At 36.4% G+C, this 48,680-nt stretch carries 50 protein-coding genes and 4 pseudogenes; 13 read left to right on the top strand and 41 right to left on the bottom strand.

Going from position 1 to position 48,680, the window contains the following annotated elements; all coding sequences use genetic code 11:
• Positions 1–312 (top strand): annotated as a pseudogene (locus tag J7E66_RS27420) (hypothetical protein); the annotation flags it as partial.
• A gap of 710 nt (positions 313–1,022) precedes the next feature.
• Here J7E66_RS27420 and J7E66_RS27415 read toward each other — a convergent pair.
• The 17 genes from J7E66_RS27415 to J7E66_RS27335 all read right to left on the bottom strand — a co-directional run bounded on the left by J7E66_RS27415 (position 1,023) and on the right by J7E66_RS27335 (position 18,978).
• A complete protein-coding gene (locus tag J7E66_RS27415) occupies positions 1,023–2,189 on the bottom strand; it encodes a nucleotide sugar dehydrogenase (protein ID WP_215006041.1) in 1,167 nt (388 codons plus the stop codon).
• A 43-nt stretch (positions 2,190–2,232) separates the two neighbouring features.
• Positions 2,233–3,225, bottom strand: coding sequence for an acyltransferase family protein (locus J7E66_RS27410; protein ID WP_215006038.1), 993 nt, complete (start codon positions 3,223–3,225; stop codon positions 2,233–2,235).
• A 21-nt stretch (positions 3,226–3,246) separates the two neighbouring features.
• Entirely contained in the window at positions 3,247–4,608 is a 1,362-nt protein-coding gene (locus tag J7E66_RS27405) for an O-antigen polymerase (protein WP_215006034.1), read from the bottom strand.
• 8 nt (positions 4,609–4,616) lie between these two features.
• Positions 4,617–5,804 (bottom strand): glycosyltransferase, encoded by a 1,188-nt coding sequence (locus J7E66_RS27400; RefSeq protein WP_215006031.1) that lies wholly within the window; start codon positions 5,802–5,804, stop codon positions 4,617–4,619.
• Between the two features lie 11 nt (positions 5,805–5,815).
• Positions 5,816–7,069, bottom strand: coding sequence for a lipopolysaccharide biosynthesis protein (locus J7E66_RS27395; protein WP_215006029.1), 1,254 nt, complete (start codon positions 7,067–7,069; stop codon positions 5,816–5,818).
• A gap of 11 nt (positions 7,070–7,080) precedes the next feature.
• A complete protein-coding gene (locus J7E66_RS27390; protein WP_215006027.1) occupies positions 7,081–7,620 on the bottom strand; it encodes an acyltransferase in 540 nt (179 codons plus the stop codon).
• Between the two features lie 25 nt (positions 7,621–7,645).
• Positions 7,646–8,692 (bottom strand): glycosyltransferase, encoded by a 1,047-nt coding sequence (locus J7E66_RS27385; protein WP_215006025.1) that lies wholly within the window; start codon positions 8,690–8,692, stop codon positions 7,646–7,648.
• Between the two features lie 44 nt (positions 8,693–8,736).
• Positions 8,737–9,867 (bottom strand): glycosyltransferase family 4 protein, encoded by a 1,131-nt coding sequence (locus J7E66_RS27380; RefSeq protein ID WP_215006023.1) that lies wholly within the window; start codon positions 9,865–9,867, stop codon positions 8,737–8,739.
• Between the two features lie 37 nt (positions 9,868–9,904).
• Positions 9,905–11,110: an ATP-grasp domain-containing protein gene (locus J7E66_RS27375; RefSeq protein WP_215006021.1), complete on the bottom strand. Its 1,206-nt coding sequence runs from the start codon at positions 11,108–11,110 to the stop codon at positions 9,905–9,907.
• A gap of 4 nt (positions 11,111–11,114) precedes the next feature.
• Complete coding sequence (locus tag J7E66_RS27370) at positions 11,115–11,651, bottom strand: GNAT family N-acetyltransferase (RefSeq protein WP_215006019.1); 537 nt, start codon at positions 11,649–11,651, stop codon at positions 11,115–11,117.
• A 28-nt stretch (positions 11,652–11,679) separates the two neighbouring features.
• Entirely contained in the window at positions 11,680–12,279 is a 600-nt protein-coding gene (locus tag J7E66_RS27365; protein WP_215006017.1) for a sugar transferase, read from the bottom strand.
• A gap of 25 nt (positions 12,280–12,304) precedes the next feature.
• The gene (locus tag J7E66_RS27360) at positions 12,305–13,540 is read right to left on the bottom strand and encodes a DegT/DnrJ/EryC1/StrS family aminotransferase (protein WP_215006015.1); all 1,236 of its coding nucleotides are present in this window, start codon (positions 13,538–13,540) and stop codon (positions 12,305–12,307) included.
• A gap of 34 nt (positions 13,541–13,574) precedes the next feature.
• Positions 13,575–14,456, bottom strand: a complete 882-nt coding sequence (gene galU, locus J7E66_RS27355) for a UTP--glucose-1-phosphate uridylyltransferase GalU (RefSeq protein WP_215006012.1) — start codon at positions 14,454–14,456, stop codon at positions 13,575–13,577.
• A gap of 73 nt (positions 14,457–14,529) precedes the next feature.
• Positions 14,530–16,350, bottom strand: coding sequence for a polysaccharide biosynthesis protein (locus J7E66_RS27350; protein ID WP_215006009.1), 1,821 nt, complete (start codon positions 16,348–16,350; stop codon positions 14,530–14,532).
• Between the two features lie 326 nt (positions 16,351–16,676).
• Positions 16,677–17,438: a tyrosine-protein phosphatase gene (locus J7E66_RS27345; RefSeq protein ID WP_215006006.1), complete on the bottom strand. Its 762-nt coding sequence runs from the start codon at positions 17,436–17,438 to the stop codon at positions 16,677–16,679.
• Positions 17,439–17,537: 99 nt separating this feature from the next.
• Entirely contained in the window at positions 17,538–18,182 is a 645-nt protein-coding gene (locus tag J7E66_RS27340) for a CpsD/CapB family tyrosine-protein kinase (protein ID WP_285289261.1), read from the bottom strand.
• Between the two features lie 46 nt (positions 18,183–18,228).
• Entirely contained in the window at positions 18,229–18,978 is a 750-nt protein-coding gene (locus tag J7E66_RS27335; RefSeq protein WP_215005999.1) for a YveK family protein, read from the bottom strand.
• A gap of 223 nt (positions 18,979–19,201) precedes the next feature.
• Between J7E66_RS27335 and J7E66_RS27330 the strand changes: the two genes are divergently transcribed.
• Positions 19,202–20,002, top strand: a complete 801-nt coding sequence (locus J7E66_RS27330) for an SGNH/GDSL hydrolase family protein (RefSeq protein WP_215005996.1) — start codon at positions 19,202–19,204, stop codon at positions 20,000–20,002.
• Positions 20,003–20,211: 209 nt separating this feature from the next.
• On the opposite strand, the gene J7E66_RS27325 is transcribed toward J7E66_RS27330, so the two are convergent.
• The gene (locus tag J7E66_RS27325) at positions 20,212–20,367 is read right to left on the bottom strand and encodes a YwzD family small protein (RefSeq protein ID WP_215005991.1); all 156 of its coding nucleotides are present in this window, start codon (positions 20,365–20,367) and stop codon (positions 20,212–20,214) included.
• Between the two features lie 319 nt (positions 20,368–20,686).
• Here J7E66_RS27325 and J7E66_RS27320 point away from each other — a divergent pair, with 319 nt between their 5' ends.
• Positions 20,687–21,943, top strand: coding sequence for a C40 family peptidase (locus tag J7E66_RS27320; RefSeq protein ID WP_215005988.1), 1,257 nt, complete (start codon positions 20,687–20,689; stop codon positions 21,941–21,943).
• Positions 21,944–22,058: 115 nt separating this feature from the next.
• Positions 22,059–22,409, top strand: a complete 351-nt coding sequence (locus J7E66_RS27315) for a DUF805 domain-containing protein (protein WP_215005985.1) — start codon at positions 22,059–22,061, stop codon at positions 22,407–22,409.
• A 272-nt stretch (positions 22,410–22,681) separates the two neighbouring features.
• Here the strand turns inward: J7E66_RS27315 and J7E66_RS32455 are convergent, their stop codons facing one another.
• A complete protein-coding gene (locus tag J7E66_RS32455; protein ID WP_256942508.1) occupies positions 22,682–22,810 on the bottom strand; it encodes a hypothetical protein in 129 nt (42 codons plus the stop codon).
• 310 nt (positions 22,811–23,120) lie between these two features.
• The gene (locus tag J7E66_RS27310; RefSeq protein ID WP_215005982.1) at positions 23,121–23,642 is read right to left on the bottom strand and encodes a GNAT family N-acetyltransferase; all 522 of its coding nucleotides are present in this window, start codon (positions 23,640–23,642) and stop codon (positions 23,121–23,123) included.
• Between the two features lie 179 nt (positions 23,643–23,821).
• Between J7E66_RS27310 and J7E66_RS27305 the strand changes: the two genes are divergently transcribed.
• Both J7E66_RS27305 and J7E66_RS27300 read left to right on the top strand, forming a co-directional pair.
• Positions 23,822–24,334 (top strand): GNAT family N-acetyltransferase, encoded by a 513-nt coding sequence (locus tag J7E66_RS27305; RefSeq protein ID WP_215005980.1) that lies wholly within the window; start codon positions 23,822–23,824, stop codon positions 24,332–24,334.
• A gap of 180 nt (positions 24,335–24,514) precedes the next feature.
• The gene (locus J7E66_RS27300; protein WP_215005977.1) at positions 24,515–24,967 is read left to right on the top strand and encodes a C40 family peptidase; all 453 of its coding nucleotides are present in this window, start codon (positions 24,515–24,517) and stop codon (positions 24,965–24,967) included.
• Between the two features lie 224 nt (positions 24,968–25,191).
• On the opposite strand, the gene J7E66_RS27295 is transcribed toward J7E66_RS27300, so the two are convergent.
• A complete protein-coding gene (locus J7E66_RS27295) occupies positions 25,192–25,746 on the bottom strand; it encodes a DUF3231 family protein (protein ID WP_215005974.1) in 555 nt (184 codons plus the stop codon).
• Between the two features lie 406 nt (positions 25,747–26,152).
• On the opposite strand from J7E66_RS27295, the gene J7E66_RS27290 reads away from it, so the two are divergent.
• Positions 26,153–27,421 carry an ATP-binding protein gene (locus J7E66_RS27290; RefSeq protein WP_215005971.1) on the top strand — a complete coding sequence of 423 codons (1,269 nt, stop codon included), beginning with the start codon at positions 26,153–26,155 and terminating at the stop codon, positions 27,419–27,421.
• Positions 27,422–27,570: 149 nt separating this feature from the next.
• On the opposite strand, the gene J7E66_RS27285 is transcribed toward J7E66_RS27290, so the two are convergent.
• Both J7E66_RS27285 and J7E66_RS27280 read right to left on the bottom strand, forming a co-directional pair.
• The gene (locus J7E66_RS27285) at positions 27,571–28,098 is read right to left on the bottom strand and encodes a dihydrofolate reductase family protein (protein ID WP_215005968.1); all 528 of its coding nucleotides are present in this window, start codon (positions 28,096–28,098) and stop codon (positions 27,571–27,573) included.
• A 218-nt stretch (positions 28,099–28,316) separates the two neighbouring features.
• On the bottom strand, positions 28,317–28,496 hold the full coding sequence (locus tag J7E66_RS27280) for a hypothetical protein (RefSeq protein ID WP_215005966.1): 180 nt from the start codon (positions 28,494–28,496) through the stop codon (positions 28,317–28,319).
• Positions 28,497–29,146: 650 nt separating this feature from the next.
• On the opposite strand from J7E66_RS27280, the gene J7E66_RS27275 reads away from it, so the two are divergent.
• The 3 genes from J7E66_RS27275 to J7E66_RS27265 all read left to right on the top strand — a co-directional run bounded on the left by J7E66_RS27275 (position 29,147) and on the right by J7E66_RS27265 (position 30,840).
• The gene (locus J7E66_RS27275; RefSeq protein WP_215005964.1) at positions 29,147–29,845 is read left to right on the top strand and encodes a DUF421 domain-containing protein; all 699 of its coding nucleotides are present in this window, start codon (positions 29,147–29,149) and stop codon (positions 29,843–29,845) included.
• A 308-nt stretch (positions 29,846–30,153) separates the two neighbouring features.
• A complete protein-coding gene (locus tag J7E66_RS27270) occupies positions 30,154–30,378 on the top strand; it encodes a hypothetical protein (RefSeq protein WP_251033166.1) in 225 nt (74 codons plus the stop codon).
• A gap of 258 nt (positions 30,379–30,636) precedes the next feature.
• A complete protein-coding gene (locus tag J7E66_RS27265; RefSeq protein WP_215005962.1) occupies positions 30,637–30,840 on the top strand; it encodes a hypothetical protein in 204 nt (67 codons plus the stop codon).
• Between the two features lie 393 nt (positions 30,841–31,233).
• Here the strand turns inward: J7E66_RS27265 and J7E66_RS27260 are convergent, their stop codons facing one another.
• Both J7E66_RS27260 and J7E66_RS27255 read right to left on the bottom strand, forming a co-directional pair.
• On the bottom strand, positions 31,234–31,533 hold the full coding sequence (locus J7E66_RS27260) for a putative quinol monooxygenase (protein WP_215005960.1): 300 nt from the start codon (positions 31,531–31,533) through the stop codon (positions 31,234–31,236).
• Between the two features lie 133 nt (positions 31,534–31,666).
• Positions 31,667–32,677 (bottom strand): NADP-dependent oxidoreductase, encoded by a 1,011-nt coding sequence (locus J7E66_RS27255; protein WP_215005958.1) that lies wholly within the window; start codon positions 32,675–32,677, stop codon positions 31,667–31,669.
• Positions 32,678–32,794: 117 nt separating this feature from the next.
• Between J7E66_RS27255 and J7E66_RS27250 the strand changes: the two genes are divergently transcribed.
• A complete protein-coding gene (locus J7E66_RS27250) occupies positions 32,795–33,376 on the top strand; it encodes a TetR/AcrR family transcriptional regulator (RefSeq protein WP_215005956.1) in 582 nt (193 codons plus the stop codon).
• 315 nt (positions 33,377–33,691) lie between these two features.
• On the opposite strand, the gene J7E66_RS32125 is transcribed toward J7E66_RS27250, so the two are convergent.
• The 10 genes from J7E66_RS32125 to J7E66_RS27205 all read right to left on the bottom strand — a co-directional run bounded on the left by J7E66_RS32125 (position 33,692) and on the right by J7E66_RS27205 (position 41,475).
• A complete protein-coding gene (locus tag J7E66_RS32125) occupies positions 33,692–33,874 on the bottom strand; it encodes an ACT domain-containing protein (RefSeq protein WP_308162603.1) in 183 nt (60 codons plus the stop codon).
• A complete protein-coding gene (locus J7E66_RS32990) occupies positions 33,847–33,978 on the bottom strand; it encodes a hypothetical protein (protein WP_374103892.1) in 132 nt (43 codons plus the stop codon). Before J7E66_RS32990 ends, J7E66_RS32125 begins: the two co-directional genes overlap by 28 nt.
• Positions 33,979–34,205: 227 nt before the next feature.
• Positions 34,206–34,652 carry a hypothetical protein gene (locus J7E66_RS27240; RefSeq protein ID WP_215005953.1) on the bottom strand — a complete coding sequence of 149 codons (447 nt, stop codon included), beginning with the start codon at positions 34,650–34,652 and terminating at the stop codon, positions 34,206–34,208.
• An 848-nt stretch (positions 34,653–35,500) separates the two neighbouring features.
• A complete protein-coding gene (locus J7E66_RS27235; protein WP_215005950.1) occupies positions 35,501–35,938 on the bottom strand; it encodes a VOC family protein in 438 nt (145 codons plus the stop codon).
• Positions 35,939–36,328: 390 nt separating this feature from the next.
• Complete coding sequence (yhfH, locus tag J7E66_RS27230; RefSeq protein WP_214718010.1) at positions 36,329–36,463, bottom strand: protein YhfH; 135 nt, start codon at positions 36,461–36,463, stop codon at positions 36,329–36,331.
• Positions 36,464–36,991: 528 nt separating this feature from the next.
• Positions 36,992–38,083: a GerAB/ArcD/ProY family transporter gene (locus tag J7E66_RS27225; RefSeq protein WP_215005947.1), complete on the bottom strand. Its 1,092-nt coding sequence runs from the start codon at positions 38,081–38,083 to the stop codon at positions 36,992–36,994.
• A gap of 553 nt (positions 38,084–38,636) precedes the next feature.
• Entirely contained in the window at positions 38,637–39,002 is a 366-nt protein-coding gene (locus tag J7E66_RS27220) for a site-specific integrase (RefSeq protein WP_215005944.1), read from the bottom strand.
• A gap of 658 nt (positions 39,003–39,660) precedes the next feature.
• Positions 39,661–39,870 (bottom strand): hypothetical protein, encoded by a 210-nt coding sequence (locus J7E66_RS27215; protein ID WP_215005941.1) that lies wholly within the window; start codon positions 39,868–39,870, stop codon positions 39,661–39,663.
• Between the two features lie 209 nt (positions 39,871–40,079).
• Positions 40,080–40,358: a hypothetical protein gene (locus tag J7E66_RS27210; protein WP_215005938.1), complete on the bottom strand. Its 279-nt coding sequence runs from the start codon at positions 40,356–40,358 to the stop codon at positions 40,080–40,082.
• Between the two features lie 220 nt (positions 40,359–40,578).
• Positions 40,579–41,475 carry an RCC1 domain-containing protein gene (locus J7E66_RS27205; RefSeq protein WP_215005935.1) on the bottom strand — a complete coding sequence of 299 codons (897 nt, stop codon included), beginning with the start codon at positions 41,473–41,475 and terminating at the stop codon, positions 40,579–40,581.
• Between the two features lie 234 nt (positions 41,476–41,709).
• On the opposite strand from J7E66_RS27205, the pseudogene J7E66_RS27200 reads away from it, so the two are divergent.
• Positions 41,710–42,543 (top strand): annotated as a pseudogene (locus J7E66_RS27200) (SDR family oxidoreductase).
• Between the two features lie 21 nt (positions 42,544–42,564).
• Here the strand turns inward: J7E66_RS27200 and J7E66_RS27195 are convergent.
• The 6 genes and pseudogenes from J7E66_RS27195 to J7E66_RS27170 all read right to left on the bottom strand — a co-directional run bounded on the left by J7E66_RS27195 (position 42,565) and on the right by J7E66_RS27170 (position 46,773).
• Complete coding sequence (locus tag J7E66_RS27195; protein WP_215005929.1) at positions 42,565–43,077, bottom strand: CBO0543 family protein; 513 nt, start codon at positions 43,075–43,077, stop codon at positions 42,565–42,567.
• A gap of 154 nt (positions 43,078–43,231) precedes the next feature.
• The gene (locus tag J7E66_RS27190; RefSeq protein WP_215005927.1) at positions 43,232–43,684 is read right to left on the bottom strand and encodes an SRPBCC family protein; all 453 of its coding nucleotides are present in this window, start codon (positions 43,682–43,684) and stop codon (positions 43,232–43,234) included.
• A gap of 18 nt (positions 43,685–43,702) precedes the next feature.
• Positions 43,703–44,044 (bottom strand): annotated as a pseudogene (locus J7E66_RS27185) (IS1595 family transposase); the annotation flags it as partial.
• Positions 44,045–44,068: 24 nt separating this feature from the next.
• Positions 44,069–44,590: a hypothetical protein gene (locus tag J7E66_RS27180; protein WP_215005924.1), complete on the bottom strand. Its 522-nt coding sequence runs from the start codon at positions 44,588–44,590 to the stop codon at positions 44,069–44,071.
• The gene (locus J7E66_RS27175) at positions 44,587–45,939 is read right to left on the bottom strand and encodes an FAD-binding oxidoreductase (RefSeq protein ID WP_215005921.1); all 1,353 of its coding nucleotides are present in this window, start codon (positions 45,937–45,939) and stop codon (positions 44,587–44,589) included. Before J7E66_RS27175 ends, J7E66_RS27180 begins: the two co-directional genes overlap by 4 nt.
• Positions 45,940–46,299: 360 nt before the next feature.
• Complete coding sequence (locus tag J7E66_RS27170) at positions 46,300–46,773, bottom strand: hypothetical protein (RefSeq protein ID WP_215005918.1); 474 nt, start codon at positions 46,771–46,773, stop codon at positions 46,300–46,302.
• Positions 46,774–47,002: 229 nt separating this feature from the next.
• Here J7E66_RS27170 and J7E66_RS27165 point away from each other — a divergent pair.
• Positions 47,003–48,276 (top strand): annotated as a pseudogene (locus tag J7E66_RS27165) (IS110 family RNA-guided transposase).
• Positions 48,277–48,680: the final 404 nt, after the last annotated feature.

Here is a 48,680-nt window from a genome sequence, read left to right as displayed (position 1 = left end):
GATTCTAGTTTATCGTTTACAGGCAGCCTTTCGGCTGAAAAAGTAGCCAGATCTTCACATATACCAGTAAGCCACGACACATTATTAACTTTGTTCCACCATACGGATATTGAATCGGTAGTATTCCCTTTCGTAGATCTAGATGATTTTTCATTTCACAAAGGCCATACTTATGGCACACTCATTTGTGATCTTCAATCTAAAACTCCCTTAGGGCTATTACTAGGCTGTTTGTCAGAAACAGTCACTACCTGGCTTAAAAAGCTTCCATTTATCGAATTAGTTAGCCGAGATGCTAATAAGTACCATTGAAGTTGTCTCAATTCTCATGAAGAGAGACGTAACACTGTGCCCAAGCTGAAAAAAACACACTTAAAGACTACTTCTTTTGGGCTATCACCTAAAAAAAATCAAATTTAATTCGATCTAAAAAAGCCTCTTAATTGGGGAGGGGGAGTTATGTAGAGATTAGTAAAAAACTAGAATATTAAGGATAATGCAAAGATTGAAATCCCATAGGCCAGGAACCGCGACTTCATCCTTCTTGGCAATCAAAAGTTTTGCGGGATAGATCTTATACATAGTATAGAACAAAGGCACAACTAGCAAATATAGCCTAGTTGTGCCTTTTTGCGCGCAAAACTTCCAATTGTCCCTATAAGAGTCCCCATGGTCTCCAATCTAGAAACAGTCTCTCACCAAGATTCCGTAAGAATAATTATAGTCTAGCAGTTACAGAACTTCCTTGACAGACTCCCAGGTTTCTGAGACCCTGCAAAAAGTTGAGAAGAAGAAAGGAACCATTGCGATTCTTACTAATTCCTTACAATAAATCCGAATTTATATTGTCAACTTTTAGCTATGCAACACATTGGCACGAGAGCTTGTCTCGCCTTAATCCATAGTTGCGTAGGTTCTGGCCACATGATACCTACATTTATTATCTTATTCTATAAATCTCGACATATATCGGGTGGAGACAGACCACTAGATTAAAATACACCAGGCATCAGAATGAGGATTTAATCCCTACTAAACAAATCCCTTGTATACACCTTTTCCTCAACTTCACGTAAATCATCTGATAATCGATTTGCTACGATTACATCTGAAACCTTTTTAAACTCTTCAAAGTCTTTAATTATTCTAGAATTAAAGAATTTTTCTTCATGAAGAGCTGGTTCGTATACGACTACTTCAATTCCCTTAGCTTTGATACGCTTCATGACCCCTTGAATGGCTGACTGTCTAAAGTTATCTGAGTCCATTTTCATGGTAAGTCTATAGATACCTACAATCTTTGGATTCCTTTTTATAATCATTTCGGCAATGTGGTCTTTTCTCGTTCTATTTGCATCAACAATTGAGGTCATTATATTATTAGGAACATCCGAGTAATTGGCTAATAACTGCTTTGTATCTTTAGGTAGGCAGTATCCACCATAACCAAAGGATGGATTATTATAATGATTCCCTATTCGTGGATCGAGCCCAACTCCGTCTATGATTTGTTTAGTATCTAATCCTCTTACCTCAGCGTATGAATCTAGCTCATTGAAAAAAGCGACCCGCATCGCTAGGTAAGTATTAGCAAATAGTTTAATAGCTTCTGCCTCAGTAGAATTCGTAAACAAAACATCTATATTTTTTTTCAAAGCACCTTCAACTAGTAAATCAGCAAATACTCTGGCTCGTTCTGATTGTTCTCCAACTACGATTCTTGAAGGATACAAGTTATCATAAAGTGCTTTTCCTTCTCTTAAAAACTCTGGTGAAAAAATAATATTGTCAGTTTCAAACTTTTCTCTTACCTTCTCAATATAACCTACAGGAACTGTTGATTTAATCACCATTATAGCATCTGGATTTATAGATAATACATTGGCAATAACCGCTTCAACAGTTCTAGTATTAAAATAGTTCTTTTCTGGATCATAGTTTGTTGGAGTTGAAATGATAACATATTCTGCATCTTTGAGTGCTTTATAATTATCCGTGGTTGCGGTTAAATTTAATTCTTTTGTAGCTAAAAATTCTTCAATCTCACTATCAATAATAGGAGATCTTCCATGGTTAATCATATCTACTTTTTCTTGTATAATATCAAGAGCAATTACTTCATTGTTTTGGGCTAATAAAATTGCATTGGATAATCCAACGTAGCCTGTTCCTGCAATTGTAATTTTCAATTCAATACATCTCCGCTGCATTAATTTTTCAAGTACGTTTATTTTAGTTTTTTATATAATTATTAATTATTTTCCCCCTGATAAATGCCAAAAATAGTGAAATTGATGTCACAAAAATGTACTTTACTAAGTATTCAATAGTAAGGTCAATAATGATAAATTTTCTTACTCCATTATAAATAAATATCGCAAGAATGTGAAAAAGGTAAATATAATAAGAATTTATCGATACAAATACAATTAGTTTATTATTCAGTATATCTTTTAATAATCGGATTTTATTAATTATCAAATATATTCCAAATGTTACACTTAGACCATAAGATAAATACAAGAGTTGAGGAGGATATTTATAATCATCTGGTAGAAGTGATTTTCCACAAAGGAAATAAAATAATGTAGTAACTACTAGTAATATAAGCGATAATGAGAAAAACTTTACTACTTCAGATTTATTAATATAAAGTCTATAGCCTATCATTGCAACTATAAAATAAGGAAATGTTTGAATAATAAAATATTCAATAAATCTCGATTCAAGTATCCCATTTAACCAGCACATAGATAAAAAAGCAATATAATATAGTCCTAGCTCACCTATAAAAAGGTTGAAACTTTTGTTTTTGATCAATTTAGGAATTAAAGGGGTACCTATTGAAATAATAAGAAAAACTCTAGCAATCCATACATAACCAATTCCATCTAACAAAAGGTATGATTCTATTATTTTTTTTGTATTAATCCCAGAAGACGATATACCTAAAACTTTATAAGTAAAATAATTAATTAAAAATATTACTGTCAATATTAAGTACAAAGGGAGTATTAACTTTTTAAATCTATTGTATATATATGAAAGGAAATTATTTGAATATCGCGACTTATGAATTGACATACCTGATACAACAATTAGCATTATAACATCAAATGTACGTATATTTTGAACTAAAGTCGGGGGGCCTACATGAGCTAGTATAACTAATAATGTCCCTATAAAACGTAAAATATCCAAATTTATGTCTCTTTTTTGTACCAATCAGACTCCCTCCTTATTTTTTTAGAAGTTTTTTCTAAACCGTTTAATAACCATCCTATTAACAATAATTAATACTATTAATAGAACTGTATTACTAATTCGGTATTTTATAATATTGACTAATTCGGTATTAAACACTAAAGAATACGGAATAATTAGAATCGCGATATACAAGAATAAAAAATTATCAAAATCCAATTTATTTAACAAATCATTAATTCTTTTTAATAAAAATCCAATAAGCAACATTAAAAATAAGCCAAAAGGTCCAAATTGTGATAATACAAATGTTAAAACATCTGCAGGTGTCCCTCCTGTAGTATTAATAAACAAACCATAATAAGATGTTAAATTACTTGCCAAGACAGATGTAGTTGAAAGACCAAATAGATTTAAAAACCCATTAGGCATTGAATTCCAGATCCAGTTTATTAAATCAACACCCCAACGGTAGCCAAAATGATCATTCACGTTTTGAATATTAACCAAATTAGAGTATGGAAACGCAAATTGAGTGACAATATCCTTAAAAATGAATGTGTCATTTTCATAAAATTTGTTTCCTCCTGATGCCAAGTAGCCAAAAAGGAAATCTAAAAATGGTATTGTAGCTATACCTACTATTCCTAGAAATAAAATAATCACAAGTTTTCCTTTTCTGTTCTTCAAAAGAGAGTGAACAATAAAACCTGCAATATAAGTAAATAAAACAAATTTTCCAGCACTAAATAGGGCATATAAAAAACCGACACAAAATGCGAGGTAAAATAAAACCTTTGTTATTTTCTTTTGGGTTATAGTAAATGTTGCGTAAAAAGCATAGGGAGCCCCTAAAGTAAGTCCACCTAATGTTTTTAAAAAAAGAATGTTTTGATTCAGATAATAGGTACTGTCTACATTCGGATTTCTTAAGTAATCAGCAAGTTCTAAAGCACGACCAATTCCTCCAAGCCTGTAAACAATAAAACCAAAAGAAAGTCCCCCAACAATAAACATAAACCAACCTGCATACAGGAAAACACGTCCAAGTTTCAATTTGAAAATATTATCAATTTTATAAAAATCTATTTTTAAGTTATTAGATACATTACTGGTGTATTTAAAACCAACATAGAATAAAATATAACCTAAAACTGAATATAATAAAGCAAAGAGCCTATTTTGTAGGGTTGCTTGATTTATAAAATATATATAATCATATTCAGTATTAATAGTAGAACTATAAAAAGTATCCACTATTATAGGAATTAAACAATAATAAATTGAATAAACAGCTGTAAACACAAAAAATACATCTATTTTTTTTATTTTAGAATAGTAGATAAACAAAACTGTTAGTAAAAGTAAGAAGAAAATAATGTAAAAAATTGTAATAAAATTCATAATCCCACCTATTCATTAATCTCTATAGCTTTTTTCCAACTTTCTCTTATTTCGTCTGAACTGAAATCTTTTACCCTTTGCAAGGAAGCTTCTTTATATTTTATTTGAAGACGATCATTGGCTAATACCGTTGTAATTGCCTCGGCCAGTAACCTTTCTTCATCTGTGAGGCTGTCATTTCCACTATAATGATTTCCATCACAAACCGGTACTAACACCCCATACTCCTCCAATTCCATCTTGGTTGAAGTATTCAAGATATTCGTATTTGGAGCAATGATTTCTCGCGGCCCTGCTACACAATCTGTAGAAATGACCGGTACTCCACATGCCATAGCTTCTAAGAGTACATTTCCTAACCCTTCCACTAAAGACGAAAAGGCAAACATTTTAGCTCTTTTAACGTATTTAAATGTATTGCTTACATAGCCGGCAAATATCACGTCGTTTTCAATGTTTAATTCTACTGCAAGGTTTTTCAGATAGGATTCTAAAGATCCTTTTCCAAAGATTAGTAGTTTCGCCTTTGGATTATCTTTTTTCACTTCTTTAAACGCTCTAATTAGATGCCATTGCCCTTTTTGGTGTTCTAGTCTTCCTACACTAATAATTACATCATGATTCTCGAATAGGTCCTTATACTCATCTTCTACCGATTCATTAGCTAGTCTCTTTATCTGCTCAATTTCACAGTTGTTATAGATAGTTTGCATTCTATTTTTATTGATTGAAAAATGCTCTTCTAAGTCAAGCTCCACCATTTTAGAAAGGGAAACAACTGTATCGGCTTTATTATAGATATAGCCAAAGAATAGTCTCAGTAGCTTATTTTTCACAAAATAAGACATTCTATTTCTCACAGAAATAATCACCTTATCCTTTTGCCTAGACAATATATTTACTAGATTAGGACCATCGAGCAGGCTAATAGAAAAATCGATCTGGTAATCTTTTTTCATTTTTCTAATCTTTTTTACTCGTCTTAGGAAGTTTACGACTTTCATGAAAACATGATTACTTGGATGGATATTCACATCCATTAACTTGCCCTTATAGGGATACACCAAATTGGTCGTGTCAAAAACAATCAAAAAAACATTGTAGTCCTGTACTAATATTTGGGAAAGGTTTGATGCCATTCTTTCGGCACCGCCGCCTTCCAACTTTGTTATGATAATCGCTAAATTTTTCTTCATACATAAACTCCTTATTCCCTAACAAATTTCAATATTTTTGGTTCACAAATCCAAAAAGAAATAATGGAAACCAAAACAATCGATACAGTTGTTGCAATAGCTGCACCAAGTATTCCATAGATCGGAACCAAGACAATATCTAGTAAAATATTCAATCCCGCCGATAATATATTTAATATTTGCTGAACGTGGTACATCTTATTAATGTTAAAATAAAGCATTTCGAATACTGTCCAGTATCGGCAAATACTAGCTATTAATAGCACTTGGAATATTTTAACAGACTCCATATATTCATTAGGATAAACAAAGATAAAAATAGGTTTTGCTAATAAAATACATATTATGTGAACCAATACGATAATAGAAAAGAATAAGATTCTCGTATTGAAAAAGAATTCCTTCACTTTCCTCTTGTCGTTTGATTGAAAATATTTTACGATTTTGGCGACAAAGAACGAGGAAATAATATTAGACATTAAGTAAATACCCGCAAATAACTTATAAGCTGCGTTATAGATCCCAACTTCCTTGGAATTCAAAAAGTACTTAATCACAAAATTATCTCCAAAATTCGTTACATAGATCGCCATGGAACCAAACAATTGCCATAATCCAAATTTTAAAACCTCTAGGAAATATTCTTTATCTAAATCTGCTTTTCTAAAGTCTTCCTTATTGATATAAACTAACAAAATAAGTGATAGGGCTTCACTTGCTACACTTATATACAACACATCTAATAAATCAACATTTGCTACTAATAGTGCTAACACCGTTATTATTTTAGGTAGAAAACCCAGCAAGGATGAAACGATCTTCTTTTCTCGTGCAATAAAATAAAAGGAGAAATTTTCTTGAATGCCTCTTACGATCACCCATACAAATATTAATAGCGAGTAACTGTAACCAACATAATCATTTATTTGACGATTAAAGATAACAAATAGGATTGATGTAATCGTTACACTTATCAATAAGAGAAGATTTCTGGCTTGAATGGTTTTTCTCATATTGCCTTGATCTGCAATTTCTTTACTACCGTGAAACGTTAGAATGGAGGCCGACCAAGAAAAACCTAAGGTCGAAACAATCCCTAAAATTGTTAAAATAATCGAATAAGTTCCAAACTCATGAACACTTATTTTTCTGGTTAGTAATATATTAATAACCAAGTTTAATCCTTGTATTGATAGCTGGAGTATCGAAAATAATCCAAAATTCCAGATAGACCCTAATTTCATTCTTTTTATTATTGACAACATTTGTATATCTCTCACTTTTTTACAAACTTATTTTCGTCCAAATTGATCAAAGTTGATTTTTTATTTTCATTTGTGATATTTAATGTGTCGATAATTAATTCTTTGTTTTTCTCATAATATTCGTTAATAATACGCACTACTTTTGCAGGGGTACCAACGGCCACACTATAAGCTGGTATGGAACGTGATACAACACTACCAGCACCAATCACGCAATTCTCTCCAATTTCAACACCAGGAAGAATGATGACATCGTTTCCTATGAACGTATTACTACCTACTTTGATTTTCCCGTATATTGCTCCATTTGGATTACACAACCCTAAGTTTCTCAGAACATATATACCACCATCATGGGTAATAAATTTAACCCCTTGCGTAATTCTCACATTGTCACCTAGCTCAATTAGGTACGGCTCAGAGCCAAAACTTACTTTATAAAACACTTCACAATTGTTCCCCATCTTAGCCAGTTTATCTCTGTACATTTCGGCTCTCTTCTTACCTGAAGTAAAAGGACTTTTATCTTTTAGTAAGAATAATAAATTCATAATCGGTCTCCTTATATACTAGAATTTATCTATCCAAACAACTTTCATATATTTCGCTTATTTTATTTTTATAGTGATCCATATTGTTATAATCTAGTGCGTATTCTAAGGCGTTCGTAGATAATCCTTTCCATTTTTCATGGTCAGAACAAATGGATAACAAATGCTCTGATAACTCCTTGTTATCATTAGAAGTATATCCATTAAAGTCATTCTTCACGATGTCTTTCAGCCCATCAACAGGTGTTGAGACAAGCGGGACAGCTAAAAGCATGGCTTCTAGTGCTGCCATTGGAGTCCCTTCAAAATGAGAAGTCATTAGCATAACCTTTGCTTGACTTAACAATTTAGAAGGATTATCCATAAAGCCCATAAATGTTACCTTATCGGTTAAGCTGCTTTTTTGGACCAGCGCTTCCATCTCATCTCTAATGGCCCCATCACCGACAATACCAAATTTAAGATCCGGGTTTTGTTCTGCTACCATTTTGAATACTTCTAATAGCCTTAATGGGTTTTTTTGTTCTGCTAGTCTACCAATAAAAACAATATCAAAATCATACTGATTCGGATCCTGCTGAACTCGTTGATATAGCTCATTTTTATCGACGACATTGTACAATACTGTACATTTTTTGGATAATGCTTTTCGAAAATAGTACTCATCAAGGGCACTATTAGATACCGCAATGATGTTCTTATATTTTGGTATGGATATTCTATATAGTAAGGATTTGAGTGATAATCTCGACATATCTGTGAATTTGCAATGTACATGAGATATTACTGGGATATCACCTGACACTAAAGATGCAAAAACACTGGCTCTAATATCATGGGCATGAATCACATCCGGCTTGTATTTTTTAATAATTTGCTTAAAGCCGCGTACAGAAATTTCTTCAATTGGAATATACTTAATTCCTTTCGATTGTACGATTGTCTTAATTGGCCCAGGTGGTGATACATAGTACATGTCAAATTCGTTTTCAAAGGAATGGATAATCTGACAAGCTACATTTTCCGCCCCTGAATATATATCACTAGTTAAAAAATGAATGACCTTCTTCATAAACTATTCACCAAGATTCTTTATTAGATTTCTTAAAGTATCGTCTAATGTTTTAAACAATCCTTGTATATTGCTTCCATTTCTTTGCTTACATTTTCAATAGAGTAAGTGTTGATCAGTTTTAGATTATGTTCTCTACATTTTCCCCGTAGTTCTTCAGACTTATAAAGTCTCTCAATCGCTTCAGCAAAACCATTTACATCATCGTCCTTTATGACGTTCCCGTTCTCACCATTTCTGACCAAATCACGATTTCCCCTACAATCACTAACCACAAGAGGCAGCCCTGTTGCCATAGCTTCCATCACATTAACCGGTAATCCTTCCTGCCTGGACGAGGAAACCGCTACATCCGATAGAATCATTAGGTTTGGAATATCGTTACGATACCCTAAGAAATGAACATGGTTTTGCAATTTTAACCTTTGAACCTGATCCTGATATTGATCTAAAAGATTACCAGTTCCCGCTAGCAAGAGCTTGATTGTTGGAATTTTATTTTTTAATAGGCTGACCGCTTCAATTAAGTGGTCTTGATGCTTTCTATAACTAAGCTCCCCTGCATAGACCAAGATAAAATCACGGTCGCTGTAGCCATATTGTTCTCTAAGCCTATCTTTCTTTTCTTGAGTTTGTGGTTCGAACTTTGTTAGATCAATTCCAACGCCATGAATCTGTCTCACATCATTAACCTTTAACTTTTCTTTTGTTGCTCCAAAATCCTCATCATTAATCGTAATCACACAATCGGTAAAGCGCCCTAAGAACTTCTCTATGTTATAGAATAGTAACCAATTTTTAATTGAGGCGCCTTTAAAAAAGTGCAGCCCATGTGGGGTATAAATGACTTTTGACCCCTTCTTTCTGGTCTTTCTAGCTGCTAATCTTGTCACAGCACCTCCAGAAGGTGATTGACAATGGATGATATCGAAGTAAACTTCTTGAAACAATTTTTCAAGCTGTTTCATCGCTTTCATATTCTCAACACTAAAGGGGTTCCGCTCAAAGTCGATTTGATGTTTTATCACATTTGGATCATGAAATTCATCAATTTCTCCTTTAAAATTAGCTGCAATATGAACCTCATGCCCCATGCTTAAAAGAACTTTATAATCATACTGACCAAAAATTCTAAAATGCCTGCCCAAATGGGCTGTAACTAGTACTCTTGCCATTCTCTAAACTCCCTTAAATGAACCATTGGTAGGTTGCTTAATCTTCTCCATTATTTGAAACGTTAATTTTAATTAATGTACTTGCCTTTTCACATTTTTCAATCGCCTCTAATGGTAAATCACCTTGTGCAATAACAAAGCCAATTCGATCGGTACTACTATTAACTGCTGTAATTGTGTCACCGATTCTTTTCGTAAAAGCAATCTCCTTTATACCCTCCATAGCCTTTGCTTCTTGAACATTTTGAACATCCTCTAAAATGCCTTCTGCTGACTTCAAATACCTTATAGCTGCCCCTTTATGTTGATTGGGAGAGATTTCAACATTTTCACCAATGGCTAACCGAATGGACCATTCAACCATATTCACACCTGTTGCTAAAGGAACTAAATGAGTAGTAATATTATCCCCACCTAATCTAGCACCAATCTCAACGATTTTAGGACCCTCTTCTGTTACAATAATTTCGGTATGGGCTGGACCTACTTCAACTCCAAGTGCATTTATTCCAGAAATTGCCACATTTATAATTTCATCCTGTAGCTTAAGAGGAAGCTGAGATGGTATAGAATGTCCCATTTCAATGAAATGCGGAGCCCCAGTAGTCAGCTTGTCCGTTATCGAAACAACATGTGTAACTCCATTTACCGTCATGGTTTCTACACTGACTTCTGGGCCAACCATAAATTCCTCTACCAAAATATCTCCGGATCTAGAATGTTCTTTGACGTAATGATAAACCTCTGTTAAATCACTAGTTTGATCTGTTAAGTATACCCCTCTGCTTCCGGAATTATCAGCCGGTTTTACGATAAATTTACCCGCAAAATGAGAAGCGGCATCCATATATTTTTCAAAGCTGGACGCAATAAAAAAACGAGGAATTGGAACACCATATTTGTTTAGTTGGCTGCGCATTCTACCCTTATCTGTTGCATTTAAGGCCGTTTTCGTTGAAATAGTGCTCAATCCACATTTCTCTCCAATTGCTGCTACCGTACGTATTGGCATATCACTAGCCAAAGTCATGACAGCATCTGGCATTAGTTGTAGTGCTTTATTTACTGAATTTTCTATATCATTCGTACTGAGCTGAATAGTATTATCTGCTAATTTAAACCCTGGAGCGTTTGGGTCCATATCTTGGGCATAGACATATAAACCCATTTGCTTAGCCTTTATAATTGCTGGTACTTGTAATATTCCTGCCCCAATAATTATTATTTTTTTTTGTTTCTCCATAGCTTTACTCTCCTAAAAGAGAATTCTCTTTATTATTTACTACTGCCATTAGGATCTTGTCATGGTATCTACCTGCTTTATATAAACTTTCTTTCAATATCCCTTCCGTTTTAAAACCAATTTTTTCATAAGCTTTTATAGCATTTGTGTTATAAGAAAATACTACTAGAGAAACCCTGTGTAAATTAAGTTCATCAAATGCAAATTTAATTAAGGTTCTAAGGGCATCTGTACCTAGACCTTTACCCCGTTGGTTTTCTTCGCCTATATAAACAGATATTTCAGTAGTTCTATTAATGAAATCAATATTATTAAATCCAATGAGACCAATTAGCTGGCTTGATAACTGTTCTTCAATTCCAAATAGTTTATTTGTCTTTTCAAGCAATTTATTTTCGAACCATTTCTCATGTTCGACATCTGAAACGGGATATAAGGTACCTGTTAAATATTTCAATTTTGGATCATTAATCCATTTCAAAACCAATTCCGTGTCTTTTCGTTTTAAAGCCCTTAGAATAATTTTTTTACCAACTATCAAGCAAATACACCACACCTTAGTAGTTTCTTTAAACATTTTCATTTGTGCTGTTTATATTTTTTCTTAGAACGACATTCATGATTGTTACAATCAAAATTTTTAGATCTAATAAAAGTGAGATGTTTTTAACATAATAAATATCATTTTTAAATTTTTGTGTTTGGGAAATAGAATTTCTAAAATACGCTTGATTGTACCCAGTAATACCTGGGCTAACATATAATTTATGAACTTCTATTTCGTCATAATAATTCAATGCTTCTGGTAAATCTGGCCTTGGTCCAATAAAACTCATATCTCCCTTAAGGACATTTATTAATTGCGGCAGTTCATCCAGACTGGTTTTTCTAGTGAATTTCCCTACTCTTGTTAACCTTGGATCTTCATCCGAATTAAATGTCGAACCATCTTCATTTCGAATGTCTGGGGCATTCACTTTCATCGATCTTAGTTTGTACATTTTAAAAACTTTCTTATCTCTACCCAATCTTTCTCCTAAAAAAAAGATTGGACCACCATCTTCAAATTTAATAAGTAAACCGCAAATTGCAATAACAGGAAGAACAAACGGCATCAGTATTAAAACAAAAATAAAATCGAATATTCTCTTAAAGTATTTCTTATACACTAAAACTTCCTCCTGTGAACTTGTACTATCGGATTATTTCTTTCAATTTATCTGCCACATATTTAACATCTTCATCGGTCATCAATGTGTTAAGCGGCAATGTAATTTCATTTTTATACATATCATAAGCATTTGGATAATTCTTTATATCGAACCCTAATTTCTTATAGGCCGTATGCATCGGTAATGGTTTATAGTGTACATTTGTGGCTATGCCTTCCTCTGCCATTCTCTCAATGACTATATTACGATATTTTTCATCTTTATTAAGAAGTCTAACTAGATACAAATGTCCACTTGATGAAAAATCATTTCCATGGTGTGTTAATACTTTAACCCCTAAATCTCCTAAAGCATGGTCATACTGGTCTATTATTTGTCTTCTTCTTTCTAAAATGAATGGATATCTTTTCATTTGCCCTAATCCAATTGAAGCCATAATATCAGTCATATTACACTTAAAAGCAGGTGAAACAATATCATATTCCCAAGCACCAATCTTTGTCTTCGCAAGTGCATCCTTTGATTGCCCATGTAGAGAGAGAAGCATAAATTGTTTATATATATCCTGATCTTCTACGCCAGGGATATTTCGCCATGTTACTGCACCACCCTCCCCGGTAGTGAAGTTTTTCACCGCATGAAATGAAAAGCTAGTAAAGTCTGCAACCGATCCACTTTGTTTCCCTTTATAAATGGCACCAAAGGAGTGAGCCGCATCTGCTAAAACTATTATTCTACCAATTGATTCTTGAATTTTATTATTCGGATTAAACAGACTTCTTTTCCTCTCAACAATTTCAAAAATCCGTTCATAATCGCACATGACTCCTGCAATATCCACGGGAATAATAGCTTTCGTATTTGGTGTTATAACTTTCTCTAATTGTTCATAATCCATTTGAAAGGAGTTTTCCGCTGTATCTACTAGAACAATTTTAGCCCCAACATGGTCTATAACACTAGCAGATGCTGAATAAGTGTAGGCAGAAGTAATTATTTCATCACCTTTTCCAACTCCTAAAACTCTCAAGGTAAGTTCCATAGCAGCCGTTGCAGAATTTAAACAAACCGCCATCGAAGTATTCGTAAATTCTGCAATTTTATTTTCTAATAATTTTGTTTTTGGACCCGTTGTAATCCATCCAGATTTTAATGTATCTACCACTTCATTTATTTCAATATCTGTAATATCTGGAGGAGAAAATGGTATATTCATTCTTTTTTTTGAATTAATCGATGGAGAAGTTGATATAGTCATAAATAGTCACCCTCTTAAGTTTTGTTATCTTCGTTTAATGAACAAATTCCTTTTCCAAAATCTTCGAAAGGTAATCTAACAAATCTTTTTTCAGTTCATTTTGCTGTAATGCAAAATCAATAGTTGTTTTTATAAAACCAAGTTTTTCTCCAACATCGTACCTTGTTCCTTCAAAATCATAAGCAAAAACACGTTGAATTTGATTCAATTTCTGTATTGCATCTGTTAACTGAATCTCTCCACCAGCACCAGTTTCCTGCTGCTCTAGAAACATAAAAATTTCAGGAGTAAGAATATAACGTCCCATTATTGCAAGATTTGATGGAGCCTTACCCTGCGCAGGCTTCTCAACAAAATTCTGAACCTGATAACGTCTACCATCCTGTGATGCAGGGTCAACTATTCCATATCGATGAGTTTCTTCATTAGGAACTGTTTGAACCCCAATTACCGATGAATGAGTTTCTTCATTTATATTAATCAATTGTTTTAAACAAGGTGTTTCACTTTGGACTATGTCATCACCCAAAAGAACTGCAAACGGCTCATCACCAATAAAGTTTCGTGCACACCAGACAGCATGCCCAAGACCCTTTGGTTCCTTTTGACGAATATAATGAATATTCGCTAGGGTTGAGGAATAGCGGACCTTATCCAGTAAGTCTAACTTACCTTTATCAACTAAATTTTGTTCTAATTCATGAGCAAAATCAAAATGATCTTCAATTGCACGCTTTCCTTTTCCAGTTACAATGATGATATCTTCAATTCCGGAAGCAACCGCTTCTTCTACGATATATTGAATTGTTGGTTTATCAACAATTGGTAACATTTCTTTTGGCATTGCTTTTGTTGCTGGTAAAAATCTTGTACCTAAACCCGCTGCTGGTATAATTGCTTTCCGAACTCTTTTCATTGTTCATTCCACCTTTAAATAATTTTACAGTCATTTCAAACCGAAGGTTTGGATCTTTAGTCTTTTACTCTAATCACCTAGCTAAAACAGAAGCACCCTCAAACCTATTATTAGCCACCGCAATCAAAGTATCATGCATTTCCGTCTCAGACATATCAAGCAGACCGCCAATCAACTGACTCAACAATTCCTCATGAATAACCTTCGCCTTCCCAATATGAATCTTTGGAAATACCTGCTCCGGATGCACTTCATTCTCATTTAGCAGTTCTTCATACATCTTCTCCCCAGGACGAAGTCCAGTAAAACGTATCCCGATTTCTTCAATTGAAAATCCCGACAACTTGATCACGTTCTTAGCAAGATCAACAATCTTAACTGGCTCACCCATATCAAGCACAAACACTTCTCCACCACGTGCAAGAGATCCCGCCTGAATAACAAGCCGTGAGGCTTCCGGTATCGTCATAAAATACCTAGTCATATCCTCATGTGTAACCGTCACTGGCCCACCAGCCTGAATCTGCTTTTTAAACAATGGAATCACACTTCCACGACTGCCCAGCACATTACCAAACCGTACAGCTACAAACTTTGTATTACTATTTACAGCAAGACTCTGAATAATCATCTCCGCAAACCTCTTAGTGGCTCCCATCACATTCGGAGGATTAACAGCCTTATCGGATGAAATCATCACGAAAGTATTCACACCGAATGTGTCCGCTGCTTCTGCAACATTCCTCGTTCCAAAAATATTATTCTTAACTGCTTCTCGCGGATTATATTCCATCAATGGAACATGCTTATGTGCTGCCGCATGATAAACCACAAACGGCTTATGCTCTTCCATCAGATCAAACATTCTTGTCCGATCCTGGATATCACCGATCACAGGAACAATCTCAATTTGATTTTGATACTTCCTCCGTAGCTCCATATCAATCAAGTAAATACTGTTCTCCCCATGACCTACTAAAACAATTTTCCCAGGATTAAATTTGCAGATTTGTCGGCAAATCTCGGACCCTATTGAACCGCCAGCACCTGTCACTAATACCGTCTTTCCTGTGACATACTCTGAAATACTGCCGATATCTAACTCTACTGGTTCCCTTCCGAGTAAATCCTCAACTTGCACCTCACGGAATTGATTAACAGAAATCTTTCCTGTCATCAAATCTTCCAACTTAGGAATAATTTGCGTCTTGGCTTTTGTTTTTGCACATTCCTCAAAAATCCGATTTAACTCTTTCTGACCTAACGAAGGGATCGCAATAACAATATTGTCAATTTGGAATTTCTCAACTGCCTCCGTAATATGGCTCGAATTTCCTATCACAGGTATCCCGAGAATATCCAACTTATATTTTTTCGCATCATCATCAATAAACGCCACTGGCTTTAAATCAAACTCATGGTTATGAAGCAATTGCCTTGCCACCATCGTTCCACCAGAGCCAGCACCAATGATTAATGTTCTTTTGATACTTTTCTGCTTCGACATGTAACTATCCCGAAACATTCTCCATGAAAACCTTGAACCACCAATTAACAGGACATGTAGCATCCATGTGATCATTAATGCTCTGACATAAATGTTATGAAAAAGTAATTCTTGCATAAGTGCTGTTACCGCAATTGAAAAGGTAACTGCCTTAACAATTGCAGTTAATTCTCCAACACTTGCATATTCCCATGCTTTTTGATAAAGCTTATAAATAGAAGCAAATAAATGATGGCATAAAAATAATGTAAGCCAAGTAACCTGTAACATTGGAATTTCAAAAACATTTACACCCGGAACCAGCGTCATATAGCTTATGTAGATAGCTGTTAACACAATAACTGAGTCCAAGACAGCGAGCGCAGTCAATCTTTTTCTATACGTCACCTGTACATTCCCCCTTTTTCTATATCTCGTTTATCTAGTCCTCAAAAACAACTAAAGCAAGTGGGCAAAAAAAATAAATACCTAATGGAATTGCAAGTGCTTACATCACTTATTCTTTCATTAGATATTTATGGTTAATTTTTTTAAAATCGGGCATCTAACCTGGCCTCACATCATGCTTTTGACGACATGCGTCTAAGGTCCTCTGATGGACCCACAGCACAATCGAGTGCCCCCATCGATAACGGGCAGGGAGCCTCGCCGTTCAGGTATAAAGACCTAAAACGATGTAGATAATAATCCTTCATTCTTATCGACTTAGTCGGTTAAAAGAGTAAAAATTTCTTTTTCTTCTTTATTTGAACTGGTATTTCTTTTATTACGTTTTTACCTTCTACTAATAATTCTGCATTTTCTTGAAAGAGATAAACATAATCTATCCCAAACTTCGACTCTATGAAATGGAAAGCTTCAGCCATTTTGAAGGTACGGTTAACAATGTTATGGGCATCTGAAGCAATAAAATGCGTTAAATTCGCTTCAACTAATTGAATCGAAAAACCTTTAATTTTTTTGCCAAAGTAACCATTAAGACTTGAAGCTGTTACTTGTGTCAATGCACCCTTTTCCACTAAGCGATACAGGACCTCTGGACGTTCTATCAGCTCTGAATTTCTTTCGGGGTGAACAATAATTGGTGTAAGTCCTTGTACTTGAAGATCAAATAGAAGTTTTTCTGTATATCTAGGAACATGGTTGGATGGGAATTCAATAAATATATATTGACTGTCATTTAATGTTTGAATTTCATCTTTTTCAATATCCTCTAGAATTTCGCCATATATCCTCGGCTCTTGTCCTGGAAGGATAGTAACATCAATTTTTGCTTCTAGAAGAGCCTGATTTAGCTCTCCTACTTTAGGAATAATCAATTCTCTTCGGTTATCATATTGACTATTCAAGTGAGGGGTGGCTATGATCGTATGAATTCCTTCTTTTGCGGCTTCCCTCGCCATTGTCAAACTGTCTTCGACACTTTTCGCACCGTCGTCAACACCTGGCAAAATATGGCAATGTATATCAATCATTTGACCCACTCCCTTCCAATAAATTGTCAATTATTCAAGACCTTAGATAGGTTAACACTTATTTTCCATGCGGCAAATGGTGGTATTTGTAAACCGGTGTTATTTTGTACCGTAGTAATAATAGTAGTTATTGTTTTGAAGCTTCTTATTATTTAATACCACACCTAGCAACTTACTTTGGGCAGAATCAAGAAGTTCTTTCGCTTTTACTACTTGTTCCTTTTCTGTCTTCCCGCTAGAAACAACTAGAATGGTTCCTTCACACATATTTGCTAATATCTGTGCATCTGTAACAGCTAATACCGGTGGTGCGTCGAATAAAATAACATCAAACAGTTCTTGAGCTTCTTGAAAAAATTGTTCCATCGCACGAGAGCTTAATAATTCAGCTGGATTCGGAGGGATCGGTCCACTTGTTAAAACATATAGATTTTTTTCTTCGGCATCTGAAATGGCTTTTTCAAATGTCATTTGTTTTGTTAGTACACTAGTTAATCCAATAGTATTAGTTTGATTAAAGGTATAATGCACGGTTGGTTTTCTTAGATCCGCATCAACAAGTAATACCCTTTTTCCTAGCTGCGCGAATACTACCGCTAAATTTGCCACTGTTGTTGACTTTCCTTCACCAGGACCTGCAGAAGTAACCATTAGAGATCTAACTTCTTGATCGATAGAAGAGTATTGAATATTTGTCCTAATGGTACGATACTGTTCTGTAATTGGTGATTTAGAATCAAACATTGCGATAATATTTCTTTTACTATTATTAGTTTTGTTACTATTTTTTTTAAGAGCCAATTCTCTCACCTCTTAATTTAGCATTTTGCATAGCAAACTTTTTCTGTCTAGTCTTCATTTGTGATTCATCCATTGTTGCAATAACACCAAGCACAGGTAACCCAAGCAATTTTTCTATTTCTTGTTCATCCTTTATAGTATTGTCCAAGTATTCTAGTAGGAACGCCAATCCTACACCTGCCATTAAACCCACCACCAAAGCTATTGCTACATTTAAAAGCGGCTGTGGCTTAATTGGTGACGGATGATCTGAAACAACGGCTTTTGCTAGAATACTAACATTATCTACGTTCATAATTTTGACAATTTCCTTTTGGAAAACTGTAGCTGTTTTATTTGCAATTTCCGCTGCATTTGCTTCACTTGTGTCTTGAACAGATAGATTGACGACTTGTGAATCTTTTTCATTCTGAACCGTAATTTTTTGATTAAGTTCACTAACTGTCATATCTAAATTCAAGTCTTTTATGACCTTTTCAAGTATAACTGGACTCTTTATAATAACATTGTACGTATTGATTAACTGAAGATTGGTTTGTACTTCGTTATATTGAAAGGTACTCTGATCGTCTTTTGATTTATTCACAAGCAATTGTGTGGATGCTTGATAGATTGGTGTTAAGAAAAAGTAACTTACCACACCACTTATTAATACTGCAATGAATGTTATGCTCAATATTAAACTAAGTCGCTTGCGCAGTGTTTGCAGCAACTCTTTTAAACTAATTGTTTCCTCCATGATGCCCTCCCAATAATTATCCAAAATAGACACAAAAAGTATTATAACATATTTTTTTTACTAATTACGTTATTACGACATATTTCCTAATTTTTTTCCTTTTCTCCTTACCTATTGTACACCTTTTTGTAAGTTTTTGTAGATTAATTTAGAAATTGGAATTAATTTTCAATATAAATCTGATATAATGAGGGGGGAAAACTTTTTGGGGGTTATACATATAATGAAGAATTTTCTTACAATATTATTAGGAATTGCATGCGTTGCTCTACTTTATTATGGTCATTCCTATTGGAACCAACGAATTGCAACTGCATCAAACACTGCACCTAGCACATCTGATCAACAAACGTCTGAGATGGCTATTCAGAGTGATGATAGTGACATCGATTTGCTGACACTTACTAAGAATTGGCCAGCTAGTTCAGTTGAAAGATTTAAGCATACATTAAATGAGAAGAAAGCCTTTAAGGTCCTTTTCATTGGGTCTCCCGCCATTGGTTCTGAAAATACTGGGCCTTTTCCGTTTGTAAAAGAGAAACTACTTGAAACATTTGGGAAGGATAATATCCAAGTAACAATCAAAACCTATAATTCGACGTCAATACAATTTATTAAAAGTAATGACCAAGAAGAGATAAGTAAAGAAGAAGCTGATCTCATTGTTTTTGAACCTTTCATTTTAATGAATAATGGTGAAGTTTTAATAGAAAACTCATTAGAAGATATTACTATGATTATGGAAGACATAAAAGCAAAGAATCCTGAAACTAACTTTATTCTCCAACCATCTTATCCTCTTTATAAAGCGAAAATCTATCCTACTCAGGTAGAAGCACTAAAGAAATTTGCAGAGAAAAGCCAACTTACCTATATGGATCATTGGTCAGCTTGGCCAGATCCAAATACCAAGGAGATTAATGAGTATTTACTGCCCGACCAGAGTGCTCCTAGCGAAAAAGGGAACCAAGTATGGGGTGAGTACATAACCAATTTTCTTATTAGTAAAAGCGAATCAGAATAATGATTCGCTTTTTTTATTCACGTGACCTTAAGGTTAAAAAGATTTACTAGCCAAACTAATCCATTAAAAATGGAATATAGTTTATTATCTGAAAACGTTATCAACATTAATAACATTATATAGTAGTAGAAACTAGGATTTTTATCCTTCCCACCCATTAAAAAAGACTATCGAGTTTTGTTTCGACAGCCCATTGATTATATATATGATTAGCCGACCATCAAGTTTTTCAAGTCCGCTTTTAAGTCTGCGATTAGTTTTTCTAGGGTGATGCCATTCTCGTTTTTGCCCGTTTCGTATGCCTTTCTCACAATCTCTGAGAAATTGGCAACATTAGAACTATTCGTTTGTACAGTACGTTCCACCTTTCTTTTCCTCCTTTAGTTTACTCTAATTCCCAATTCTACTAGAACAATAGCTTCTTGTAAATGCATGTCCAGTCGACTTTTGTGGAAATAATATGAAAACTATCTAATATTGTCATTATTTCAACGATTTAGAGAGATAATTGTCCTATTAAGCATGTTTTGGGTTGGGTGTTTTCTAATGTTGATTTAGCAAATTATTCTAGTTTTTCACCTCTTTTCTAGTAATTTAGTCAAGATTTGTAACTTTTTTTATCAAACCACTAGCAAACTATGGTAAAATGAGTAAAAATGTGCAGAAAAAGAGGTGATTTGCTAGATGAAGAAAACCATTGTTCGTGCCTTATCGACAGCTGCCCTGCTTTCGACCGTTTTTGCAGGAACTGCCCTGGCCGATACATACAAGGTCCAAAAAGGCGATAGCTTATCGAAAATCGCTCAAAAATACCATACGAGTGTCAAAGTTATTAAATCAGCAAACGGATTGAAGTCAGATTTTATCTCCGTCAATCAAATGCTTAAGATTACGGTCGCTAGCAAAACAACGCATGTTTCACAGCCAGCCACTTACACTGTTGTAAAAGGTGATGCCTTGATTAAGATTGCCAACCGTTTTCATGTGACTTTTGGTGAACTGAAGCTGTGGAACAAGCTTGATACCACGATTATTCATGTCGGGCAAAGACTCACAGTGGCAGCTCCTAAACAGACAGCAACCGCAGCAAAGCCAACAACAGCAACCCAACCCAAGACAACTACAGCAGCAACTAGTGTATATACGGTAAAAAGCGGCGACTATCTTGGCAAAATTGCCGGGAATCATAAAACAACTGTGAGTAATTTGAAGTCACTTAACAAACTAAAATCCGACATGATTTATGTCGGCCAAAAGCTGAAGGTTCCAGCGCAGAAGGCTCCAGTAGCTCCTGTGACACCTGTAAAACCTGCAACACCGAAGCCGCCAGTAACAACCACACCGCCGAAAACACCGGCTACACCACCACCTGTTGTACAGACGGCAGTGATGGATTATATCGTTAAAAGCGGGGATACGCTAGGGGGAATCGCTGGGGACTATCAGCTTACCGTCAAGGAATTAAAGGCGCTCAACAAACTAAGCTCAGATCGACTTTATGTCGGCCAAAAGCTGAAGGTTCCTGCGACTGCAACTGCGACTGTGACCGGGCCGAAGACTGAACCAACGGTTGACTCTGATTTCGCGCCAAAGATGATCGCGAGTGCCAAGAAACTTATTGGTGTTCCATATGTCTGGGGCGGCAGTACTCCGTCTGGCTTTGACTGCAGCGGGTTTGTTTATTATGCTGCCAAACAAGCAGGGATTGAAATTAGCCGTACTTCAGCTGCAGGCTTCTATGACCGTACTTATTATGTCAATACGCCAAAGCCGGGCGACATTGTCTTTTTTGAAAATACATATAAGAAAGGGATTTCCCATCTGGGAATTTACCTTGGCAACAATCAATTCATCCACGCCAATGATTCAGGTGTGATGATCTCCAATTTGCAAAGCCCGTATTACCAAGCCCACTTCGAGAGCTTCAAAAGATTTTATTAACAATTTTACATTTAGTCCGTTTTTTTAGTTCTTAAGATTCTCAAAGAATACTAAACTAATAAAGCAATAGTAAATATTTGTTAATCATATCATGATCAACTAAGGGGGCTCATTAATGGAATGGTATTTGAAAGTATTAAAGCAGTATGTAGGCTTTTCAGGACGAGCACGACGGAAAGAATACTGGATGTTTTATCTATTCAATGCTATTGCAATGATTGTCCTAACCGTGTTAGATCGAGTCTTAGGAACAGACCCATTTTTACATGGGCTTTATTCCTTGGCTGTCCTGTTACCAGGATTAGCTGTAACCTTCCGCAGACTGCATGATACCGGCAGAAGCGGCGCGTGGATATTAATTGCTCTGATTCCTTTTATCGGTGCGATTGTCTTACTTGTCTTTATGTGTACGGATAGCCAAGCCGATGACAACCAATTTGGGCCAAACCCTAAAGCCACGTTCTAGTTTTTAACCGCCTTTTTATGAAGGGCGGTTTTTGTTTTGGAGGAAATCGGGAGATTTCCTTAATTAGCCCTGATTTGGTACACGATCTACCTCTTAAACTGATTCTATGTTTTCTGAGTCTGTGATTCATCTCGGAGCCAAGAATCAGTCGCAACCTTATGTAAGGTATAAGTAACGAAAATAGTTCATTTTTAAAAATTTCCTTTCCTGACTATCAAGAAAGAATAAAATGGATAACCATTCCTGACACGATGGTTATCCATTACACTTAACTATTTTTTACTATCTCTTGCAGCTTGCTTCCTAGCTTTTTTACTTTGGGTCAGCTCGCCTCCAAATTCTGTATCTGCTTTATTACCTCCAGTATGGGGCTGATTTCGATTGTTATTACGGTTTGTCATCGTATTTCCTCCTTTTCCATAATGCGTAGATTTTCCTTGAAGTTTCAAATAAGCCACCGGTTGAATTAACTTGGGAAGACTCGTTTGCTTCCTAAAACTTAAATTTTTAGCAGCTAATTTTATCGTTCTTTTTAACCATGAAATTTATTCCCTAAATATTAGGATTTTCAAAGAATAAATAGCTGACAAAAAACGCTTGGAAATCCCAACTGTTTTTACGTGCTAATTTATTGTTAATATCAAAGCAAATTCATATGCTATTTTTAATGTGAATTGATTTGTTGGAAATCTACCTACAACTACTTCAATATCATAGATACTTTTCCATTCGAATATCCGTCCACATTTTACCTTGCCAATAGGTAAATTTTTCGATCCGGCCAATTTCTTTGTAGCCTATCTTCTGATAGAGTTTCTGTGCTTGTTTGTTAAATTCAAACACGCCTAATTCAATCCGCTTCAGCCCTTGTTTCTTAATCTGTTCCTCCATATATTGAATGGCATCATAACCAATCCCTTTTCCTCGTCCTTCGGATTCACCAATAGTGATTCCGATCCAGGCGGTCCCAGGCTCTTTTTTGTAGAGATAGTTTGGATCGACCACATAGTTCATTTCACCGATTAACTGGTCATTGAGATAGATAAGATAGATATGATGGTCTTCCAAGCGTTTGGTTAAGTCCTCCAGGGACATTTCTTCACGACGTTCCATTTCCGATTGGTTTTGGTTCGGGCGAGTCAACGGAATTAATGCAGGGTCGTTTTCCCAACGGTTAAACACCTCAACGATGTTTGAGGTAGGTTCAGTTAACTTTATAAAATTAGTGGTCATTGTGCTCTCCTCTCTAATCTGCTCTATGATTATTCATCCTTTTTTAACGATACAAAGGTATTTTAATACTTCCCATTGCTAAGCTGCCCTGGTTCTTATACCTTCCTTTTCAGGATACATGATATAGTTTGACTTGGTTATGAATTTTTCATAAATAACAATAAAATGAGGTGTTTTAGTTGAAAGTGATTGAAACGGAACGGTTGATCCTTCGCTGTTTAACACCCGAGGATGCCGCGTTTATTCTCGAGCTTCTGAATGATCCTTCTTGGATACGGTTCATCGGTGATCGAGGGGTGCGGACGTTAGAGGATGCTAGGAACTACATTGTAACGGGACCGATGGAGATGTACTCCCGGCTGGGCTTTGGTCTTTATATGACAGAGCTTAAGGATGCGGGGATGACTCCGGTTGGGATTTGCGGATTGATTAAACGAGATTCTTTAGAAGATGTCGATCTTGGCTTTGCTTTTTTAACAAGGTTTCAAGCGAAGGGTTATGGCTTTGAGGTCGCTTCGGCCACGCTTGTCCATGGAAGGGAACAACTCGGTCTGAAGCGGATAGTGGCTATTACATCAAAGGATAATGATGGCTCATCGAGGCTGCTTGAAAAGGTCGGAATGAAGTTTGAACGAATGATTGTGCTCGCTCATGATCCGGAGGAACTTAAGTTGTTTGGTGCTGAGTTTTAATTATGAGTTCCCATAAAAAATACCTTATGAATACTGTTGATATTCTAATGGAACAAAAGAAACCAAATATGGAAATTATATCAATATAATTTTGTAATGAAATTGTAATTTTGCTGTGATGTCACTGTTACACCTTCCTAGTATATTAAAACTATCAAATCACACTAGGAGGTAACAATCATGCTAAAGAAATTCATCGTAGCATTTGTCATTATCGTTTCTTGTGGCTCTTTGTTTGCTAACATGGGTGATAAAGCGGAAGCAGCATATTATAATTCAAAAGCAGTTTCGGTTGCAAAGTCTAAATTAGGGGTACCTTATCGTTGGGGCGGAATGTCAACAAGTGGCTTTGATTGTTCAGGTCTTATTAAATATTCCTATGCAAAATCTGGACGAACACTAAACCGTACAGCGGCTCAAATGTTCTATGGAAACGGATATCGTATCTATAATTATATACAACCAGGAGATTTAATGTTCTTTGCTCCAACCAAGGCAAGTCGCCCGACACATGTTGCCATGTATATCGGTAATGGTAAAATGATTATGTCTTCTTCTTCAAAAGGAGTCATGATTACAAGCACAAATAACCCATATTGGCATCCAAGATATATTGGAACAAAACGCGTTTAAAGACCATCTAGGAAGTTGAATATATAGATAAGTATCAAAAAGTATTAAATTTAAAAGCCTGTATTGATGATAACTAAGTTATCATCAATACAGGCTTTTTCTTCTTTAACATAAAGCCCCCGTTAGCTTAACAAATAGATTAATTATTTTGCATTAAACTTAATATTTTTTAGGTTCTTCTAGCCTTGGAAGAGCTTAGTGTGTTCTTGCCCGCTACGCTACCCCTAACTTAATGGCTTTTGGGAACCATGTGGAACGTAAAACGGTGGCACCTTAATCCATCCACGTTTGCGCATTAAATGTTTTAATCTAGTTGCGAAAGCAAATTTTTCTGCTTGAAACTGAATAAACAATAAACCGACATCTGTACGAATTGATTCGGTAGTAGCACCAGCAGCACGCAAAATTAAACTAATGATTTTTAAAGATAATTCGTTTGCAATCACATCATCCGTTAATTTAACACCAAGTGGAATACTGTTAGGGTCTGACTTTGGTATATCTTCAGGGGCAGGAGGTAACGTAATTCCTTCCTTAATCATGAAATCATGGAGCCGTTCCCTTTGACTGGCCCCTAGTTTCATATCTTCTTCAAGTATTGCTTTTAGTTCATCATCCGTCGTGGTATTAATACCTGCTTGAACAGATACTTTGGCTAATTCAAGTCCAGCTAAGTAAATCCAGCATGCCATCACTTCTCCGACATGAAGAGGTTGGTCTTCGTCTTGAACTGTCAGTGATTTCATGGCATCCATGATTGTTTCCATTATATTTACCATGGGACTCCCTCCTGATCTGGTAGTAAACTATACATATTCTTTGTATAGAAAGATTTTTTATACAGGGAGTACCACCAACATTTTGGGAATTTTGTCAAAAATACAAATTTCAATCTAAAAAAGTCGATTTCTTATATTGATAAGGAAGTAACAAATTTATTAAAAGTTCAGTTCACTATGCTGGTTTAATGGTCATTGTCTAATTAATTTTAATTCCTCCGTGAAGGGAGCAGTAAAAATCCTACTTATCAGTTTTACTAACAATGTGTTAAGTTTTATTAATTTTTCATTAGATGTAAATTCAAATATAATTAACGTAATAATAGTATTAAAATCACTCTTTAATTTATATTTAAAAATCGAAATCTTTAGAGAAATATATTGTCGAAAGAGAGAGGCATCTAGAATGGAAAACACCACTCATGTTTTGATTAATATACTCGCTATATTGTTCAATATCCTATTTCTGCAATACACCTTATATAAAAGGAATATTGAGCAGCTTCAAATCGAAAGAGCGGTTTTCGTGATGATTGGTGTGATGATCGCCACGAACATCCTATTTCCCATCGAATTGGGAAACGGATTCATCTTTAACCTGAGTTTGATCCCTCTGGCTTTTGGGAGTTTCTATGCCATGAGATTTATCAGAGTTTGGTTTTCCCTCCTATTCCTGTTCCTTGTCCTGCGGTTTCTGGAGGGTAACGATTATTTATGGCTCACTATTTCAACGGTGCTGCTTTTTTGGCTACTGTTCACCCTGTTTCGCAACCGCTTTCAAATCCTTGCGATGAAAGAGAGACTGCTCTTTCTTGCCGCGTTCATGCTGTTTATCAGCATCTGGTGGTTGGCATGCGTGTATTATTTTTACCATATTTCCTATACCGTCCTATTCTGTCTCGCTTATATTTTCAGCCAAACCGGCGGACTTTATGTCTTTGGCTATATTCTTGAAACCGTACGGCAGCACCATGCTTTAATGAGCAGGGTCGTGAAAATGGAAAAAATGGAAGTGGTCAGCCACTTGGCAGCGAGCATTTCCCACGAAGTGAGGAATCCCCTCACGACGGCAAGAGGATTTATGCAGCTTCTTTGCGAGATGAAAGATGCCGATGAGCGACAAAAGGAATACATCAGTATCGCTCTGCAAGAGTTGGACAGGGCGGATAGCATCATCCGCGATTATTTGACGTTTGCCAAGCCTGCACCGGAAAATATGGAGGAATTGGAGATAAAGGAAGAAATCGAAAAATCTTTGCATCTTATCGAGCCGCTCGCCAGCATGAACGGTGTGCAATTGAAAAAGGACATCATCGCTTGCAGCCTGAAGGGAAATAGAGGACTGTTCCAGCAGGTGTTGATTAACATCCTTAAAAACGGTATTGAAGCAATGCCAAACGGTGGAGAGCTGACGATTACTTGTTTTCAAAAAGATTCCACCATTAAAATCACCATTAAAGATGAAGGCATCGGCATGAACGAAGAACAGAAAAATCGGCTCGGGGAGCCGTACTTTTCGTCGAAAGATACCAAAGGGACGGGTCTTGGTATGATGGTTGTTTACCGAATTGTTGAGACGATGAAGGGAAAAGTCAGTGTAACAAGCGAACAGGGAAAAGGGACAGGCATCATGTTACTATTTCCAACAAATATTGAGAAAGCAATAAACAAATAAAGCCGGATTCCAGCTTTATTTGTTTGTAGGAATATTTGATCTCTTTCGAAAAAGAAAGATAATTGGTAACACTTCGAACGAGTTTCAGTAAAAAATGTAGTTGAAAGGGTAAAAATCTTCCCCTACTAAAAAAGGAAAGATGATGGAAATTATTTTTTTATATAATGAAGCATAGCAAGTTGACCTAATTTTTTTACTTTCGTTAATGTGTATTTTAGAGTAATATCATCTCCGGTATAGAGGGAAATTCCTTTCCCTAAAATAATCGGTGCAATGGCTAGTTGGAATTCATCAATTAAATTTTCTTTAAAAAATTCACGAGCTAAATTTCCTCCACCAATTAACCATATATCTTTACCAGGCTTTTGTTTTATATCTTTAATGAAAGTTTTGACCTCTTCATCAACAAATGAAGCGTATTCATCTGATCCACTAACAGATTTAGAAAATACATAATTTTTATAATCACTATAAGGATAGTCCATATCAAATCCACGAATGACATCATAAGTTCCTTTTCCCATAACAACAGTGTCAATTCTTTCAAGGAGTGAACTGTAGCCAGAATCTCCTTCTACTTCTGTTGATTCTAACCATTCTAATGTACCATCATCATTTGCAATATAGCCATCAATTGAAGTACCAATGTATAAAATAATGTTACGCTGTTTTTTCATTTGAATCTCCCCTACCTTGTTTCAGATGATTAAATCAGTATACCTAATTTATTACAACAAAACTTGTCATTATAATAAAATAAGATGAATACTTGTCAAAAATATAAAGACTTTTAAGCATCTTAATGTAATAAATATGTTATGTAACTAAAGCACCCTTTACTTTAAGTACACTTTTTCACAATCTTTTGCTTCCAACCATTCTGGTAAACCTCAATCTACAAATCAAAAATTGCATTCAATACATAAAGTAAAAGCAGTATAAAAAGACAAGTGCCTACAATAGCTGTTCCTATTTTGTTATCATTTTGAGGTTCACTATTCTGTTGTTTTATCTTTCTATATATGCCTTGAACCTTATTTTTCTTTTGGTTATTAAGTTGACGGTCTTTGCCCACTGATTTCTCTCCCCTTAGAAAAGCTCTAAATAATTCATTCACCTCTTGAATCATACTTAGATAAAATTTTTAAAATTGATTTATTTAAATTATTTAGTAAATACAACCCTCTAAAAATACTACCAACAATAATTCCAAAGGCAATAACTCCACCGACCTGCGGGGGACCTATCATAAGTAATATGAACCCTAAAATTGCACTTAAAAGAATAGATAGAATCAAATACATAATAATCCTCTACTTTCTCGACATTTATATTAGTTAATATTTCTTCTACAATTACTGAAACTCCTTCTCCAATTAAACTCACCGTTAGTCGAATAAAAAAAGGCTGCCATAATGACAGTCCCGATCTTCAACCCCTGCACCCGATAGTTTAAGTAGAATCCTTCACAATCTCTTCTACACCTTAATATAATCCAATTTAAGTGTGTTGCTCCAGAATCTGATTGATTAAAAAACGATGCCTTCTTATTAAAGAAAAGCCCCCGATTCTGGAATATTGAAATATGCGAAACGCTGCATACTTGATTTAACTAAGTGATTTTCTTTTTGATAATCTTCTCGTTAGCAGTTGAATAAAGAAGTTTAAATGACTTATACAAAAGGTAAAATGGTAAAAACCGAATAATAAATGGGGGAAATTTTAATGGGTGTATTTGAAGTTATAGGTAGGGCAGTGGCGACATTTTTAGTCCTTTTGCTTCTAACAAGACTAATGGGAAGAAAACAAATTTCTCAGCTTACATTTTTTAACTACGTTACTGGTATATCGATTGGTGCAGTTGCCGGAACCGTTTCACTTGACCATAGCATTAAGTTATTTACGGGAATCATAAGTCTTACAACATGGTGTGCCTTAACCTTAATTTTTGGATTTATCGATATTAAGTCAAAAAGGTTTCGCGACTTAATCGATGGAACACCAGTAATTGTTATAAAACAGGGTAAAATAATGGAACATGAACTAAAAAAATTACGTTTAGATATGGAACAGCTAAATCAACTTCTAAGAAACAAAGAGGTATTTTCAGTAAAAGATGTAGAATATGCGATTATGGAAACAAATGGTGACCTATCGATACTATTGAAAGAGACTAGACAACCAGTTAAGAAAGAGGATCTTTCTATTCAAGTTACCACACCAAAGCCATTCCCAATTCCCATCCCAATCATTTCTGATGGAAAAGTATTAGAGGATAATTTACATCAATTAAACTTGACCAAAGATTGGTTAGATGATCAATTAATGCAGTCAGGGACTACTCTTTCAGAGGTATTTTACGTAGAGCTTCAAAAAGATGGTTCATTGTACATTGATAAGCGTAATGACCATAACATTCATTAAAAACAAAGAGGCTGATTTGCAAGCTCTTTCACTTTTTTCAAATGCTCTATAAGGGGTAGAACCAGGAAAATACATATTTGTAACATTGAGGAAATTTTAATAATAAAAAGCTTAATTTCTCAATTTAATGCTAAAAATTAGGCTTATTTCATTGCTCCATTAAATGGTCCCGATTATTGAATAAGAGCTAAAGACGATTCTTCCACTAAACTGCCCGTTAGTCGAATAACAAAAACGCCGCCAAACTCTATACTACCGTTTTAAGGTAGTTTATATCCAGACCGAACGGCTGGTGAAGCTACGGCTAAATGCGATCAAAAGCGGCGAATTTTATGGCTTTAAACTTGATGAACGACATTGTGACTGGCAAGCGAACCGTAGAAGATGCACGTCGTGCTGCGGTTGAAATTGAAAAAGCTTTTCGATTAAAAGGTCAATCATCACCTTACACCACAGGTTCCTATTCCCAAAACAATCTCATACTGCTGATCCCGATGTCGCCTCTTTTTAGGCAAACTAAAACGGCAGGTTGATTCCATCATTGGAAATTTACTGTCTTCCTATAATTATTTTACTTTAACTAACCTGACCGTCAGTTAAAGAAGGCAAAAAATCAACATTATACAGAGCCTACTTGAAAAAAGATGCTCTATACAATACTTGTCACAGTATAAGTTTAGTGATTTTTTTTAAGGTTTTTTACCAAAAGGGTTAAGTTATTTTTTTGACCGTTTAATGTTTGAATTTCTGGGGAAAATAAAAAAATCTTCCCTTTAAAGGAGTAAATGTCAATGGCTGAAGAAACAATTTTTGTTAATGAAGCAACATCCGAGAAGCCCATTCAAGAAATTGAAAGTCTCCTAAATCAATTGGATGGCATTGAAAGAGTATTATTAGACACTACTGATGGCGAAGTAAAGGTCGAATTTGATGACAAAAAAATCTCAATAGAACAAATCGTCATCACCTTAAAGCAACATAACTTTCGCATTTAATAACAAAGATACCACTTGGTTTGGAAAGTCGTTATGCATTCATGTAGATAATTCCAAAAAGAAAAGGACCATCTTTGCCAACGGGTTCTGTTTTTGAAGTACAAAACCTAAAAAAGTGGGTGAATTACAAGTTAAATCCACACAAAAAAGCACCGTATTTAGTACGGTGTTTATTTCATGTATTATATTTTCCTTATTAAACAAAAGCACCCTTTAGCTTAAGTACATTATTTCACAAACTTTTGTTACTCCAAATTGAGCAAGTCCTTTTTCATAATTGGGGTACCGCCAACAAAACGCGGAAAACGTACGCTAAGGTATATTTGTTGATAATCCACCTGTTCGAAGAAAATAAAGTCTTAGACTGGAGTTGTTAATTTGACGTTTACTCTTTTACTCCCTAAACGAGCGTTCGTTCGAGGCATCGTATTTTAGAATGTCCATTCTCATCCTGTTTCCCCACTTTTTTAAAAACGGCGCCGACTCATGTCTTTCAACATGGGCCGTCAGCGATTCTTGATCTTGCCACCGCTGGACAGTCAGCATGCGTCCGGCTCGCGCATCTTCCAAAGTAAAGGCATAAAAGAGGCATCCATTTTCAGCTCTCGTGCTGGAAACGACGGCCTGAACGTCTGCAGTGAACTCATTCACATCAGACGGATTTAGGTGAACGTAACCCATGAGTATAATCATTGTTGTTCATCCTTTTTTTCTTAATTTAAGTTAGCAAATTTTTTCAGAGCTCATTCGCGGTCCTTGCTAGTGAAACGCCGCAAAGTTTTGCGACGTTCCACTAGGAGTGCGAAAATCATTCGAGCTCTCGTCCTTACACAACCGTGAGCACGATCTTGCCTTGGATGTGCCCACGGGCGGCTCGTTCGTGCGCCTTGCGAGCATCGGCAAGTGGAAACGTGCTGTCGATGGCGACGCGAACCGTCCCAGCATCGAGCAAGCGCCCTAATTCCGCTAGCTGCGGGCCGTTTGAGCGCACTTGGGTCATCGATACCGTGACGCCCAGCTTTGCGGCCTCCTCGGCGTCGGAGAAGCCTATGAACACTGGGAACAAAGCGCCGCCACGCTTGAGCGTACGCAAGAAACGACCGGTTTTTGGACCGCCGAGGGTATCGAGGACGAGATCAACGTCATGGGCGATGTCCTCGGGAGGGCTCTTGGTGTAGTCGATGAATTCGTCGGCACCGAGCTCGCGCAGGAACGACTCATGCTTGCCCGATGCCACCGCGATGACATGCGCCCCCTTCCATTTAGCCAGTTGCACCGCTAAGTGCCCCACGCCACCCGCGGCACCATTGACGAGTACCGTCTTGCCGTTGAGCGGCAGCGGGCGATGCGACTCCGGTTGAAACGGATTCGCTTCATTGTGCCCCAACTCGATCAGGAACTGCCATCCGGTGAGACCTGCCATCGGCGCCCCTGCGGCGTGCACGTGATCGATGCCAGCCGGTTTGAGTGCAAGATCCGACGCTGGCGCGGCGACGTACTCGGCATAAGCAGCGCTCTCCCCCATGCTAGGAAAGCGAACCATGCCGAAAACTTCATCGCCGATGGAGAAGCCTTGCACATCCGTGGCTACCGCCTCGACGACGCCCGACATGTCCGACCCCAGAATGAAGGGAAAGGACACCGCCGGCTGCCACTCAGGAGGAAGATCCTTATACCCCTCGCGCAGGTACCAGTCGGGGGGGTTGATGCCAACCGCGTGAACGCGGACAAGCACCTCACCCGGTTTCAGTTCGGGAAGCGGGGCCTCCTCGTAACGCAGTACCTCACGGCCGCCGAATTCGTGCAGCCGAATCGCCTTCATTGTGTTTGTAGACATCGCTTTCTCCCTTCACACAAATGTGTTATCCTTATTAAAGCAGTGCTCCACTTAAACGGGGCACTGTTCCGTTTATTATTATATGGAGCACTGCTCCGATTGTCAAGGAGGAATCATATGCGAGCCGATGCGAAGAAAAACTATGAGCACATACTCGCAGTCGCGAGCGTCGTTGTAACCGAGCACGGCGTCAATGCATCGCTGCGCGATATCGCTCGCAGAGCTGGTGTCGGGCTCGGCACACTGTATCGTCATTTCCCGACGAGAGAGGCGCTGCTCGAAGCTTTGCTCCGCGCAAGTTTCGACGAGTTTACGACAAAGGCACGTGAGCTCGAAACTGCGAGTTCACCCGATGATGCACTCGTGTCGTGGTTACGCGACGTCGTTGCATTCACGGGCAACTATCAAGGTGTTGTGGACGCGATGATGGCAGCCAAGGAGGACACGGAGTCCGCACTCCACGCTTCATGCGTCACGATGCGTACGGCAGGCACCCGACTTCTCGCTCGCGCTCAGGCCGAGGGTCTGGCGCGTACCGATATGGATGGTGATGACCTGTTCTCGCTAGCTGCTGCGCTTGCGTGGCTCAGCAACCAACCCTCGTCCGCGCCACGAGCTGAGCATCTCTTCAGTATTATCGCGAGCGCGATCTTGACGAATCGAGCGAGCAGCGATTTCAGGGCGCGGCCGCACAACTGATGATGGAGCAGGAGCCGCTCCACGAATGACTGCTGCTATTCGTGGATTTTCCTGACGCCAAGAAGGGCATGGCGGAGGCACTGAGTACGTTGATCGGCGGCCCAGATGCCATCTACAGAGGAACTCCGGCCCGCCTCGCCGCTCTCCTATTACGGTGCTGATCGACCGTGCAGTCAAAACAGGCCCCCAAGCTTCGCGGGTACTACCCCTTATAGGAATTCAATGCATCTAGGGTACTAAAATAATCTCCTTTAGCTTTGATCAAAAGGAGATTATTTATAATTCCAGTAATGTTTGTTTGAGTGCGAATTATTATTAGATGACAGAATGTCCGTGTTCAGATAATATCTGTGAAGATTGTTCTAAAGTGTCTGACTTAACTAGAAGATAATCTGTGTTATAAGTAGAAATGGCAAAGATACTAATTTTAGCTTCAGCAAGTGGGGAAGCAAGGGAAGATAATACTCCTGTCATTGAAAAATCAAGAGGTCCTTCCACTTTAATACACATCTCCATTCGTTACTAATTTCAATATTTTCAACATGCGACGGTACTACTTCTTCCCTACAAACTATAGATAGTTCTTCATCTGTATAAGTAATTGAGACAAAGTTTTTATTTTCAAGAGCCCATTTAGTACTAGGATTTTACCACATTCCTTGTTTCACTAACCCGCCACGTTACTTAAATAAGAAAAAGCATTACCGTTGTTCAGTAATGCACCCGTTACTTTAAGTACAATCTTTCACAATCTGCTTCGTTAATTAAACCCAAAAAAGGTGATGCCTTGTTAAAGCATCGCACCCTTTAGTTTAACATGCATGCTATTCTAGTTTACAAACCTCTTGTAATAAACCAATAAAATAACAAGCAAGATAGGATTAATAATTGCTGAATATCCTAAATTCCACCATCCGTAATGAAAATATCCCCAAGGTTCGGGCAATAAGGTGATGGATTCATAGGTTAACAAACATACTTCCCAATAGATAAAATAACGTATTTGTTTAATTAAGGAACTTTTAAAAGGATACCAATTCAAAAACATCATATTTACAGGTGGAAGTAACATAGTATTGGCTGGTAAAGCTGCCCAATCCACATTTTTTGTAAAATACCAGTATGCATGATATTTCAAATCTATGTAAGCATCAGAAGACATTTGAAATGCAGTTGTAAATGACCAGATATGGGCAATTTGTTTTGCCGTTAAATTCTTATTAGTTTTGAAAGCAAGAACATTAAATATGATAATTGCGATAAAAAGCCCAATCATTATTATTTTTCCTTTTTCCTTTTTCTTCTTACAATATCCTTATTAAGTAATTATCATGCTCAAGGTCTTATTAACCTAAACCTGACCGTTAGTCAAATACGAAAAAGGCTGCTTTTTTGCAGCCAGTTCTTTAAGGAAAGCACTCCGTTAGTTGAATAGTTTTTCCGTTAACAATTTAGTTATTTTTTTTATTTTCAATAAGGTACTGAAACCAATACAGTAAAAATGCCTTAGGAAAATAATAGAGGAAAAACTGAAATTCATTTAACCGAACTAATTTATAATGTTTTATTTTTTTTGCAAATCTTGCAACTGGAGAAGCAAAGAAAGCATTTACAATTGCGTTGAGCAGTATAAACTGTTTAAAGTTTCCATATGTCCAATTTAATATCCACATAGAACCTACCAAAAATGAACCAATAAGTCCCCGAATAAGAATGATTTTGGTTTATTATAAAAAATCCACCATTTACGTTTTTTTCCAATTAGAGTAGTGATAAATTCTATAAGAAGAATAAGAAATGAGGCAGGAAGAAATCTTTTTATATTTCGTATCCCTAAAAAGGGTAGTGTCGACCATGTTAGTAAAATAATAGCAACATTAACTAATCTTTGAATTTTTATTGTCAAAGCTTCATCATCCTTTTTTTCTCAGGTTTCTCCTTTCTTTTTAAAATATCCAATAAATAGCATTATATGTAATCTGTTCTTCCGCTAACCTGCCACGTTAGCACAATAAGAAAATGTGATCTCCGCAGCCATCCCATCTTTAACATAAGCACCAGATAGTTTTTAAAAAAATCTTTAAAGTTTGTGAAATCTAAATTATTTAAAGTCCCATTCAATATTTATCTGATTTTCTCCGCCAACTCTAAAATAATACCCTCTGGACCACGAACGTAGCATAACTTATAACTTTCTTCATATTGCTGTATCTCACTAAAGATTTCCGTGCCCCTCTTTTTCAATTTTGCAACAACAGCTTCAATATCTTCAACGGCAAAGCAAATATGTCGGATACCCAGCGTATTTGCATAAGGTTGCTGAATATCTTTTTCATCTGACGGCGTATAAAATTTGACTAGTTCTATCCATGCCTGACCATCTGGCATCCCCAATCCTACACATGCCGTTTTAACATCATTAAGCCCAACTATTCTATCCAACTGTTCTCCATCCAATTCCCATTCCGCTTGCACTTCAAGTCCTAAATCAAGAAAAAACGCTTTAGCCTCTGAAAGATCATTTACGTTTATACTCACATGATCTATTCTATTGATCTTCATATCTCATACCTCCTATGTTCCTGTTATTTTCAATACCTGTATTCGTGTAAGGTTTGTTTAAATTCAAATTCGCTTAAAACAGGAAATATCCTTCTTCAACAAACCTGCCACGTTTAAGTACATTACTTCACATCTTCTGCTAGGAGTAAATATTTTGGAGATTTTGATTACTCATAAAAAGGATCGTAAAAAAAAGACGATCTTTTAATTAATGCAAGAGGTTAGTTAATATGGCTCATTTATAAAAATTAACAGATATTTAGACATTCATTTCGATAAATTTAATTACTTTAGTCGCTGTATCAAATGCTTTTCTACATTCCAAGAATTCTACTAACTTATTGTTATGAAATTAAAAACTCCCCAGCAATGCTGGAGAGTTAGCAAACTTTACTCTTCTTTTTTGGATAAACAACGATCACAATCCATCAAATAACTTTCTGCTTGCTCTTGCATATGCTGCCCGCATTCAGGGCATTCCTTTTTTGGCAAATTTCGGAAAAATTCAACTGGACTAATTAACATTTAAATCTCCTCCTTTATTAATACAGTTATTATACTCTTTCCTTGTTATAGTACAGTATAAGCAAAAAAGGGAAAAAAGTATAGACCTTTTTTAAATAAAATAATAAAAGTTTTAATATTTTCATCAAATCTATTTTTACCTTTTATATCCCAATCGAAATCCTCAGTATCAGTATCCTCATCCCATTCCGAGTTAGGAGATAGAAATCTCGGAAGCTACAACAATTGTGTTATCTAAGGTTATTCTCCACGAACATTGAATATGTAATGCATATTCTGGTGTTTCTTGGGTTCTGCCTGTTTATATTCTTCACGATTAGTTGAAGGGGACTAATTCACATTCGATTTATCAGACTACTCTTAAACAAATCGTAAGAGACTCAGCCTTTTTTTTAAAACTGGTTTTACTGGGTCTATTTTTCTATGCATTTTTTCAGTTTTTATTTTCATGGGAGTACAATAAAACAGGGATCGCAGCCGCCACCCCAATCTGCAACTCAAGCACCATTCACTAAATAAATATTACCATCATGCTTTAACTTTTAACTGCTTATTTCTATTTTGAAAATGAGCTATAAGAAACAACAAGGAAGGAATAATAATTTCTACTGGATAATACAAATAGCTAACATTTATCCCTTCTTTAAAGTGCTCGGCAGAATTTGATGCAATAACTATGGAGGCAAATAAAATAATCAGTCCAATTGGAAAACAAAGGGTACGAGGATTCTTAAATCGAAATAAATCTGCAACTCCATATACGGCAGCATAAAAAAATAGGGTTATTTTGAAAAAACCTCCGACCACAAGATAGAGCATAAAAAGTGCATCAAGCCTACCAAAAGGAATACTTCGGATCGTGCTTAACAAAGGGAATGGAGATTGAACGTAAAAATTAACCCCTATAGCAGCAATATTAATGATTGTGGTAATGATTAAATTGATTCCACTCAAAAGTATCGCTGAAAGGCATACTTTTTTTGCCTTTTTGGACTCACTTAACTGCGGGAGTATCATGGAAAATACGATCATTTCACCAAATGGATATAGTACCGATTCACGCATAGATGATTTGACCACCGGAATATAGCCATTTTCCAAAATTGGCTTCAGATTATCTAAATGGATTAATCCAGAAGCTATCACCAATAGAAAGCCGATAATGGAGATCAAATATACGATTATAAAATAAAGCTCACCCACTCTAGCCAATACTTCCAGACCTTTATGGATTGCATAAATACTGATAAGAATCATCAACGTATTGATGACAAATAACGGTGTTTCCGTATAAATAGTTGTAGTTAATAATTCGCCGAAATCACGTAATACTCTCGATGCATCATAAATAAAATAAATAATATATATAAAACAAAGGAAACGACCTATAAATTTTCCGGTTATTATTTGGACATAGCTAGTTAGAAGAAGGTCTGGATAATAGAGAAACAAACGATGATAAATAAGAAACATTAATAAGCCATTTATCAATCCGAGAAGTATTACTATCCAAGCATCTTGTTTAGCACTCGATCCGATCCCAACTAGAATAGCACTTCCCACTTCAAATAAATAAATAAGTACAAACAATTGGAAAGACGAGATTTTTATTGTATTCATTACTCACGTTACCACCCTTTCCATTATTGATTTAAAGATATGATCAATAAGTCTTTTTCAGCTGACTTCCTGGTTTTAACCTTTTCAGTCAATTTTGGAAAAGGTATTGAATTATTTCCAATATAATCATTATATTATTTTCCGTTTTTTTCCTTTTTATGTACTATTGCAATATAAAAGACCAACTCAAAATGTATCCCTCTATTTTTTAACTGCTTCGTTAGCTCAACATTTGATTGCAATTTACCTTTCCAAAAAGCCACTTCGACCACATACATTTTAACGATTTTCTAAGCTAACCCGCCAAGTTAGTTAAACAAGAACAAGCCTTACTCCTTATTGAAGTAAAGCACCCCGATAATTTAAGTGCAAAATTTTACAATTTTTCTTGTGGAATAAAAAAGGAACCTTCATCTTGATAATCAATTAGGTAATCTTGAAAAACATTCATTGTATCGGCAGATACATAAACTTTTCGTCCTTCGCCACTTACAGTTTTTATATTTCCTAACTCGAATGGTAGTGGAGCTAATATCAAAGTCCTCAATCCGCATCAAATAATCATAGAAACTCTGAACACAGCTAAAACGGTATTAACTGTTCGTTCAGATCTCTTTGCTTTCGTTGGTTGAAATTGAACTACTTTAGTAGATTGATACGGACTTCTTAGCCAAGAAATAAACCCCGCCAGAAGGTCAAGATCAACATCTTTGTATCCTCTTTCTTTTTCATTTAAAAACTGAAAGTAAAACTTTAAATGATTACAATATGACTTTAAGGTATTTTCTGCTTTTCCAATGTGATCTAGATATTTAAGGTATTTTAAGACAGGTATAACCGGTTTGTTATTCCCATCAATAAGTAAGTATCTTTTTTTGCCATCAATTAATCCATCAATTAATACCTCTTGCACTTTCATTAACATCACCTCCAAATTCAATAGTGATGTATTTATGTGCGTCTTTCTATGATAACTATAATTACTATATTTCCTTACTGAATATATGAAGTAATTAAACATACATAAAAGGCGTAGTATTTAACTTAATTAACGTTAAATACTACGCCTTGATATACTGTATATAACTGCTTCTTTAATTGAATTAGAAAAAGGCGACCTTCTTTATTGAAGTATCGCACTCGTTAGTTGAAGAACCATTATTTTTTACTATAATCCTAAAACCTTAACAATTATAATGAGGAACAATAAAATGATATTTAGCCAAACGAAAAATTTAATGATAAATTCAGCCCATAACTTCCTTCGTAGTCCAAAATAAAGAATAACACAAAAAAATAGGAGGCTATAAACTTCCCTTTTAATTCCCAAATCATCGAAATACATTTCTTCACAATCAAATCAAATTTCAGAAGGATAGCAATAGTTAATTCAAAGAAAGACTACCCATACGGGTAGATAAGATGTGTTAACTATTTATGAAAAATGGGTAAAGCTATCAATCAATGTATGTTATGCCATCCTTTTGATGTGTTTCCTATGACTCGAATTTCCCTCACAAAATGGTCATTTATAAAAATCTCTACAGTCTTAGAAAATTTGTCACGAATCACTGAATTTATACTCCATATTCTCCCCAATCCCTGTGTGCAGTACATATTTTCCAGTCCGGGTTTTCTGCCTCTCTAAGAAAAATTCGAGCAGAACCAATTCCGTTTGCCGGGTAATGTACGAGTTCTTTTACTTCATCGCATGGTGTGGGCAATTGACCAATGAGTCTTACAGTTATTAAACCGCCTACTCTAAATGCATCGGCTTCGGTAAGCATAAAATTTTCTCCTCGTATAAATTTATTAAATTAACTGTAGTTATTATATGTATTACCCATGGCATGGTACCGAAGTTTAACCCGCTGCCCCCCCCTCCTAATTCAACTATCCTGCTTCGATAGTGGAACAAGAAAAAAGGGCTACCTCGATGACAGCTCTGTTCTTCAACTCTTGCACCCGTTAGCTCAATAAGAGTCTATGAAAGTTATTAAATCATCCCAGTGTCTGTTTCTCTTCTATTTGGAAAACTTTGCTTAGCTATATCCTCAAGATGAAGTGTTCCATGTATACCATTTACTTTCTTCTTATCCACCATTTTTGAATAAAATCTCTTATAGAAATCAGTATCCTCAAGGTTTGGGAAATCACTTGCAAATGCAATATCATTTCCATTTGGGAAAAAAATATCAAATAGTTCAATATCCACTTCATAAATTTCAAATATACAGTTAATCGCACCATCTATTACTTGAACATTTTTTTTCATTTTATTTCCCCTCTATATAGCTATTACCACTTAATTCGACGGATTTAAAACTAATCCTTCTTTACTATCCTCCCCCTGTAGTGGAACAAGAAAAAGAGTCGCCGCAGCAACACTTTATTAAACTCAAGCACCCGTTAGCTGAAGAAGGAATTTTTACTTTTATATTTAATCCTTTTTTTGATTTATTAGTTGCAGGAACTTTATCCTTTTTACCCGAAAACTAATTGCAGGGCAGTTGGATGCCCCGCCAACCGCTTACATCGCATTGACCATATTCATTATCACCCACAGCAACCACCGTGCCGTCCGATTTAAGCCCGACGGTATGGGCACAACCCGCCGCAATTGCCACAATATCGCGCCAATCACTTACATTACATTGGCCATACTCATTCCAACCCACAGCCGCCACAGTACCGTCCGATTTAAGGCCGATGGTATGACTACTACCCACCGCAATTGCCACAATATCGCGCCAGCCGTTTACATCGCACTGGTCATGTTTATTCAAACCCACAGCCGTCACCGTACCGTCCGATTTAAGACCGATTGTATGAAGATAACCTGCCGCGACCGCCACAATATCGCACCAGCCGCTTACATTGCATTGGCAATACCGATTATTACCCACAGCCGTCACCGTGCCGTCCAATTTAAGACCGATGGTATGCCAGTCACCCGCCGCGACCGCCACAATATCATGCCAGCCGCTTACATTGCAATCACCTTCATTATTTCGGCCAACAGCTACCACCGTGCCATCTGATTTAAGCCCAATGGTACGACGCCAACCTGCCGCAACAGCTACAATATCGCGCCAATCGTTTACATTGCATTGATCATGCTTATTCCAACCCACAGCCGCCACAGTACCGTCCGATTTAAGACCGATTGTATGAGCATTACCCGTGTTCGTCGCCATATGAACATTACCAGCCGCAACCGCCACAATATCTCGCCAGCCGCTTACATCACATTGGCCATATTTATTATCACCCACAGCCGTCACCGTTCCGTCAGATTTAAGACCAACGGTATGACGACGACCCGCTGCTATGGTATCTTTAGGCCACCGTTTCACCTTTAACTCCGCTTCTTTCGGTGAAATGTAATCCATGTTTTACCTCCTTGATAACAAAACCTATTTTATAATTGTATCAATTTTGCTTGTTATACTAACCTGCACGGTAGTGGAACAAGCAAAATTGATACAACTCCTTGTTTCGCTCAAGCACCCGTTACTTTAAGTGCACTTCTTCACAATTGTCAAAGATATATTTCCTAACAACAATCATAACCTATATCAGACTTTCATTTATTATACAGGAAGATGCCGAAAGGAGCGTATATGATGGGTTTCCCGCCTCAGCAACAAAATAAACCTGGCATTGAATGATACCTAGACCTATATTTGATAATCCATTACAAGCCAGCCAGTAAACTAATGAATAAGGGAGCCCTCATAACTGGTGGGGATAGTGGAATTGGTAGAGCTGTAGCTGTCGCCTTCGCGAAAGAAGGTGCAGACATTTCAATATCATATCTAAATGAACACAGCGATGCAGAAGAAACAAAGTTCTATGTCGAAAAGTACGGTGGTCGTTGCATTACCATTCCAGGTGATATTGGGTATGGGCAGCCCTGCCAACAAGCTGTAATGCGAACGATTCACCATTTTGGTCGTATTGACATTTTGGTGAATAATGCAGGTGTACTATACGTAAGGAACCGTCTACTCGATATATATTTGAATCAACGAGCAAATACTTTTCACACAAATGTTTTTTCGCAGTTTATTTTAACGAAAGCCGCTCTGCCATACATGAACTCAGGGAGCTCTATAATAAATACAACATCCATAGGTACCTATCGGGGGGATCTAGATTCAATTGACTATTCGGCATCGAAAGGAGCCATTGTTTCATTTACACGTTCGCTTTCATTGTCACTGGCATCCCAAGGGATTCGAGTCAATGGTGTGTCCCCAGGACCAATTTGGACTCCATTAATTCCATCTTCCTTACCTCCTGAACAAATTGCCACATTTGGTGACAATGTTCCTATGAAGCGAGCCGGTCAACCGTTTGAAGTGGCACCTGCTTACGTATTCTTGGCTTCCGACGATGAATCTTACATATCAGGGCAAATACTACATGTAAATGGTGGAGACATTGTAAACAGTTAAATATTAACCAAATAGATAGCTTTATTTCATTTTGCTGACAGGGACTTTAAAGAACAATAACAGTCCTATAATTATCAGTACAGACAGCCCATAGGTTAATAATGGCTTTTTGTAATGGAGCCGTATAAACGGCAATTGAACAAGATAAAAAATCACAGACCACCAGAAATTCCAGCCATTATGGTAACTCATTAAACCCATTTTGTAGTTCAGTAACTCAACGACAGACAAAAGGGTCACCCAGAAGATGATCCAGGCAACCCGTTTCAACCAACCAGTTGGATACCGTCCTAAATATATAAACAATACTGATGGATAAGAGATAAACGTTACAAGCAGATTGTTCAAAGTATGATTTGGAATAATAACGGTAGGATCGTATGCCCACAACGGGTAATTATAAGTGAGAAAGTTATATAGTAGGTCCAGCATGATAACAAAAAGATTGGTGGACTGGTAATTTTTCCAGTTCCGCCAATCTCCCCAACGCCATGCCGCCAGAATCCATAACATCATACGTACAAAAATGTACATTTAGCACCATCCAACTACAACAAATTTCTGCATTATATTATGGCCATTTGTATTTTCTAATATGTGTTCTCTCTCCTATTGCTGAATCCTTTAATTAATAGCTCTGTTAAATTTTAATGTTGATTTTTCTCAAAAAAATAATGAAGTAGTTCCATTACTTTTTTTCAGCTATCCTTTTTAACTCTTTTGCACGATTTACAATGAAATTTCTCATATATTTTTCTAAAAATAATCTATCAGCAATTACTCCAAGAATGCCAAAAGGAGATTTATAAGAAAAGGTATCTTTCATAATAGTCCCTGTGCCACTTTCTATAAATTCGTGTGTATGTGTAAATGAGTGGAATGCTCCCTTTACCATAACATCTTTAAATTTATATGGTTTTTCCATCTCTATTATCTTAGCAGTTAATTTTTGTTTTACTCCAAGATGGGTGGCTTCCCAAGTGACTGTATCGCCATTTTCCATCAGTCCAACTGTAACACCATCAATCGCTCTTTCCTTTGTTTTACTTGTTGTTTCTGTGTGTACATCTACGTTTCTCGCAAGGTCAAAACAAACATTGATAGGTGCATTAATAAAAATATCGTGTTTAATTATAGGCATATTTAATTTACCTTTCATTTATTTATTGTTGAAAACAGATAAGCGTAAACTGTCATAAGTATCGGTCATTTCAAATACAAATGACGATAATAGAAAATCTTTTATATTGTGTTTTGTGCTTTCGTTACTACGACTATCTACAAACAAGAACCACGTAAGGTAGTTGTCGAGATACTTTGTAGCCACACCTTTAAAGCGGTCTATCCATTGTTTCATACGAGAATGGAGCCCATTTACATTTTGGATGTGATACAAGCCTTTAATAACGTGTTTACCATCGTTAGATTTAATTCTGTAATGTTCGATACCTTTTTCTTTTGCATTGGTTTTGTAGGCTCTCCAAGCATCAGTAACGAGTAGTATCCCCAAAAGGAAATGATATGGTTAAGTCTCGTTTCTTTTTAATGCCAGCCAAGAATTTACCATGTACCATGCTCCTGCTAGATAAAACAGCATGTGGACGGAAAACCAGTCAAATATAAACCCGGCACCAAGGATGCTTGCCACGATGATTAGCTGCAAAATGAACTGATGAATATTTTCTTTTCTCCAGCTTAGCTTGTCTTTTTTATCAAATTCTTTTTCCGATAATTTGTAAAACGCTTGGAATATCCCCATAAAACATTGGATCAAGGAAACATGGAATACATTTTGGGCGAATGGTACCGAAATCATGGATAAACCTAGTCCGAACAACGATAAGCTGTACATTTTATAAATCGGAATTTGATGAGGAATCCAGGTTAAAGCATAGAAGCAGACAGCTGATGACAAAGCGAATAAAGCGTAGAGCAAAGAGAACGAGCTGTAAGTTTCCCCTATATTTTTCAAAAAGAGAAGATAGTAGGGGAATATCGCCGTCTGAATGACAAGGATGCTTCCTCGTATCAACAGTTTAGTTCTCACTTGCGGTACCTCTCATAAAAAAGACTTGTGATATACTCATTCGGGTCGTATTTTTCCTTTTCTTTTACAAATTCTTCAAAGTTAGGATAGGATTCAAGCAACTGTTTTTTGGTGGCGTATGGATAATAAGGCAAATAAAAGGTTCCGTTGTACTTCAAGGTGATATCAATCATCTTTTGAATCGAGTTTTGAGCTTTTTCCACATCCTGTTTTTGTTTTCCGTGGTTGAATAATGCGACAAGGGCTATCATATCGGTCTTGGCATAGGAAAGCATCGATGTATCGTCTTTGGACACATACCGGATGGTGAAGTTAAGAAGATTAATATCATCTTTTTTCAGAAACGTTTGGATGTCTTTGACATAGGAAGGATACTCATCAATTGGTACGAAAAATTCCTGCAGTGTGTCGGTTTCCTTTTGGCTCTTATAAAGCAGAAAATCGCTTTCCGAACGCATGGCGTTATTTCTTGATATCAAACTTTTATCGAGGGACAGGAAATATTTTTCCTGTAGGTACCAAAGCCAGTCTTTTCCAAATCTAGCCTTACGGGATAAGTTGAGTAATGAGTAGGTCAAGAATGGCTGCTGATCTTCTTTCAACTTACGAAGATTTTCCGTTAGTGGTTGTGTGCTTTTATGGTATTCGACGACAAACATACTGTCCATCAATGTTTTGGGAGCAACTGAAATACGCGCATAAGCCATCTTCACTTCAGGGTTTTCCCTTAAGGAATGAACATACTTCGGGAATTCCTCTACACTCACCTTTTTAGTACGGATTTCATACACTTCATCATCGGTTACCTGTAATTCTACATCCAATATGACACCAAATAGACCATATCCGCCTAATACATCCTTGAATAATTCCGATTGGCTTTTTCGGTCGACTTTCACGATTTTGCCGTCAGGAAGCAATAAATGAAACCAATTGATAGAATTTCGAAGGGATTCGTTTTTGATATCCCTCCCATGAACATTTACGCTGATCGATCCTCCCACAGTAAAAATATTCTGACTTTGCATGACTTTTACAGCTAGCCCTTCTGGCGCAAGGGCTTTTTGGATGTCATCCCATGTTGTCCCGCTTTGCACATGGATGGTTTTGTTCTTTTTATTGATTCCTAGAATTTTATTAAAACTTGTCATATCCAAAACAACCCCGTCCGGGTAATAAGTATGACCGCCCTGGGAGTGCCTTTTTCCTGCGATGCTGACCTTTAATCCATCTCTTTTGGCTTTTTTTAGGATATTGACAATCTGCTCTACTTGTTTCCCTTTTTCAATCCCTTCTATTTTCGTAGGAAGGAGTCTGCCAACATCTTGGATGGTGTTGCCTTGGTACAAATCATCAGTATAGTGGATTAAAGAATACTGGAAAACGGCATATGAAACCGAAAATGTAAAAACAATCAGGGAGAGGATTACGAAAACGATTTTCTTTATATCAAACCCTCCTTGCCATATATAGCCCTTTTTCCAAAGTGTAAATTTACACTAATTGTATCATATTTTCAATTAATTTTATACCAATAATTTCAATCTCCTTATTGTACTATCCTGCCCCGTTAGTGGAACAAAAAAAAGAGTCGCAGCTACGACTCTTTGTTAAACTCAAGCACCCCGATAGTTTAAGTGCAAAATTTCACAATTTTTCTTGTGGAATAAAAAAGGCAACCTTCATCTTGAAGAGTCGCACCCGCTGCTTTAAAAATCATTGGTTTTCTTGTATTTTTCAAAAAGATATTGAAATCCATATAAGAAAAAAGCCTTGTAAAAGAAATATAGAAAGAATTGAAATTCGTTAAATTTAACTAATTTATAGAGTTTTAATTTTGTGAATAACCTTGTAAGTGGAGATACAAAAATTGCTTCGCCAATAACATTTAACATAATAAACTTTTTAAAACTTCCGTATCCCCATTTTAAAGTCCATAAAGACAACGCCAACATTGGGCCTATGAGAAAAGGAAATTCATTTTGAATAAAGGACTGTGGTTTATTATAAAAAGACCACCATCTGCGTTTTTTTCCAATTTGAGCATCCAAACTACATAGTAGAACAGCAAGGATTGAGGCTGGTAAAAATCTCTTTATAGTCCGCCATCCTAACAAAGGTATTGTAAGCCACGAGAGTAATATCATTACAATATTAAGTAACCAATGTTTTTTCATTGACATATTAATACCCCCCTTATCCAAAAGGAACTATTTAACTTAGTATATCTCCTTCTTTATTTAGCTATTCTGCCCGTTGCTTGAATAAGAAAAATGCTTTCCCCCTTATCGAGTAAAGCACCCGTTAGAATTCCTGTAGAGAGCTATTTTTCGCGTTTGAAAAAAATAGAGCCCCTCAGTAAGATGATTATACACACACAACACAAAATCATTCTTAGGAGGAACCTCTAATATGAAGTTTAAAATGCAAGACAAACAAAATCAACTAATTGAAAGAATTTCGATCAGACATCTAATTGTAGGAATTGATATAGCACAACAGTTCCATGTTGCTCGTGCCGTTAACTTCCGTGGAATTGTTATTGGTGATCCTCTAACTTTCGAAAATAATGAAGATGGTTTTGCTAGATTAATACAATGGATTAACCGTCTAAAAGCCTTAAAGGGCTTAGATACAACGATTGTTGGCATGGAACCAACCGGACACTACTGGGTAAACCTTTCAAAATGGCTCTATGAAAGGAATATTGAGGTAGTGACAGTAAACCCCCACCTTGTAAAAAGAAAAAGGAAAACCGAGATAACACCCAATCTAAAAGCGATAAAAAAGATGCCTTAGTTATAGCTGATATGGTCAAGAATGGTTACTATTCGTTTATTCGCCCTTCCTCAGAAACCTTTGAAAAACTGCGAGTCTTAATGTCTAATCGTGACATGACCGTAAAAAGACTTGTTAGTGCTATCAATCAGATTAATCGTTGGGTAGATATCGTTTTCCCAGAACTTCGGCAAGTCTTCAAAGATGTTACAGGTAAAGGGGCAATCGCAACACTTCGCTTGTTCCCTACCCCACTGGAACTTAGTTCAATGAAACCACAGGAAATCGTTAGTGGCTGGAAAACCTTAATGAAACGACAAGCTGGGTTAAGAAAAGCACAACTACTTATTGAATTAGCTGCTCATTCTGTTGGTACACCACAAGCACTTGACGCTTATAAATTACACCTGGAACAATTACTTGAAGAATTCGATCTGGCTACAGCCCAGCTCGAAAGAGTTGAAAAGGAAGTCACTGAAGTCCTTAAACAAATACATTTTGCTAGAAAAATACTTGCCATTAAAGGGATTAGTGAAATTGCACTTGCAGGCATTTTAGGAGAAGCAGGAGATCTCAGTGGGTTCGCCCATGGTAATTCTTTATTACGCCATGCGGGATTACATTTAGCAGAAGCTAGTTCAGGTAAATGGAAAGGACAAATTGTCCTCTCAAAACGAGGAAGATCGCGTTTAAGACGATTTTTGTATCTTGCCACAATGAGCCTTGTCATGAACAACAACGATTTTAAAGAACTCCATTCTAACAATGTTAAAGTAAAAAAGATGAAGAAAATGAAGTCCATTATGAAACTGATTAATAAATTGGCAAGAATTCTAGTTGGTATGGCAAGAAATAATGAATCTTATCATTCCGAAAAAGTAAAACCTCTAATTTCTATGGCTGCTTAATCTAATTACTGTCAAGAAAACTATTGAACTAGAACATTAATATCTTTCGAATATTGGCTTATTCGTAGGATTTCAAAGAAAGTACGAAGTACCGGATTTATTAAGCATAAGGGCTCTGACCCGTTCCGTTAGAAAGACCGGCATCTACCACTTGGATAGGTATGACGAAGGAATGAGAGGGCATTTGACCCGTTGAGACATGGGAGGGAAAACCTCCAGGGGTGGCGTGGAGCATGTACATCATATGGTAAAATATGGAGTTATTTTTCACTCCTCTATTTCCCTATGCCTTCACGAAGCCAAAAAATCTGAACTCATTTCATTAAATCGTCAACCCTATTCCAAAGGTTATGGAATCCTGCGAATTAGCGAGCATTCGGGAGAAAATCGTATTTAACTGAGGG

Source organism: Bacillus sp. ISL-7 (assembly GCF_018613065.1).
Note: the sequence above shows the minus strand (reverse complement) of the source record. Positions and strands in the feature narration are given on the sequence as shown.

Bases quoted from the DNA above. Each gene is read 5' to 3' on its own strand.
- J7E66_RS27405 (WP_215006034.1), bottom strand. From the start codon at position 4,608: ATGAATTTTATTACAATTTTTTACATTATTTTCTTCTTACTTTTACTA.
- J7E66_RS27400 (WP_215006031.1), bottom strand. From the start codon at position 5,804: ATGAAGAAAAATTTAGCGATTATCATAACAAAGTTGGAAGGCGGCGGT.
- J7E66_RS27395 (WP_215006029.1), bottom strand. From the start codon at position 7,069: ATGTTGTCAATAATAAAAAGAATGAAATTAGGGTCTATCTGGAATTTT.
- J7E66_RS27390 (WP_215006027.1), bottom strand. From the start codon at position 7,620: ATGAATTTATTATTCTTACTAAAAGATAAAAGTCCTTTTACTTCAGGT.
- J7E66_RS27385 (WP_215006025.1), bottom strand. From the start codon at position 8,692: ATGAAGAAGGTCATTCATTTTTTAACTAGTGATATATATTCAGGGGCG.
- J7E66_RS27380 (WP_215006023.1), bottom strand. From the start codon at position 9,867: ATGGCAAGAGTACTAGTTACAGCCCATTTGGGCAGGCATTTTAGAATT.
- J7E66_RS27375 (WP_215006021.1), bottom strand. From the start codon at position 11,110: ATGGAGAAACAAAAAAAAATAATAATTATTGGGGCAGGAATATTACAA.
- J7E66_RS27360 (WP_215006015.1), bottom strand. From the start codon at position 13,540: ATGACTATATCAACTTCTCCATCGATTAATTCAAAAAAAAGAATGAAT.
- galU (WP_215006012.1), bottom strand. From the start codon at position 14,456: ATGAAAAGAGTTCGGAAAGCAATTATACCAGCAGCGGGTTTAGGTACA.
- J7E66_RS27345 (WP_215006006.1), bottom strand. From the start codon at position 17,438: ATGATTGATATACATTGCCATATTTTGCCAGGTGTTGACGACGGTGCG.
- J7E66_RS27340 (WP_285289261.1), bottom strand. From the start codon at position 18,182: ATGTTTGATTCTAAATCACCAATTACAGAACAGTATCGTACCATTAGG.
- J7E66_RS27335 (WP_215005999.1), bottom strand. From the start codon at position 18,978: ATGGAGGAAACAATTAGTTTAAAAGAGTTGCTGCAAACACTGCGCAAG.
- J7E66_RS27330 (WP_215005996.1), top strand. From the start codon at position 19,202: ATGAAGAATTTTCTTACAATATTATTAGGAATTGCATGCGTTGCTCTA.
- J7E66_RS27320 (WP_215005988.1), top strand. From the start codon at position 20,687: ATGAAGAAAACCATTGTTCGTGCCTTATCGACAGCTGCCCTGCTTTCG.
- J7E66_RS27315 (WP_215005985.1), top strand. From the start codon at position 22,059: ATGGAATGGTATTTGAAAGTATTAAAGCAGTATGTAGGCTTTTCAGGA.
- J7E66_RS32455 (WP_256942508.1), bottom strand. From the start codon at position 22,810: ATGACAAACCGTAATAACAATCGAAATCAGCCCCATACTGGAGGTAAT.
- J7E66_RS27310 (WP_215005982.1), bottom strand. From the start codon at position 23,642: ATGACCACTAATTTTATAAAGTTAACTGAACCTACCTCAAACATCGTT.
- J7E66_RS27300 (WP_215005977.1), top strand. From the start codon at position 24,515: ATGCTAAAGAAATTCATCGTAGCATTTGTCATTATCGTTTCTTGTGGC.
- J7E66_RS27295 (WP_215005974.1), bottom strand. From the start codon at position 25,746: ATGGTAAATATAATGGAAACAATCATGGATGCCATGAAATCACTGACA.
- J7E66_RS27290 (WP_215005971.1), top strand. From the start codon at position 26,153: ATGGAAAACACCACTCATGTTTTGATTAATATACTCGCTATATTGTTC.
- J7E66_RS27285 (WP_215005968.1), bottom strand. From the start codon at position 28,098: ATGAAAAAACAGCGTAACATTATTTTATACATTGGTACTTCAATTGAT.
- J7E66_RS27275 (WP_215005964.1), top strand. From the start codon at position 29,147: ATGGGTGTATTTGAAGTTATAGGTAGGGCAGTGGCGACATTTTTAGTC.
- J7E66_RS27270 (WP_251033166.1), top strand. From the start codon at position 30,154: ATGCGATCAAAAGCGGCGAATTTTATGGCTTTAAACTTGATGAACGAC.
- J7E66_RS27265 (WP_215005962.1), top strand. From the start codon at position 30,637: ATGGCTGAAGAAACAATTTTTGTTAATGAAGCAACATCCGAGAAGCCC.
- J7E66_RS27260 (WP_215005960.1), bottom strand. From the start codon at position 31,533: ATGATTATACTCATGGGTTACGTTCACCTAAATCCGTCTGATGTGAAT.
- J7E66_RS27255 (WP_215005958.1), bottom strand. From the start codon at position 32,677: ATGTCTACAAACACAATGAAGGCGATTCGGCTGCACGAATTCGGCGGC.
- J7E66_RS27250 (WP_215005956.1), top strand. From the start codon at position 32,795: ATGCGAGCCGATGCGAAGAAAAACTATGAGCACATACTCGCAGTCGCG.
- J7E66_RS27240 (WP_215005953.1), bottom strand. From the start codon at position 34,652: ATGATTGGGCTTTTTATCGCAATTATCATATTTAATGTTCTTGCTTTC.
- J7E66_RS27235 (WP_215005950.1), bottom strand. From the start codon at position 35,938: ATGAAGATCAATAGAATAGATCATGTGAGTATAAACGTAAATGATCTT.
- yhfH (WP_214718010.1), bottom strand. From the start codon at position 36,463: ATGTTAATTAGTCCAGTTGAATTTTTCCGAAATTTGCCAAAAAAGGAA.
- J7E66_RS27225 (WP_215005947.1), bottom strand. From the start codon at position 38,083: ATGAATACAATAAAAATCTCGTCTTTCCAATTGTTTGTACTTATTTAT.
- J7E66_RS27220 (WP_215005944.1), bottom strand. From the start codon at position 39,002: ATGAAAGTGCAAGAGGTATTAATTGATGGATTAATTGATGGCAAAAAA.
- J7E66_RS27215 (WP_215005941.1), bottom strand. From the start codon at position 39,870: ATGCTTACCGAAGCCGATGCATTTAGAGTAGGCGGTTTAATAACTGTA.
- J7E66_RS27210 (WP_215005938.1), bottom strand. From the start codon at position 40,358: ATGAAAAAAAATGTTCAAGTAATAGATGGTGCGATTAACTGTATATTT.
- J7E66_RS27205 (WP_215005935.1), bottom strand. From the start codon at position 41,475: ATGGATTACATTTCACCGAAAGAAGCGGAGTTAAAGGTGAAACGGTGG.
- J7E66_RS27195 (WP_215005929.1), bottom strand. From the start codon at position 43,077: ATGTACATTTTTGTACGTATGATGTTATGGATTCTGGCGGCATGGCGT.
- J7E66_RS27190 (WP_215005927.1), bottom strand. From the start codon at position 43,684: ATGCCTATAATTAAACACGATATTTTTATTAATGCACCTATCAATGTT.
- J7E66_RS27170 (WP_215005918.1), bottom strand. From the start codon at position 46,773: ATGTCAATGAAAAAACATTGGTTACTTAATATTGTAATGATATTACTC.